Here is a 57,671-nt window from a genome sequence, read left to right on the forward strand (position 1 = left end):
CGGTTACATCCACTCCATTGTTTGCGTCTACATTGCCTGCAAATGACACTTGTCCACCTGTCGTTTGGGTGATCGCCTGGTTGTCGATCGTTAATGCGCCGCCGGTTATGTCTACTCCAGAGTTTGCATTGAGATTTCCTCCCAAAGTAACCTGGCCAGTTCCTGTTTGAGTGATCGCTTGATTTGTTGTCAAAGCTGCTCCGGTTACATCCAAACCGTTCTGGGCATCTATATTCCCACCAAAGGTCACCTGATTCGAGCCTGTCTGAGTAATGGCTTGATTAGTAGTAACTGCTGCGCCCGTAACATCTAAACCATTCTGCGCATCAAGGTTGCCAACAATAGTAATTTGATCATTGGCTTCATCACCCAGGTTTATATTCTGTGACTCTACGTTAAAGTCCTGACCCTCTACCGCATTAACAATTTGTCCACTCCCATCAGTACTTAAAGCAATGTTATTTTGCAATGTCCCAGCACCCGAAAGAACAACTGTACCTGAGGCATTTGGTAGATTTATTGTTCGATCTGCCGTTGGGTCAACTACCGCAATTCTTGTTTCGAAGCTATTATCAGTTAAGCCCTCCAGTATAAATGGGGTAGCACCTTGTATTTCGGCATTGATTGTAACATCATCAGTATTATTTGAACCAACAATCACATTGTCATTGGCTTGTAGAGTCCCTGTAATGTCTACACCACTATTCGCATCTACATTACCAGCAAACGTAACCTGCCCACCAGTCGACTGGGTAATTGCTTGATTGTTGATCGTTAATGCTCCACCACCGACATCCAAACCATTCTGTGCATCTACATTCCCACCAAAGGTCACCTGATTCGAGCCTGTCTGGGTTATGGCTTGATTAGTAGTAATTGCTGCGCCTGTTACGTCCAATCCATTTTGTGCATCAACATTACCACTAAAAGAGACTTGATTAGTACCTGTCTGGGTAATTGCCTGATTGGTAGTCAAGGCAGCCCCTGTTACATCTAATCCATTATTCACATCCAGATTGCCAGCAACTTCTACCTGATCCGTACCCGCATTGCCTAAGTTGATTGTGTTGCTATTTGCGTTGATCGTTGTACCATTACCCACAATCAATGTTGAACTTGTAATTGTTGTCTGCGGAGAGGCAATCGTTAAGTTACCTCCATTGATATTTGTGACTCCTGTTAAATCTATTACATCAGTATTCTCATTTCCTATCTCTGTGTTGCCCTGTAAGTCTGTTGTGTTTGTTACCGTCAAATTCTCCAAACCAATGGTTCCGGAAATATTTACAGAACCCGTTGCGTCCAGATTAATATCTCCTGCAGATGTTAAGTTAATGTCACCTGAAGTCGTAGTATTAAGTGCCACATTGCTCGCATCCTGAGTCACACTTACTCCACTGTTACCGGTTACTGCTAATGCCCCGTCTGTCGTGTTAATGGATACCTGATCTAAAGTAGTCGCACCATTTACATCTAAGGCTCCAGTCACATTGGTGTTGTTGGTCACATTCAAATTACCGGAAATATCTAACCCATTATTCGCATCTACATTTCCGCCAAAAGTTACCTGATTGGTTCCTGTTTGAGTGATCGCTTGATTTGTGGTTAAAGCAGCCCCCGTCACATCTAAACCATTATTTGCATCGAGGTTTCCAGTAAAAGTTGCTTGCTGTGAAACACTGAAGGTACCTCTAACATTTGTTGCCACGCCAGCAGCTGCCAAGTCCGTTTGCCCAGCTACATCTAATGTCCCGTTCAAATCCGTTGCATTGGCTACTCTCAAACCGCCAGTATTATTGAAAATAATTTGACCTGACCCAGGAACTACAAAATCAGTTGTTAAGTCTAAGTCTGTTCCATCGACAGCATTGTTTTGAATGGTGGAAATAATATTGGAAGCCCCAGATGAAAAACTAATATCACCAGCTACTGGAAATGATACAACAGTACTTCCATTGCCAATTAATAAATAATTCGCTTGACCTGCGAACAATTGCTGGGCTTGATTGGAGGCATCTCCAACAAAAATACTTCCAAGATTAAGATCTTTAGTCGCGAAATCTGTAACTGGCCTTGAAGTTATACCTCCTCCAGGTCCGGTTGTAATAATTTGATTTACACCAGGGGCAAACCAAGATGCTGCAGGTACATTATTTGAGATTAATAAAGCATTTTGATTTGACGGTAAAATTTTACCTTGGGTTACTGACTGATTAGCCAGCTTAGCAGTGGTAATTCCCAAATCCTTTACTTGAAGTATGTCAGATGATACCTCCAAAGTGGCATTGTCTACATTGATATCAAATTCTTCATTGATGGCATCTTCAACAATTCCATCACCAGCTAAATCACCAAGGTTAACTGACAAAATATCGCCGCTGATTTGAAGGCCATTTCCCTCATTAATTTCTAAGCTCCCATCAGTACTTTGAATCAAGCCAGGTCCAGCAACATCAGGGTTGATTTTTTCCTTTGTTACTGCATCATCTAAAATTTTATTTGTTGTAACTGAGTTATTTGCAAGTTCGTCTTGGGTGATGGCTGCTGTTGCTATATCAGCTGTTTGCACTTGACCATCGACAATATTTTCCGTCTGAATTGCATTATCTGCAATTTTGGAATTAGTGACAGCATCATTCGCTAATTCTGAATTGCCTACTGCCTCAGGGGCAATTTCATCGGAACCCACTGCATTTGTCGCAATGTCTTCAGCTAATATTGTTTCATTAAGAATTTCAACTGTGGTGACAGCTCCGGTGGCTATGTCATTTGCTGTGATCGCATCATCCGCTAACTCATCCGATCCAACAGCACCTGTTGAGATTTCATCAGTGCCCACCGCATCGGTTGCTATTTCATCTGAACCCACCGCGTCAGTCGCTATTTCGTCAGAGCCCACTGCATCGGTTGCAATCTCATCTGAACCAACAGCATCAGTCGCTATTTCGTCAGAGCCCACTGCACCCGTTGCAATATCTTCAGCTAGGATGGTCTCGTTAAGAATCTCATTTGTGGTTATTGCATCAGCATTAATTTGTACGTTAGCCACAGTTCCCGTATTGCTAATGGTTACATCTCCACTAGCCGGAAGTCCCTGGGCAACTCCCGAACTATTTCCAATGTAAATATTATTTTGGGCAAGGGCAGATGAGGTAAACTCAGACCTATTTGTCCAAACAGGATTCCCTGAAGCATCTACAGCAAGTACCGAATTTGCATTCCCTTCAGCATTGATTTTAGAAATCGTAATTGTACCATTGGCAATGTCGATGTTTTGAATACTCCCATCATTGATATTGTCTGATCCTATTTCAATAACAACCTCAGAAATTCCCGTTATTCGACCTTTCTGATCGACAGCTAGTTGAAGAACATTGAATGCTTCCGTTCCATAAGTTCCTGCTGATATCGAACCTATGTTTTCAAGTTTATCTCCTGTTACTGCCAGATTCGCAATCTTACCAGTGGTCACAGCCCCGTCATTGATTTTCTCCGTTGTTACGCTACTATTTTGGAGCTTAGCAGTAGAAACCGCCAAATCCCCAAGGCGATTTTCTACTACTGCTCCGAGCTTAATTGTTGGGTTTGGATACGTTCCTGTCAGATCCCCACCTGCAGTCAGTACATTCAAAACCCCCAACCCAGCTTTCCAACTAGGACTTTCCCAGTAATAAAACAGGTTTTCATCTGTGTCGTAAACCATAAGTCCGTTTTCCAGTTCGGAAAGTGACTGAATACTATTCCTTTGAAAGGAATTCATTCTAGGGACTAGAAAACCTTGATTTGATTCGGGTGAAACAAGCTCCAACACCGCTTTGGCATTAGGAGTGGTTGTGTTAATACCTACAGAGTTGTCCTGGGCAAAGGAAACTATGCAGGCTAGTAAAAATGCAGCAAAAGCCGCGCTCTTATAATAGCTCATAATGGGGATATTTAGAAACTAAAGCTAACCTAAGCGGTCGGTTTTATACGGTTTATCAATTGGTTAAAAAACTGGGCGGTGAGACTAATTCTATAACTGAATGTAAAAATTAGGCGAAGGTGTCATAATTTCCAAAAAATCAATGCGTTATGGGACCGAACTTTAGACGAACGAACACTTTTATGACTTGAACGGGAACTAAATTATCAGCTCAATAGATTTTTGAATGAATTAACGGTAATTCCATTTTAGTTTCATACCTTTGCACCATTAATAGTTAGAATACCGAAAGAGGGGACATCAGTCCCCTCTTTTCATTCATGGAAATGGAGGAAGAGAGGAAAATAAGGACATTGGCCGAAAAAGCAATCAGCGAAAGCGACGAATTGTTTATTGTCGACGTTAAAGTGAAGGGAAATTCCGGCAATCAAAAGGTGTTGGTATTCGTGGACGGAGATAACGGAATATCAATCGATGCGTGTAGTAAAATAAGTCGAATGGTCGGTGCTGAAATGGAAGAAGAGGATTTTATGCCCGGAAAGTATACATTGGAAGTATCCTCACCTGGCTTAGACTATCCATTAACCCTGCATAGGCAATACGTTAAAAATGTAGGTCGGTCGTTGGTAGTGGAGACACTGGAAGGAACGAATATTGAAGGGGAGCTATTAAAAGTGGGAAAAGATGAGATCTTTCTAAAAGGCCCTGCCGAAAAAAGATCGATAAAATTTGAAGAAATAAAACAATCAAAAGTTAAAGTATCATTCAAGTAAGATGGAAGCGTCAGTATTAATTGATTCGTTTGCGGATTTTGCCAGGGGCAAAAACATTGACCGCCCTACTATGATCAGAATTCTGGAGGATGTATTCAGAACGATGATTCGTAAGAAATATGAAACCGATGACAACTTCGACATTGTAATAAATGCAGATAATGGTGACCTGGAGATTTGGAGGTTCCGGGAAATCGTTGACGACAATTCAGAGGATATCTGGGATCATGATAAAATCAGCCTAACCGATGCTCGGCAAATTGAGCCTGATTTTGAGATCGGAGAAGAAGTTGCAGAAGAAATAAAATTAGAGGATTTCGGAAGAAGAGCGGTTATGACTGCACGACAGACTTTGATTCAAAAAATCAAGGACCTTGAAAAAGATATCCTATTTCAAAAGTACAAGGATCTGGTAGGTGAAATTATTCAAGGTGAAGTTTATCAGGTGCTGGGACGTGAAGTATTGCTAACCGATGGCGAGGGAAACGAACTTACCATCCCAAAAAGTGAGCAGATACCGAAAGATCGATATAGAAAGGGTGATACTGTAAGGGCTATCGTACACCGTGCTGAAATGGTCAATGGAAATCCGAAAATTATCCTTTCCAGAACTTCTCCAGTATTCCTTGAGAGACTTTTCGAGGCTGAAGTTCCAGAGGTTTACGATGGATTGATTACTATGAAGAACGTGGTAAGAGAGCCGGGTGAGCGGGCTAAAGTAGCGGTTGAGTCATATGATGACCGAATAGATCCGGTAGGGGCATGCGTTGGAATGAAAGGATCAAGAATTCACTCAATCGTAAGAGAGCTTCAAAATGAAAATATTGATGTGATCAATTTCACAGATAACTTAGAACTCTATTTAGCAAGAGCACTAAGTCCTGCGAAGATCACGAGCATGAAAATAAGTGAAGAGAAAGACAGAGTGTCTGTTTATCTCAAGCCAGATCAGGTATCTTTGGCCATTGGAAAAGGTGGTCAGAACATCAAGCTAGCGAGTAAATTGGTAGGCATGGAGATTGACGTGTTCCGTGAACTTGACGAAAGTTCGGAGGAAGATGTGGATTTGGATGAGTTTACTGATGAATTGGAAGACTGGGTGATTGATGAGCTTAAGCGTGTAGGACTGGATACAGCTAAAAGCGTCTTGAAGCTCGGAACTGACGACTTGGTGAGAAGGACCGATTTAGAAGAAGAAACAGTACACGAAGTGATTCGGGTTCTAAGCCAGGAATTCGAATAAACTAATTTTGAGAGGTTTATATGGCAGAATACAGATTAAGTCAAGTAGCTAGAAAGCTAAACGTAGGTAAGAATACTATCCTGGAATTTTTGAAGGATAAGGGGCATGAGGTAGACTCAAACCCCAATTCAAAAATTCCACAGGATCAGTACGATATGCTCGCTCGTGCGTTTGCAGATTCTGCTCACGACAAAGAAGAGGCATCTGAATTGACCATCGGTGGAAAGACCGATAATATGGTCATTAATGCAGATAAGATAGCAGAAGAGGAGAAGAATGAGGACGATCGAATCCTTATAAAGGACAATGTAGGTTCTGATCCGGAACCGGAAAAAATTTCTGCCCGAACTAAGCTCGATGGGCCTAAAGTGGTTGGTAAAATAGACCTTGAAAAGAAAAAGAAAGAAGAGGAACCAAAGAAAAAAGAGCCTAAAAAAGAAGAACCTCAGAAGGAGATAACAAAAGCTAAAGAAGAGGAGGCTAAAAAAGAGGAGCCAAAAAAGGAAGAAACCAAGAAAGAAGAGCCAAAGAAAGAGGAGCCAAAAGCCAAAGAAGAAGAGCCTAAGGAAGAAGAAAAAGCTCCTGAAAAGCATGTTATAAAAGCAAAAGCTGACGCGCTCAGAGGACTTAAGGTTTTGGATAAAATCGAACTTCCAAAGGATAAACCTAAACCAGTCGCCTCATCCGATTCTAATCAGGACAGAAAGAAACGACCAAGAAAACGTATACAATCCGCTGGAGGCCCACCAAATCGTGGTGGAGGTGGCGGTGGAGGTCGAGGTGACCGAAGCAGAACACCGGCAGGAAGAAAAACTGAAGAACTTTCTGATAAGGAAATTCAGGATAAGATCAAGGCAACCCTTGCCAAACTCAGTGGAGGTGGGGGCAAAGGAGGTACCCAAAGATCTAAATACCGAAAAGACAAACGCTCCGCAAAAGCTGAAGCTGAAGAGGAAAGACAGTTACAAGCTGAAGAAGCATCAAAAACGCTCCATGTAACCGAGTACATTTCTGCCAATGATCTGGCGTCTTTGATGGACGTTACAGCCAATGATGTAATATCTGCGTGTATGTCTCTTGGTATGTTCGTTTCGATCAACCAGAGACTAGACGCTGAAACAATCACTGTCATAGCAGATGAGTTTGGATATGAAGTAGACTTTACCGAGGCGAAAGAAGAAACAGACATTATAGAGGAGGTAGATGATGAAAGTAAGCTTGTAGACAGAGCGCCGATTGTGACCATCATGGGTCACGTAGATCATGGTAAAACATCATTACTAGACTTTATCAGGGAATCAAAAGTAACAGAAGGAGAAGCCGGTGGAATAACGCAGCACATTGGTGCCTATGATGTGATGACCAACAGCGGAAAACGTGTTGCATTTCTAGATACTCCTGGGCACGAGGCATTTACTGCCATGAGAGCCAGGGGTGCAAAAATTACTGATGTTGCGATCATAGTCGTTGCTGCAGATGATTCTGTGATGCCACAAACGAAAGAAGCAATCAATCACGCTCAGGTAGCTGGTGTTCCTATCGTTATAGCAATCAACAAAGTTGATAAGCCAAACGCTAATCCTGAAAAGATTAAAGAGGACCTTTCTAAGATCAACATCCTGGTTGAGGACTGGGGTGGTAAGTATCAGTGTCAGCATGTTTCAGCTAAAACAGGCGAAGGAATTGATGACTTACTTGACAAAGTATTGTTAGAAGCTGAGCTTCTGGAGCTGAAAGCAAACCCTGATAAGCCGGCAGTAGGATCGGTGGTAGAAGCTTCCTTAGATAAAGGGCGTGGATATGTATCTACCATTATGGTACAGGCAGGTACATTAAAAGTTGGAGATGTTCTGTTGGCTGGTCCGTACTTTGGTAAGGTAAAAGCCATGTTTGATCATCGAGGACAGAAGCTTCAAACTGCAGGCCCATCTACACCGGTACTGATGCTTGGCCTTGACGGTGCACCACAGGCTGGAGATAAGTTTAATGTGATGGAGAGTGATAGGGAAGCTCGTGAAGTGGCGAACAAACGTGAGCAAATACTGAGAGAGCAATCAATCAGAACAAAGAAACACATTACACTTGATGAGATTGGACGAAGACTTGCGATAGGAAGCTTCAAGGAACTTAACGTTATCGTTAAAGGTGATGTGGATGGTTCTATTGAAGCACTGGCTGATTCACTACTTAAACTTTCTACCGAAGAGGTTCAGGTCAATATTCTTCACAAAGCAGTTGGTCAGATTTCTGAATCTGATGTCTTATTAGCTTCCGCTTCTGATGCGGTAATCGTTGGATTCCAGGTACGACCTTCAGGAAGTGCAAGGAAACTTGCTGAAATTGAGGAAATCGAAATTAGATTGTACTCCATTATCTATGACGCTATCAATGACGTAAAGGATGCCATGGAAGGTATGCTAGAACCTACCAGTGAAGAGGTTATTACCGGAAATATCGAAGTAAGGGAAGTTTACAAAATCACGAAAGTTGGTACGGTTGCAGGATGCTATGTGACGGATGGAAATGTGAAAAGGTCTAACAAAGTTCGACTGGTAAGAGATGGCATTGTGGTTTACACAGGGGAAATAAATCAATTGAAGCGATTCAAAGACGATGTAGCAGAGGTAAAGAGTGGCTATGAATGCGGACTGAGCATCAAAAACTTTAATGATATCAAAGAAGGAGACATCATCGAAGGTTTTGAAGTGAAAGAAGTGAAGCGTACCCTTTAATTCTAGAAGAAGATTTAACAATCCAAAGCCCGTCATTTATGATGGGCTTTTGATTTTTATAGTATTTGCCATATTCTTTCTTAGAATACTTCAAAAAGAAAGTTAAGTTTTGTAAAAAAGTTAAACCTTCCATCTGTAATTTCGTTACTTTGTTGGTTAAGTTGAGAACCTTGAAAAACATCCCCAAAATATTGTTTGCTTTTGCATTGATTTTCATTTGCAGCGTTGGTTTTGCTAATACCAACGGAAATGAGAAAAAATCGGATACGCAGGAACAAGATCAAGAGGGCAGAAGAAAATCAAATCAGGGATTGATCAGACCAGATGGAGACGCTTCTCAACAGCGAGATGTCAGGTTTCAGGAAGAATCAAAATCATCGCAACCCGAAGTAAAGGAGGTGAACAACAAGATCGAAAAAGCCGATTCTGTTCAGGATGACTCTGTAAGCAAATACAACTTTATTTTTTACTTCTTGTACAAGTTCAAGTACGAAGAAGAGGCTCCTTAAGCGCTTATTGACTGATAGTCATCAATATCATCCAACGTGATATTTCCTTCATAAAAAGCTTTCCCAAAGATCACTCCGTATAATCCGATATCACGGAGTTTTTTGATGTCGTCCATTCCTCTCACACCTCCACTTGCAAAAATAGATAGGTCAGGAAATTCTTTAAGAAGCGTCTGATATAAATCGAATGAAGGTCCGCCCATTGCCCCATCCTTGGAAATATCTGTGGTTTTCAAATACTTCAAACCTCTATCATAAAAGAAAGAAATATGATCCATTAAATCTCTGGATGTAGCTTTTTGCCAACCCCTAATCCATATTTTTCCCTTTAAACTATCCGCAGCTAAGGCAACCTTTTCCCTCCCGTATGACATTAGCCAGTTCGCAAATTGCTCTTTGTTGGATACTGCCACAGAAGCTGCGGTAATGCTTTCTGCCCCATATTCGAAAGCTTTTAAGACGTCACCATCAGTATGCAAGCCTCCGGTAAAATTGATTTTTAAATCCGTATAAGCAGACACCATGTGAAGGATGTCGTAATTAACTGAGGTGCCCTTTCTAGCTCCATCTAAATCTATGAGGTGAATACGAGAAATGCCGTGATCTTCAAACTGTTTGGCAACATCAATAGGAGTGTCCGCATAGACTTTTTCGCTGGAGTAGTCTCCTTGTGTGAGGCGAATGGTTCTGCCTTCAATAACTGATATTGACGGTACTAATAGCATGATAAATTAAGGTTGGTTCTTATTTGAGAATCGCTCCTCTTTAAAGATACATAATTTCAGCTAAAATCAGTTCAATTCACCTCCACTAATTTGAAACCTTCACCGTGAATTGTTAATATCTTAAGACTGGGTTCATCCTGAAGGTACTTGCGAATTTTTGCAATGTACACATCCATACTTCTCGCATTGAAGTAGCTATCGTCTTTCCATATTTTTTTCAACGCTGTGCTTCGATCTACTGTTTTATTTACGTTCTCAAAGAAAATTTTCAAGAGCTCATTCTCTTTTGTGGTGAGGTTTATCTCTCTCTTGGGAGTGATTAAGCGATTTTCCTGATAATAGTAGGTCAAACCGGCGATATTGAATTGATTAGGAAATGCCTCTTCCTCCTTTTTAACAGAGCGCTTCAATATGGCCTGAATCCTGAGCAAAAGCTCTTCCATGCTAAAAGGCTTGGTCATATAGTCATCAGCCCCAATTGTAAAGCCTTTGATAATATCCTGCTTCATAGACTTGGCGGTAAGAAAAATGATTGGTGTATCAGAGTCGGTAGATCGAATCTCTTTGGCTAAAGTAAAGCCGTCCTTTTTTGGCATCATCAAATCCAAAATGCATAGATCATAAGCCTCTTTCTGAAATGCATATCCACCTTCCTCTCCGTCTCTCTTCAGAGTGGTTTCATAGCCTTTCAGGCCTAAATACTCACTTAGTATTTCACCCAGATTCGGGTCATCCTCTACTATCAATAATTTAGGCTTCATTGGCTAATGGTAATGTGATTGAAAATTTGCTTCCCTTCCCTGGTTCACTATCTACATGGATGCTTCCGCCATGTGCTTCAACAATGCGCTGAACATAGGCCAAGCCTAAGCCAAAGCCTTTTACATTATGAAGATCACCTGTAGGAACACGATAAAATTTTTCAAAAATATGCTTCTGCTGATCACGGGTCATTCCTATTCCTTTATCATGAATGGAGATGATATAATCTTCATTATCCGACGCGGTGCGCAGGGTAATATTGGGGGCTTCAGGCGAGTATTTATTGGCGTTATCCAGAAGGTTCAGGATAATATTAGTCAAATGCATCTCGTCACCTTGCACCAAATCTTTCTCAGCTTTCTCAATCATGTTAAGCCGCCCTCCTCGTTTCTCTACCTGCATGGCAATGTGCTCCGCTGCACACTTAACCATATCACTCATTCTAAGCAACTCCTGTTTTAAGTTGTAGTCCTTTCGGTCGATAGCCGCGATCTGTAATACTTTTTCTACCTGATCTCCCAGCCTTTTGTTCTCCTCCCCAATAACTTTAATATACTTGGCTCGCAAAGTGCTTTGCTCAATATCCTTATCATTTAGCGCTTCTACTGCCAGGCTAACTGTTGAAATAGGTGTCTTGAGTTCATGGGTCATATTGTTGATGAAATCATTCTTCATCTCCGACAGCTTCTTTTGCCTAATAATGGTGCGTATGCTATAACCAAAGCAAAAAAGAATGACCAAAACCAAAAAGCCGGAACTCACCATAGCCGACCATACCTTGCCCAGAAGGTAGCCTTGTTTATCAGGAAAGTTTATTGTTAATATGCTGTCATTGTCATAGATGTCATTAGGAAATAATGACGCTCTAAGTTCGCTTTGAGCAAGTTCTTCCTTCTTCCCTCCACCGGTTAAAAGTAAAAATCGTTGCTGCTGCGGCTGAATTACACCATATTCATACGTAATATCTATGCCCTTGCTGTTTAACTCGCTTTTGAGTAGTGAATCCAGCTGCTGTGGGTGAAAGCGGGAGGCTATGGAACGATTCGGGCCCATTAAGTCGCGCACTACATCAAAGGTGAGCTCATATTTTCTGGAAACTTTTGCCAGTTTGCTTTCAAGTTGCTGAATTTTCACATCCCTCTCTTCAAGCATTTGATCCATCGTAGAACCTGGGGGGGGTGGAGTATTCTCAAAAAAGAATCGATCAGCGACACTTGAGAAATTCACAACAAACTCAAACCCACCTTCATTGACAGTATCAGCAAAGTAGAAGATTTGTCGATTGCCTTGTTCGATAACCTCAACGTTTCCACCTCTCTTCTCATGTTTTATATTCTCAGCACTCTCCATCTTTTGAAGATGCAGATTTTCCCTTTGCTCGTAAAGGGGGGAGTTTACATAATTTAGCTTCTGAAGAGCGGCGAAGGTTTCTTGCTTCTCTAGTTTGCTGGCCACCGTATTGAGGGCATCCAATACATCTTTTCTGAATCGCTCCTCATTGGCGGCTACCAAAGAATCAATCCAGTAAAGCTGAAAAGCAATAAGCCCAATCATGGCCATGCCCATCAATCCGATAATCCATCTCAATGTCTTGCGCTGCATACCCCAAAAATACGACGAAGTGTCTACCGTAGTTCGTGTTTAACCATTTTTAACAAGGATTAACGACTGATTAACAGTGAGATAGAAAACCTCTACGTACTTTCGATTAGGGATTATTAAAACACTAACAACTCAAAATAAAATGAAACATTCAATGAAAATTTTAGCTCTGGCACTCACCATGCTAATGACCGGAGGTCTACTGGCCCAGTCAGGAGGTGAAGGAAAAATAAAAGTTGAAATCAGTAAAGAGATTGACGGTGAAAAGAAGACATTCAAGGGAGAGTACAACAGCACCGAAGAAATGTATGCCGATCCGGCCTACAAAGAATTTGCAGGGGAAGATGATGACTTCAATTTTTGGTTTGACGGAGATAGTGACCAGGATATCATGATTCACCTGGATCAATTGAGGAATCAGAATCGCTCATTTTTTAAATTCTTCCATGGAGATGGGGATGGGGATGATAATAACTTTTTCTTCAAACATTTTGACGGGGACTCTTCAGAAGGATTTTTCGATCTTCATTTGGATGGAATGGATATGGAAGAGTATCGAGAAAAAATGAAGGAGTTGGGTATTGAAATGGATCGTCTATTTGACCGGTTTCATGACGATGATCACGATAGACGAGTTAAGGTTTTTGAAATAAAGCGAGTTAAAATAGAAGATGTTTCTGACGAGTTTGGCAAGAAAGGGAAAGTAGATGAAAGCAGTAAGCTTGTGCTTGATGATTTGAGCTTCTACCCAAACCCCTCTTCAAACGGTCGATTTAAAGTTCGTTTCAAAGTACCAAGTGAAGATGAACTTAATATCAGAGTTTCGAATTTGGAAGGCAAAGAAGTATTTAACAGATATTTTGAAAGCTTCAGTGGGACTTACTCCGAAACAATTGATTTATCTGGACAAAAAGAAGGCATTTACTTGTTAGAAATCAGTCAGGGTAAAAAACGACTAACGAAGAAAATAGTAATTAACTAGGTAATTAGGTTTGAATGAAGCCGGTCAAGCACTTGATCGGCTTTTTCATTTCAGATTAATTATTCCTAACAATCATTTCCTTCAAGCACTCCACCCATTTGTCTTCAACATTTAAGCTTGGAACGAGATCCCACTGGTCTCCACCAGCCTTAATAAAATCTTCCTGGTACGTCTCTCCTACCTCTACGGTAGTTTCCAGGCAGTCTGCAATAAATGAAGGTGAAAATGCCAAAACCTTCTTATTCCCTTGCTCCGCAAGTTTTTCCAGTAGCACATCAGTATACGGCTTGATCCAGGGTGTCTTGCCAAGTCTAGATTGAAAGCTTACTGAAAATTGATCTTCTTTTAATCCGAGCTTTTCTGCAAGCAAGCGAGTAGTGGCATAGCACTGTGCGCGATAGCAATATCGGTTTTTAGGGGTCATGGAGTCACAGCAATTACCAAAAGAACATGTGTTAGAGATATCTCCTTTTGTGATCTGTCTTTCCGGAATACCGTGGTAACTAAAGAGGAAATGATCATAATTCGTCTTTTCCATTAGCTTCCTGGCATTATCGGCAATGGTTTCTAAAAACAGCTCCTCCTCAAAAAATTGGGAAGTGAATGTAATATCAGGAATGATTTGCCAATCCTTCACAATCTCCATCACCTTATCCTGAACCGACCCAGTACTCGCGGAAGCATATTGTGGGAATAAAGGAATCACATGAATGGATGTACAATCCTTTAATGCATCTAACCCCTCAGCAATAGAAGGATTTTGATAGCGCATAGCAAGTTCAATTTGCCAATCATCATCTATCGCTTTGCGAAGTTTATCACGGAGTTCGAAACCATAATATTTTAATGGTGAGCCTTTCTCATCAAATAATCGGTCATACTCCTTCGCCGATTTCGGAGCTCGAAATGGAGCAATGATTAAATTGATTAACAACCACCTTTTAAAAGGTGGTATATCAATCACACGCTTGTCCATTAAAAACTCTCTGAGGTATTTCCTTACATCCGGAACAGAAGTTGAATCCGGAGTACCCAGATTAACTAAAAGAACGCCTTTCTTTTTTGTCATCAATCTATAAGATATTGGCCTCCCAAATCACAATTCCATACACCAGAAACCGGAGGAATCTGAAAAGTGAAAACCATAGATATTTTTTAAATGAATAATGTACCGAGCCCACCAGCATGGCAATCCCGGAAAACGGCAAAGGTGTCAAAGCTGCCACCACCACCAAAAATCCGCCGTAATTGTTTAAGTGCTTCTCAAATTTTCCAAAAACACGGTATTTCATAATGCGATAAAATCTGGTGTTTTTGAGATACGCGCCGATACCAAAACCAATAATTCCCGCTGCATAAGATATTGCAGAAAGCGCGATGATGTTATTGATGTAGTTGGCGAGTAACTCGCTTCGTAACGACCAAATCATGAAAAACTCCGGAGGGATAATACCGAAGATTACTTCAGAGGCCAGAAAAATAAAATAAACGACAGTTGGCCTATCGTAAACCGGACCAAGCACTGCCTCAAGTGTAAAGTCATAATTCTTCCTGGCATAAATAAATGCAATCACGATAACAGCCAGCCATGCAAAACCTCTCAGGAGATTTCTGATCAGAAATCTCCTTCGGTCAGGTAGTTCTTTTTGAGTTTTCTTGGCCATGTTTGGATGTAAACTGGATTTGCAAAACTATTGTTCATCCGCCTTAGGTTCAGCATCTTTTTTCGATTTCGTTTTAGAGAAAGAAACCATCCAGTAAGGATCTTCCAGCTCAGTATATCGACCATAAAATTGAGTGAGCATAATTTTTACAGCATAGTTCAATCTGTTTTGTGCATCCTGAAAATAATCATGCCTGTTTTTGGGGTGATAGATGAAGAATTTAATGATGGGGAATACGCACGTTCGAAACTCTCCAAGTACTTTTTTTACATCTGATTTCTTCTTCTCCAATTCTTTCATTGCCTTCTCACAACACTTTCCCACTCCTTGTATCAGCGGAATGTAAATTTGATTTACCCCCTCTTCCTGCTCACCCATTTCAGCGCATGCCTCCTCACAAAATGCTCGCAATATGCTCAGTGATGGGATGCTCATGCTTGCTTCTGTAAACACGTCCGGCTGCCAGAGTATCTCCCGGAAAGTAAATATGGATGGAAGGAGCTCAGTATCATAACCCTCATCATCTTTGAGAGACAACATTACTTCGGTAGTAATATTATCCACCCTGCAAGCTCCGGCACATAGCGAAAATGACCAACCCTGTTCATTGGTTTTAACCATTTTCAAAAAATTCCATATTTCGTTGAGTGCAATCTTCATTATCGTGCTTACTGCTCACAAAATAAACATTCGACATCATATACGACAATTTCAGGCAAATTGGCGTTCATTTTTATATCTTCATCCCGTGGAAAAGCGATGGGTATATAAACAAGAACCAGAGAAAGAAGTCGTAGAAAAATTGAGCAGGGAAATCAATATAAATGAATTCCTGGCCAAAATTTTGGTTCAAAGAGGAATCCAAACGTTTGATGAGGCAAAAGAATTTTTCCGTCCTTCTCTTTCACGACTGAATGATCCATTTCTGATGCTCAACATGGATAAAGCGGTCAACCGGTTGACGGACGCAGTATTTAATAAAGAGAAAATTCTTATCTATGGTGATTATGACGTAGATGGCACTACCTCTGTCAGTCTCATCTATTTGTTCTTAAAGGAATTTTCAGATCAACTTGAATTCTATATTCCTGATCGATACACGGAGGGTTATGGCATTTCAGAAAAAGGTATTGATTATGCCATCGCAAACAAGTTCGATTTGATAATTGCATTAGACTGTGGCGTCCGCGCCATTGAACGTGCTAAACAAGCTAAAAACGCTGGTATTGACCTGATCATCTGCGATCACCATTTGCCCGGTGCAGAGCTTCCGGAAGCCTATGCACTATTGGATCCGAAACAAACTGATTGTAAATATCCATTCAAAGAGTTGTCCGGATGTGGCGTTGGATTTAAACTCCTGGAAGGTTTTTGTCAGCAAAACACGATAGAAAAGGAAAAGTTGTATGAGTTGCTTGATTTGGTAGCTGTGAGTATTGCAAGTGACATAGTACCTATTGTTGATGAAAATCGGATACTAGCTTTTTACGGTCTGAAAAAACTAAATCAATCTCCGTCTGCAGGATTAAAATCACTTATCGAAATCAGCGGAAAGAAAAATGCTTTTTCGATATCCGATGTGGTGTTTTCCATCGGTCCCAGAATCAATGCCGCAGGAAGGCTTACCCATGCCAAGGAATCCGTCAACCTTTTAATTGGTGACTCAACCCAAACAGATGCATTTGCTGATAATCTGAATGATCGAAACAAAGAGCGTCGAGAGTTTGACCAGACAATAACGGCTGAAGCCTTAGAGATGATTGCAGCTCAAAATGATGAGCGAAAATCAACTGTCCTTTTCAAAGAAGATTGGCACAAAGGCGTAATTGGCATAGTCGCATCAAGGTGCATTGAATATTATCATCGTCCTACAATTATCTTAACTGAATCAAAAGGCATGGCTACAGGCTCAGCCAGATCAGTAGATGGTTTTGATGTTCATGAAGCTATATCCCAATGTTCCGACTTACTGGAACAGTTTGGTGGTCACACACATGCGGCAGGGCTTACGCTTCCACTTGACAATGTGGAGCAATTCATTTCTCGTTTTGAAGAGGTAGTGAGTGAACGCATACTTCCTGAACAACTCATTCCCAAAGTGGAGATTGATACGGAAATACCACTTTCAGCCATCACTTTTAAAACTTACAATGTGATGAACCAGATGGCTCCATTCGGCCCGAAGAACATGGCGCCTTTGTTTGGCACAAATAATGTAATAGTAGACACCAACCCAAAGGTGATCAAGGATAAACATATCAAAGGGTTTCTCCATGCTGCGAACAGTACCAAGCTTTTTGAGTTTATAGGATTTGGAATGGCTGACAAAATGGAACAAATACGCATTGGGGAGCCTTTTCATATTGCCTATCACTTAGAGGAAAATAATTACATGGGCAACAAGTCCCTGATCCTTAATCTGAGGGATGTAAGATTTGATGCATAAATTGCAGCTCTTTTATGGAATTACGCGCAGAACACTTAGTTAAGAAATACAAAAAAAAGAAGGTCGTTAACGACATTTCGGTCTCAGTGAATACCGGTGAAATCGTAGGGCTTTTAGGGCCAAATGGTGCCGGAAAAACTACCTCCTTTTATATGATAGTAGGGCTGATCAAGCCAAATGAAGGACATATCTATCTTGACAAAGAGAATATCACTGAATTGCCGATGTATCAGCGTGCAAAAAGAGGGATCGGATACCTGGCACAAGAGGCATCTGTCTTTCGTAAACTTAGTGTTGAGGACAATATTCTTGCAGTACTGGAGATGACTAAGCTGAGCAAACAAGAACAAAAAGAAAAATGCGAAAGCCTCCTTGAAGAATTTAGCCTGACGCATGTGCGCAAGAACCTTGGGCAGGTTTTGTCCGGCGGAGAAAGAAGAAGAACTGAGATTGCTCGTGCGCTCGCCGTTGACCCAAACTTTGTGCTATTGGATGAGCCCTTTGCCGGTGTGGACCCTATTGCGGTTGAAGAAATTCAAACCATCGTTGCACAGCTCAAAAACAAAAATATTGGCATCCTAATCACAGACCACAATGTGAATGAGACACTTTCAATTACTGATCGGGCTTATCTCATGTTTGAGGGAAGGTTGCTTAAAGCGGGTACAGCAGAAGAACTTGCCAATGACGAACAGGTAAGAAAAGTTTATCTTGGTAAACACTTTGAACTAAAAAGGAAGATCTAAAATAGAAAGAGGGTGGAATTACTAAACTCCATATTGTCGTGGGTTATGAAAAAGCGCATTCACCAGATTGAGCTTTTCATGAAATATCCACACGAGGTTCAAAACGAGCTTTTAGAAGATTTGGTGAAAAAATCTGCTAAGACCGAATATGGAAAGAAGTACGGATTTGGCACGATCGAAAACTATGAACATTTCAAAAACAAAGTTCCTATTGTAAACTATGAAGGACTATTCCCTTACATCGAGCGATTGATGAAAGGTGAGCAAAATGTGCTTTGGCCTTCAGAAATTCGCTGGTTCGCTAAATCCTCCGGCACCACAAATGCGCGAAGTAAATTCATCCCCGTATCGACTGAAGCACTAGACGACTGCCATTACAAGGGAGGAAAAGACTTATTGAGTATTTACTTCAACAATTATCCTGAAGCTAAGATGTTTTCAGGAAAAGGATTAGTAATCGGAGGTAGCCACCAAATCAACCAGTTTGATCAAAACTCGAATTCCTACTACGGTGATGTTTCTGCGGTTTTGCTCAAAAATCTGCCCTGGTGGGCACAAATGGTGCGTACGCCAAGTCTGGACATAGCGCTGATGGACGAATGGGAGGAGAAGATTGATAAGATGGTAGAAATTACCTCCACCGAAAATGTGACCAACATCTCAGGTGTGCCTACCTGGATGATCATCCTGATAGAAAAGATACTGGAGCGAAATAAAGCTAACAACATTTTGGAAGTGTGGCCCAATCTAGAGGTCTTTTTCCACGGGGCTGTTTCGTTTACTCCGTATGAAGATTTATTCCAAAAACTTATCCCGTCTCATAAAATGCGGTACATGGAGACCTACAATGCCTCTGAGGGATTCTTTGGGATTCAGGATCAAACGGACAGCAAGGATATGCTCCTGATGCTGGATTATGGCATTTTTTATGAGTTTGTTCCTTTTTCTGAATTGGATAACGAAAATCCTAAAACGTTGACACTGGATGAAGTAGAAGTGGGTAAGAACTACGCAATTATCATTACTACCAATGCCGGTCTCTGGCGCTATCGAATTGGTGATACGGTGACTTTTACCAGCATCAACCCATTTAGAATTAAGATTTCCGGACGAACCAAGCATTTTATCAACGCCTTCGGTGAGGAGCTTATCATCGATAATGCAGAGGTCGCCATTGCTGAAGCATGTAGAAAGACCAATGCGACCATTGATAATTTCACTGCCGGTCCTGTGTATCATGATCAGGAGAATAAAGGTGGACACGAATGGATTGTTGAATTTTCGAACCCGCCTAATGATCTTGAGCGATTCACCAAACTGCTGGACGAAAAGCTAAGAGAAGTCAATTCAGACTATGACGCAAAACGATACAAGGACATTGCTTTGCAGCAACCTATCATTCATGTTGTGCCTCAAAATACGTTTTACAACTGGATGAAATCGAGAGGTAAGCTAGGTGGCCAGCACAAGGTCCCAAGATTGGCCAACAATCGTGAATATCTTGATCAACTTATTGAGTTTAGAACTCATTCATCATAAAAGATGACAATAACGTTCGGAAGAAAAACTCATAATTGTACCTTTGCGTAAGTATTTTCCACGACTGAAACAATCCGTGTGTATCGGTTGTTAAAGCGCCAATGAAAAAGATTTTATTAATACGATTCATAACCCTCTTGCTCTGTTCAGCTATGATAGCGGAGGTGGGTCTCCCTCTGGAGTATACCAACATAGTTTCTGTAGAGGTGGACTCAGAAATGGAGCATGAAGAGGGCAAGGAAGAAAACAAGGAAAAGACTTCAGAAACAGGAAGTTTCTCAATTCCTAAAAATGAATCGTCATTATCCAGTCTGAGATCAACAATACATTCTGATTCTAATTGGAATCCCCCCTCTATTGACTTTCAGACACCCCCTCCGGAATTGTCCTGATTAATTTTCCCATTTTTTCTCAATTAATCATCGACAATTTTTAACCTATGGAATCGGATAGAAACAATATTTTTAGAAATTTTAAAACAGACCTATCGGCTAGTGTGGTCGTTTTCTTAGTAGCAGTCCCCCTTTGTTTGGGTATCGCCCTTGCATCAGGCGCCCCTCTATTTTCGGGTGTCATTGCTGGCATTGTTGGAGGTATAGTCGTAGGGCTAATTAGTGGTTCTTCGCTTGGTGTTAGTGGTCCTGCAGCCGGGTTGGCAGTAATTGTGCTTGTTGGTATTCAAGACCTTGAAGCATTTCCAGTTTTCCTTGCTGCTGTGGTGGTCAGTGGAATTATACAAGTTCTGCTGGGAATTGCCAAGGCAGGGATCATCGGCTACTACTTTCCTTCATCAGTAATAAAAGGAATGCTTTCAGCAATTGGTATTATCATTTTCCTAAAACAAATACCTCATGCTGTAGGGTATGATGCCGACCCGGAAGGTGATTTGGAGTTCTTCCAGCCAGATGGAGAAAATACCTTTTCGGAGTTAATTACAATGATGGATTATGTGCAGCAAGGTGCCTTGATCATTTTCATCATTTCAATGGCCATATTGATTTTGTGGGAGCGTCCTTTTATGAAAAGGATCAAAATATTTCAGGTAATACAAGGGCCACTTGTGGTAGTAACTGCAGGTATTATAATTAATCAGCTTTTTTCCGGTTCAAGTCTATACATAGATGAAACTCATATGGTAAGCTTACCTGTCGCAGGATCCATTACTGAGTTCATTAACCAGTTCACCTTTTTTGAACCTTCAGCAATGCTTCGGAAAGATGTTCTCATTTTAGGAGCAACCATTGCAGTAGTTGGATCCCTGGAAACATTGCTTTGTGTGGAGGCTACAGACAAGTTGGATCCTGCCAAGCGAATCACTCCAACCAATCGTGAGTTGATAGCTCAGGGGTCGGGTAATATTCTATCGGGTATGATCGGTGGACTTCCAATCACGCAGGTGATTGTTCGAAGTTCCGCGAACATTCAATCCGGTGGTAAAACAAAACTTTCAGCAATCATGCACGGAATACTCTTATTAGTTTCCGTAATATTTATTCCAAGAGTATTGAATTTAATTCCACTTTCAAGTTTGGCTGCTATTTTGATCGTTGTAGGATATAAGCTTGCAAAGCCTTCGCTATTCAAGAAAATGTACAACTCTGGAAGGTCAGAGTTTATTCCATTCATGGTCACTATCGTTGGAATTATATTCACTGATTTGCTGATTGGAATTTTGCTCGGATTAACGGTCGGCATCTTCCACATTCTATACAATAACTTCAGGAAACCGTACGTAGTGAACACCATTCACGAAAATGGATCAACCAAGTTAAGATTAGAACTTTCAGAGAATCTGACCTTTTTGAACAAAGCCAGTATTATCGAAACCGTGTCTCATTTACCGGACGATTCTGATATTACTATCGATGCTTCAAGATCTCATTCTATTCATCCGGATATTCTGGAGATACTCGAAGATTTCAAACAGAATGCTGAATACAGAAATATCAAACTTAATATCATCGGGTTGGATAAAGAACATGACAACCCAATGAAGGAGCTGAAAAAAGCAGCTAAAAAGATATAAACTAAAGCCCCTAAATGGGGCTTTTTTTAATCTGTATGGTCAATGTAGTGTTTCCATTTATCTACAACTGCAGCAAAGTCCTCAGGGAGCTCTGAGTCTACAAATATTTTCTCTTTGGTAATAGGGTGAATGAACCCCAGCGTTTTTGCGTGTAACGCCTGCCTGGGTATCATTTTAAAACAATTCTGAACAAACTGCTTGTATTTGGTGAAAACTGTCCCTTTTACAATTTCACCGCCACCATAGGTGGTGTCATTAAACAATGGGTGCCCTATCCATCGCATATGGGCTCTAATCTGATGAGTTCTCCCCGTCTCGAGATTGCATTTTACCAGTGATACATACCTCAGGTCTTCTAATACCTCATAGTGTGTTATGGCTTTTTTTCCAAAATCCCCATCCGGAAAAACAGTTGTAATTCTTCGGTCTTTTAAACTTCTGCCAACCATTGCGTCAATGGTGCCTTTCGGTTCTTCCGGTATACCCCATACTAGGGCGTGATAGGTGCGCTCGATGGAGTGATCAAAAAATTGCTTGGCAAGGCCCGTCATGGCCGTTTCAGTTTTGGCTATTACCAGCAAGCCTGAAGTATCCTTGTCTATTCGATGTACCAATCCCGGACGACCGTCATTACCTTTCATTTCAGGTAGATTGCTAAAGTGATAAGCAAGTGCATTGACAAGTGTGCCGGACCAGTTTTGATATGCAGGATGAACCACCATTCCGGCGGGTTTATTCACCACCAAAAGGTGTTCGTCCTCAAGAACAATATCGAGAGGGATGTTTTCAGGCACCAGTTCTTCATCTCTTGGGGGCTCTGGAAGCATCACCGAAATATCATCTCCGGGATGTACTTTATAATTTGGTTTGACATCAGAACCATTCACTTTCACGAACCCATCCTTGATACCTGCCTGAACCTTATTTCGGGTAACATTTGGCAATCGATCCATCAAGAATTTATCAATCCTTAATAACTCTTGCCCGGCATCTACAGTAATCTGATGATGCTCGTATAAGTCCTCCTCAATTTCGTTGGGTTCATCCGTCATGGCTGTAAATTTAAGCCATGGAGAACCTTCCAACACCAACGCAGGAAATATCACACCCTCTTTTGATTGAAAAAGGTATCAAGCTATTTGTGAAGCGTGATGACCTTATTCATCCGGAAATAATGGGGAATAAGTGGCGAAAACTGAAATTCAATTTAATTGAGCTGAAAAAAAGAGGTTTCAATAAACTGATAACGATGGGAGGGGCTTTCAGCAATCATATCGCAGCAACAGCTGCATTGGCACGTGAAAATGGTATTGAAGCCATTGGAATTATACGTGGTGATGAATTAGAAGCAAACAGCAATCCCACACTCCATTTTGCCCACAAAAAAGGGATGGAGCTTCATTTTGTGGGTCGTGATATTTTTAGAAATTACCGAGGTAACCCTGACCTGATCGAAAAAAAATACCCCAATCACTACTTTTTACCGGAAGGTGGAACCAATGCTTTGGCCTTAAAAGGATGTGAAGAGATTATTTCAGAAATATCAGATTCCTTCGATCTGATCGCAACGCCAATAGGAACCGGTGGAACCTTTGCAGGTTTAGTAAATTCTGTGAAAGAAGATCAACAAGTGCTGGGAATCAGCAGCTTAAAAGGGGATTTCATTTTTAATGAAATGGATGAATTGCTGAGAAAACACAATATTTCTTCCTCCAATTTTAAAATAATTAATGCGTATCATTTTGGTGGATATGGCAAAACAACGGTCGAATTGATCGATTTTATCAATTGGTTCAAAGAAAACTTTGGCATCCCCCTGGAACCCATTTATACGGGAAAGTCCTTTTTTGCCGTTTGGGATATGATTAAAACCGATAAATTTGAAAAAAATCTTAAAATAGTGCTATTACACACAGGTGGACTTCAGGGCGTTGAAGGCTTTAATCGAAAAAATGAAAATATTATACAATAAGACTTAATTTTAGATCAATTTGTCAGCGGTGAAAAAATTTGTGTATGTAATCCTCTGCGCATTCTTAGTTGCGGCCTGCAATATAGGGGAGTTGGAGTTTGATAATTTGGAGGTTACACCTATCAAGGGGCCTGATGTATTTCCTTTGGGTACCTCCAAATATGTCATGCGTGATTTATTAGGTAAGCAAACAGGAGACTCACTCAACTTTCAGGAGGACAGCACCTCGTTATTGACCCTTCTCTATCACGATACTATTACCTATAATGCGCAGGATGATTTTGTACAGATTGGGGATATTACTCAAAGTGGAACAGCTACTGCCCCAGCTAGTCCTGCTGGGACGGCAAGAACAGTACCTTTCAATCAGACATTTACGCTGGAATATAATCCTCAGGGTGATGAGGAATTAGATTCTGTTTTCTATGCCACTGGTGACTTAACCTTGGTGACGACTTCAACCTTGCCCGGAACACTTAATTATACTTACACCATTGACAACACAACAAATATTAATTCTGGTAATCCTGTTATCTTAAGTGGAACAATTGCAAATGGTGGAAATGATACCCAAACTCAATCGCTGGTTAATCATAAAACAAATCTGACCAGCAACGACAATACATTCACAGTGGATTTAAATGCCACTGTGAACCTGGCTGCAACGGATGCTCTTTTAGGAACAGAAGAGATTTCGTTTGCTTTAACTTATGGCAATCAAACATTCAATCTGATATATGGTAAGTTTGGACAGGATACGGTTCAAGTTGGAAATCAATCAATAGATTTGGACTTCTTCAGCCAATCAAACAGGTCGGGTATTACGTTTGGGAACCCAAGTATTTCATTTGATTTTAGGAACTCTTTCGGTTTGCCGGTAGGTGTTGACTTTTCTGGAGTTTCGGGGCTTGACGGAAATGGAGCTACTATAATCCGACTTGCCGGGGATATCGTAAATAATCGTCCCATTATTGCTGGCTCTGATGTTAACTCACCCGGACCAAATACTCCCGGTGAAACAGCTCAATCAATTATTGAGATAAATAGGGCCAACTCCAATATTGTTGCACTTCTGGGTTCAGCTCCAAGCACCTTGCAATTTGGCGTTACTGGTTTTTCCAATCCTTCAAGCCAGGGGGCATTGAACTATGTTCAACCAACAAGCCAGATACAAGCATTTGTGACTATGGAAGTCCCATTCGAAATTCAACTGGAAAACCTCCAGGAAACCGGAAGCTTTGGATTGGGTGATGGCTTGGATTTAAGCGATGTAGACTCTGTTTTTATCCGTATAGTAACAGAAAATCAACTGCCTTTTAATGGAACAGTAAGCTTAGAAGTTCAGAATGAAGATAGCGTATCACTTATTCCAGTACTCGATACTACAGACCCTCTATATGATGAGGCTCAAGTTGCAAGATTTACCGACATACCAATAATCAAAGCGCCTTTGATTAATATAAATGGGATTGTAACGGATCCAAGTGGATTCACTCACGATATTTACCTGACAAAAGAAGAAGTGAGGCTTCTGGGTGACGCTTCCCATGTAATTATCACAATGACACTAAATACACCTGTAAGTCAAACGTCAAGAGAAATTTATGTGAAAATTTTGGCAAACTATTCACTTGAACTAACTGTTGGTGTTGGTGCCCAGTTCAATATAGATCTATAAATGAGAAAATTTGGACTAACCATACTGCTCCTGATTTCAATTATATCTGCAAAGAGTCAAACGAGTCTATCTTTTCAGCATTTGGGCAATGCTACTTTTCAGAATAACCTCATAAACCCTTCACTAATACCAGAGGGGAAGCTTTTTATTGGATTACCTGTGCTTTCTGGTATTCATGTAAATGTCAATAATAAGGTGAGTTATAATGAAACCTTCACTAAAGAAAGTGATAGGACACTTATTGATATTGATAAGATATTGGGCGAGCTACAAAATCAGAATATGCTTTCTTCAAAAGTAAGCATCAACCTTCTCCATGTTGGTTATCGGCTGGATGCAGGCCCATTACTTAGCTTTGTTGCAAATGAGCGGGTAGAAGTAGATTTTTTATACCCAAAGCAGATGGTCAATTACGTCTGGAATGGTAATGAACAGTTTTTGAATGAAGATGTAAAAGTCTCTAAAATTGGGTTAAGAGCATCACACTTTAGGGAGTTTGGTTTAGGATTAGCAGCTCCTATTAACGATCAACTGACAGCTGGCATTCGAGCTAAGTTTTTAGTGGGATTTGCTAATGTAAGTGTTCCGGGAAATGCAAAAGCAATCCTTCATTCGGATGGAGAAGCATTCCAATTGAACGCTGAATGGAAAAATGCCCAACTCAGGACCTCTGGTCTGGACATTTATTCCGGCGAAAATGGGTTTGATAACCAAGATTTAGTTTCTCATCTTATCATGAATGGGAATACCGGATTTGCAATTGACTTGGGTGGTACTTATCACCTAAATAGATATTATACCATCACGGGATCAATAGTTGATATTGGATTTATCAACTGGAAAGAAAACATCGAAAATCAGGTTTTAACAGACACCTCTTTTAGGTACAATGGAGTTGATCTGGCTGAACTTGATGATATAGAACAGACACTTGAGGATTCTTTGTTTAGTAAGTTCGAGACCACAGAAAATAATGATCCATATAAAAGTTGGCTACCGGTCACCGCTCACGGCAGCTGGATTTACCATTACAGCCCAAAGATGGATTTTTATGTTACAGCAGGGACAAGGCTTGTTCAGCGACAACTTAAAATGCTTTACGGTGGCGGAGTTACTTACAAATTTGGAAGGGCATTTACAGCATCTGCCAGTGCTACCAAGCTTCCTCAACAATTTTTCAATTTAGGTGCAGCGTTTACAGCCAAGGCTGGGCCGGTTCAGCTGTACATGGCAGCAGATCAAATTGTGAACTTTTCAGTTCCTGATGCTAAAGCCATTGACTATCGTTTTGGAATGAGTTTCGCTTTTGGTCAGCGTAGATCTAAAGAACCGGAAAGTGGACTATCCCGTGGACCAATTGCCGGAGCAAAGGGTGTTGATACCAATGTCTTCCTGGGTAAGAAAGTAAAAACCAAGAAACGTGACGGAATTTACTCCATCATCAAACGTCAGAAACGTAGAGACCTCAAAAACAAGCGTACGCAAAGAGACAATGACGTGAAGAAGAAAAGCTTAAACGGAAGAAGAGGAAAGAAAAATACGGATGATAACGAGTAGCGGCGTTATTTCTCACATGTGAGAAAGCCTAGCTCCCAGGCAATTAAATATCTTTTACTCTCCCTAACACCTAATTCTTGAAACGCCTCAATCACATCCTGATCACTTGGTTTTAAATCCAGGCAAAATAAAAGGCGGAAGAACTCAATGGCATCTTCCTGAGAGCTGAAATCCCAGAAATACTGATCTTTCTCAAATTTGACTTTAAACCCGCATCGGTTGATATTATTGATGTCATTATTCGTGATAAATCTACCATTGTGTCCCATGCTATTCCAGGTATCGAGAAAACCATTGAGAAACCGGTCAAGTTTTCCTCCTGCCACCACATCACCAATGATCAATCGTCCTCCGGGTTTCAGGATTCGTTTCATCTCACAATAAAACTCTTGCCTAGCTGCTATATGGTGAAATGCAGCCAGGCTCACAATCTCATCCACAGACTCATCACCTAGTTCGATCCTGCCTTCACGGCATTTCTTAATGCCCTGATGATTGTCATTAAACTCACCTGAAAAATCATAGGCGAGGTAATTAACACCTTTTTTCAGGTGTCTTTGAAGGTAGCCTCCTCCGGCAGGCAAATCCAGAATTACACAATTCTCTTTCTGTAGGAGACGTTTGGTTGCAGCTAAAAATTCTTCGTCTCTTGCATGTGGGTATTTCTCCATCGCAAGATGGTAGGATTTTCCACGTTGGTTAAATATTTCTTCATATCCCTGCATCAACAAAGTCTTTTACGGCCTTGCAAGTTGGACACTTGCCACATGCTTTTGGAGCTTTTCCCTCTTCATATATTGGCCTTCGACACCACCAGGTATTTGTCCTTACTTCTTCAGGCAAAAACTCCCAGATTTCCTTTTTTGTAAAATCAACAACCGGGAATATATACTCCGGTATATCCTTTCTTTCGAGAGACAAAACACTTTTGAAAATCGCTTGCGCCCTTTTCATTCGAAGCATGAAGTTGTCACCTCCGGAATCCACATCTGTTTTTGTTCTGCCCATTGCTACCATCCCAATATCTTTTCTTGCCGCGCATATATTACCGGAAAAGAAGGCACAAACATCCATATCAAACGGAAATCGAACCGATTTCAATGGAGCAAATCCCATCGTGTTGAAGGTGCTTTCGGTAACTAAAAATTTACGATCTACATTTTTCTGATAATAAGTTAGTACAGCTTTCACCGCACTTGATTCTGCTTTGGCTCTGTTTTCGCGATTAAAAATATGTATGTGATGAACGATCAGTGGGTGCTCGATATATTTTTCATTGGTCATTAGCTGATGCAGCACCCCTGTGGAATCAATGCCTCCGGAATACATGCACAGAATGGTGGGTTTATTGCTTTTGGTTTCTTCCATTGAAGGCGGTGGTTTTTCTACTAAAATAAATTTCTAAACGTATCGCTAAGCTTAGAAAAGGAATGAACTTTTATTTTAAACTGGGTTAGATCTTTTGCCTTTAAATTATGCTTTGAAATATAAATTTCTTTAAACCCAAGTTTCTCGGCTTCATTAATCCGGTTTTCAATTCTGCTTACCGGTCTGATCTCACCTCCCAACCCAACCTCTGCCGCAAAACAAACGCTCTCACCAATTGGTGAATCCTCAAAAGAGGAAAAAATAGCTGAGCAAATGGCCAAATCCAATGCAGTATCCTGCACTTTCAAGCCACCGGCAATATTTAAAAACACATCCTGCGTACTTAACCTTATCCCTAATCGCTTTTCCATAACCGCCAGCAACATCGTCAATCTTTTATAGTCATATCCTGTGGTGCTACGCTGGGGATTACCATAACTTGTGGGACTCACAAGAGCCTGCGTCTCCAGAATCAAAGGCCTGTTACCTTCCAAAGTTGCTCCAAGTGCGATACCACTCAGGCCCTCTTCACGAGGTGAAATGAGGATTTCTGAAGGATTTGTCACTTCCCTTAACCCATTGGCATTCATTTCGAACATACCCAATTCCGAAGTAGACCCAAATCGATTTTTTATTGTTCGCAAAATCCGATAAGATAAATGGCGATCACCTTCAAACTGTAAGACCGTATCCACCATGTGCTCTAAAACTTTGGGCCCGGCAATCGCACCATCCTTATTTACATGGCCAATTAAGAAAACCGGAATGCCCTTCTGCTTTGCAAATTTCATTAGCTGTCCGGTACACTCTTTTACCTGGGAAATGGATCCAATGGCCGCTTCAATCCTTTCCGAGTGAAGTGTCTGAATAGAGTCAATAATAATAATATCCGGAGCTAAACTCTCCGCCTGCCTGATCACTTCTGACAAGCTCGTTTCAGCGTACAGAAAGCAGTTTTCAGATGTAGTTCCAATCCGCTCTGCTCGCATTCTTATCTGCTCTGCACTTTCCTCTCCTGAAACATACAAGGTTTTTTGCGGGAGTTGAATGGCCATTTGCAGCATAATGGTACTCTTCCCGATTCCCGGCTCCCCACCGACCAATACAAGTGATCCATCCACAATCCCTCCACCCAGCACTCTATCGAGCTCGCTGATACCAGTCCGCAATCTCTCCTTTCTTGCCGATTCACCAACCTCCTTTATGTTAACAGGTTTACTTTTCTCTGAAGTAAAACTGACCTGAGAAGAAACGCCTTTTGATACCACCTCTTCGACGTACGTATTCCACTCACCACATGACGGACATTTTCCCACCCATTTGGCTGACTCGGCACCACATGATTGACAAAAAAATACACTTTTCGCTTTGGCCATATTATAGTTAGGATTACGGCTAAGATATAAACTGTCTCAGTTAATTTTACGCCATGCAAAAAGATCAGAAAGTTTTCGACCTAATCAAGGCTGAAGAGAAACGACAGCTAGAAGGGATTGAGCTGATAGCCTCAGAAAATATTGTTTCACCACAAGTGCTGGAAGCTGCTGGTAGCGTACTTACTAATAAGTACGCTGAAGGGCTCCCTGGAAAACGATACTATGGAGGCTGTGAGGTGGTAGATGAAATTGAAGACCTGGCAAGGGAACGAGCGAAAGAACTTTTTGGAGCAACATGGGCCAATGTACAGCCCCACTCAGGTGCTCAGGCCAATGCAGCTGTGATGCTGGCCTGCTTAAAAGCAGGAGATGAAATATTGGGATTTGATCTCTCTCACGGTGGTCATCTTACCCACGGCTCAGCTGTAAATTTTTCCGGTAAACTTTACAAACCCAACTTCTACGGAGTTGAAAAAGAAACAGGGCTGATAGACTATGATCAACTTGAAAAAGTTGCTAAGGATAAAAAGCCAAAAATGATCATCGCCGGTGCTTCAGCATATAGTCGGGATTGGGATTATGCACGATTTAGGGAGGTCGCCGATGAAGTTGGAGCGATTCTGCTCGCTGATGTATCACACCCTTCTGGTATGATTGCACGGGGGCTTTTGAATGACCCACTGGAATATTGTCACATTGTAACTACCACCACACACAAAACTTTGAGAGGCCCAAGGGGTGGGATGATCCTTGTAAGAGATGATATTGACAATCCATGGGGCTTGACAACTCCCAAAGGAGTGGTTAGAAAATTGAGTTCATTGCTTGACTCGGGTGTTTTCCCGGGAACACAGGGTGGACCACTTGAACACATTATCGCGGCAAAAGCTGTCGCGTTTGGAGAGGCTCTTTCTGATGAATACATGAATTACCTCCTACAGGTAAAGAAAAATGCTTCAGCGATGGCGGATGCCTTTGTGAGTAAAAGGTATGATGTGATATCAGGCGGTACTGATAATCATTTGATGCTGATAGATCTTAGATCAAAAGATATCACAGGAAAGGATGCGGAAAATGCGCTGATCAAGGCAGATATTACCGTCAACAAAAACATGGTTCCTTTCGATGACAAGAGTCCATTCGTCACTTCAGGTATGCGGATAGGAACCCCGGCAGTTACCACAAGAGGAATGACTGAAGCAGATATGGTGAAAATTGTTGACCATATTGACACAGTGATTGCCAATAAAGATGATGAATCTAAAATTGCCGAAGTGAAAACTGAGGTCAATGGCTGGATGTCTAAATTCCCATTGTTTAAGGGTTAATATGCCACTGGATCAGATGTCAGATGAAAAAGAGATGTCCTTTCTGGATCATCTCGAGGAGCTAAGATGGCACATCATTCGCTCTTTAATCGCCATTTCTGTTTTTGCGATAGCTGCTTTCATTGCTAAAGATTTTGTGATTGGACAGGTGCTACTAGGACCGTCTCGAACAGACTTTTGGACGTATCAAAAACTATGTCAACTGGCAGATCTTATAGGAACACCGGCTCTTTGCATAGATAAGCTTCCTTTCGAACTAGTAAGTAGAAAGTTAAGCAGTCAGTTTATGACGCACGTTTCCATCTCATTTTTTGCTGGTCTGGTGGTTGGGTTCCCCTACCTGTTTTGGGAAATCTGGCGGTTTATTCGCCCGGGCTTGCGTCCACAGGAAAGAAAAGCCTCAAGAGGCGCCACTTTTTCGGTAAGTATACTTTTTATGCTGGGGGTTTTATTTGGATATTTTTTAATCGCGCCAATCTCGGTACGGTTCTTTTCTTCTTATCAAGCCGATCCTTCACTTCAAAACCTATTTGACCTTTCTTCATACATCAGCACGGTTACGTTGATTGTATTTGGTTGTGGATTGTTGTTCCAGCTTCCCGTCGTTGTTTATTTCCTGACCAAGGCGGGAATCGTGAGCTCATCATTGATGAAAACTTACAGAAAACATGCAATCATTGTAATTTTGATATTAGGAGCAGTGGTAACACCACCGGATCCATTTAGTCAAATATTGATTGCTTTACCTTTGATGATGCTCTATCAAATGAGTATTCTTATAGCGAAGCGGATCGAAAGAAGAGAAGCAAGAGAAAGCAAAGAACAGTTATCATGAAATGTCCATAAATCGAGCTACGCTAGCCAAATATTTGAGGAAAATCAAGGTTGTTGTAGATTTCAAATTATTGGGACATTCAATGTGATCATTGAAAACAAATTATACACACATGAAAATAGCAATAGGTGGCGATCATGCCGGATTTCAGTATAAAGAAAGACTCATTAAGCACCTGGAAAGCAATGGCCATGAGGTTCGTGATTTTGGTCCAAAAACAGATGACTCTGTAGACTATCCGGATCATGTTCATCCGCTCGCTACCTCGATAGCCTCAGAAGATTTTGAGCTGGGCATTCTGATTTGTGGTAGTGGAAACGGAGTAGCAATGACTGCAAATAAGCATGAAAATGTTCGTGCTGCTCTTTGCTGGAATACAGAGCTGGCTGCTTTGGCAAGACAGCACAACAATGCCAATATCATTTGCTTGCCGGCCCGATTTGTAGCCTATGAATATGCTGAAAGCTTAACTGATACTTTTATTCAAACCGAATTTGAAGGAGGTCGTCATGAGCGTAGAGTCAACAAGATCAATTGTTAGCTTTTTGATATCTCCTTTCTCCCTCTCGAGTATAGTCCTTTTCAATTTTTGGAAAACGATCCATCATTGAAGGGAATACTTCCATTTCGTCTATGATAATATCCGGATCTATTTTTTGAAAGAGTAGATATAAATCTCCAGCTGAGCTGTAGTACGATAGCCCCTCAAACGCCTTTTGTGATAAGTGCAGATTAAAGCATGGAGTTAAAATCTTCTGCTCAGAATAGTAATCAAGGCTACTCCCAATAACCATTGTTCCTTCTTCCAATTTACCTGCCCAGTTTATTTTAAGGGGTTCAGCATGATTCTGATAAATAAATGTCGAATAGATAAGGATGCCAAAAACCATAATGCCCGGCATAACGAATCGAAAGAACTTCTTCTTCAGCAGGATAAAATAGTGCGTCCAGAAATAAGCAATTACGGGAACGATAAACACCAATTCATGCAAGGACTTTTCATTCGATAGAAAGAACGTGGCTATGCCACCAAAAAACACCAACCAAATCACCTGCTGTATTTTTTGCTGAAAATTCGTAAGTCGAGATGAACTCCATGTTTTAAAGACAGAAAGGATGAATAGAAAAATAAATCCGGCTGAAATAATCAAAACATCCAATCCGCCAACTGGTGATTCTACATTCATTACAAGGTTTTGCGTCAGGTAGCTATCAATAAACACCCCTAGGTCACCCCGCCAATAAAAATAAATAGCACACAATGAGAAGGCCAATAAGAAGCTAAATAGGTACAATAGCAGTCTTCTTGTAACTGCAGTTGAGAATAAGATTAGCGCGAAAAGAAAAGAAAGAAAAAACACCATCGAAGGCAAATAGATCATTGTAGCTATGCCAATGTAAATACCGGAATTCAGGAAAAGCTCATCCGTTACCTGATTATCTATCCGCCTGAGTACATTTCTCAAAGCAAGCAAAACAAACGTTAAACTGAGCAATTGGGGGGATAGTGCCATGAAATCTGGCACTGACACCATCAAAATCATGTAAAGAAATGCAGGTAAGTAGCTGTTTTCATCATAGGCTTTGTTCTTCAAAAGGAGCTGGTTAAAAATGCCAGCCTGAAAGATGATGACCAGAGAACTGAATCCATAATGAATAAAAGAAGTCTTTCCGAATATCAGGTATAAGTATTTGTACACGAAAGCTGCAATAGGGCCCGTGTAGTCAAATGTCTCACTATACATCCGGAATCCTTGACCCAACCATTCACCCAATAGCAGCCATTTTAATTCATATGACGATGAATCATTGATAAAATAGCTTTGCACAAGCCTTATGATTATCATTAGAATAAAAATGAAGGCAAGTCGGTAAGGATCGTTTATTCTAAAAAATCGTAACAATCAGTATTGATTTAAAGGATGTGAATCAGAATAAATTCGAAATTAGAATATTTGGCTAAACCCCTTACGGATTATCTTAGGATATTTGCAGATATATGGAAAGTAAGAGGCAAATAAAATACAGTAAACAACTACAAAAGGACCTGGCTGGAATATTTCAGCAAGATCCTTCTCATTACTTTGGATCATCATTAGGCACAATCACAGGTGTCAGTGTATCACCTGACCTTGGGCTGGCCCGTATTCACATTAGCATTTTCCCAATCAGCAAGGCAGAGGAAGTTTTCAAGCACTTGGAAAAAATCAAAAGTGAGGTTCGCCTTAAGCTTGGAAAAAAAATTGGTAGTCAGGTAAGAATTATTCCGGAGCTGGCGTTTTTTCATGATGACACGGAGGAAAAAGCCTCCAAAATCGACAACCTTATAAACAAACTAGACATACCGCCTGAAGACCAATGAATTTTCCTTATTTCATAGCAAGGAAATATTTTCTATCTGGGAAAAAGAAAAACTTCATCAATGTGATATCCATCATTTCGATGGTGGTGGTCGCCATTGGCACGATGTGTCTCATTCTGGCACTTTCTGTCTTCAATGGGTTGGAAGGTTTATTGCGATCCATGTATGGAAACTTCGATCCGGATATTGTAATTCAACCAACTTCAGGCAAATCCTTCATTTATGACTCTGCTTACTTCGATCAGATTCAATCTGTTGATGGAGTGATGGGTGTATCTAAAGTGATCGAAGACAATGTGCTGGTGCAATACAAGGACGCTCAGCGATTGGTCCGTATGAAAGGTGTGGGAAGAGATTTTGATCAATTTAGCGGAATCAAAAATGTAATGGTTAGTGGGCAGTTTCCACTTGTCCGTGACAGTATTGCCTATGCCCTAATTGGAAGGGGCGTACAGTATGATTTATCCCTGAGCCTCAAAAATGATTTTTACACCTTGCAAATGTATTATCCAAAAGATATCGGACCGGGTGTAGTAAATCCATCCAGGATGTATAACCTATTGAACATCATTCCGGGTGGGATTTTCGCAATTGAAAAGTACTATGACGACAATTATGTATTTGTCCCGGTAGAATTTGCACGTGAACTCCTCGATTATGACAACAAGCTTTCATCATTCGATATTTACCTGGAGAAAGGAGCAAATTCATCTCAAATCAAGGAAGTGCTTCAAAGCAAAATGGGAAACCGATTTCAAGTAAAGCTGGGGGAAGAACTTCACAGTGACCTCTACAAGGTGCTGAAAATTGAAAAACTTTTCGTGTTTATTATTCTTGTTTCGATCATAGGGATTGCGTCCATCAATATCTTTTTCTCACTCACTATGCTGGTCATTGAAAAGAAAAAGGACATTTCAGTGTTGTTTGCGCAGGGGGCATCTACAAAACTTATCCGGAACATATTCCTCTACGAGGGGTGCATTGTCGCTTTCACTGGCGCTGGTGTAGGACTATTAATGGGTGTGTCACTAAGCTTATTACAGCAGCATTACGGTTTAGTAGGTATGGGTATGGAGTCTGCCGTCATGAACAGCTACCCCGTGAAAATTGAACTGCTTGATGTCTTTCTAACCGTGATTGCCATTGTCATTATCACGATTCTGGCATCCATTCAACCAGCAATTAAGGCCGGTAAATCATTTTCTACCCATACATTACAATAACTAACAAACTCTTCTTGGTTAATTGCTGTTTCACTATGGTTTTTTACTTATTTTCGAAGTTTACCCGATTTTAAAAGTCCGTGAAAGTATCACCCGAACAGCCGTTTGAATTAATCTATTCCCTCTACGATCATGAGTATTTGGGGTACCTCATCGAATCTTTTGTAGTACAACTGAACGACAAAGGGGAACTCAGCTATTCCCACCAAAATATATCGGCTAAAAACGCAAAGGAATTTAGTGCAGGTTTGGATGATAATGACTTTAAGATCATCAAACTGATGGATCAAATCCAGCAAGATCAGGTGGCCAATCACTTTCAAAAGAAACGAATGAAGCCTGAGGAGTTTTTCCTCAAGACTTATGATCAAAATACAGGGGACAAACTTCTTCAAGGGGAAATAGAAGCCTATATCGAGAGAAGAAGATCACAAATTTTAGCCTTGATCGGAGGCAAGCGTCTCTTCGAAATGGGCAAGGATGGAGAGCCCGCATGGAAAGAGATAGAGGTGGTAGATGAAAAGGCCACAGTGCTTTTTCATTTTCGCAAAAACGAGGACAATACTCACTATTTTCCAACCATTAAGCTCAAGGGGGAAAAAGTTGAGTTTCTAAATAACGGCAGCTACCTCCTTTGTAAAGAACCCGCTTGGTTAGTTGCCAATGACCAACTCTTCACTTTTCAAAAGCCGGTTAGTGGTGGAAAACTGAAGCCATTTTTAAAAAAGAAGTTCATACTCATTCCAAAAGACATAGAGGAAACGTACTATAAAAAATTTGTTGGGCCGCTAATCTCTGAATTTGATGTATATGCCAAAGGTTTTGATATCGTCACCCACAAACCAAAACCTACTCCGAAGATCACGGTTAGTGAGCTGCAAACCACCCGAAATGCATCCCTTTTTGATACGAACGGAAATGCCCCTGAAATAGAGAATGACAAGCTTTTATTCGAGCTCTCATTCGATTATGGAAAACATAATTTCAATGCAGACAAGCTAAGCAAAGTGAGTGTTTCGCTTGAAAAGCAAAACGATAACTACACGTTTCATCGAATCAGCAGAGATCATGAAGGAGAGAAAGGCATCATCGAACAGCTAGCTATAAATGGGCTGCAATTGAGAAATTCAAGAGCCACGCTTCCTAAAACAACAGCGTTTGATTGGATTGGCCGCAATAGTGACCTTCTACAGGATTTTATTATAAACCAGAATCAGCAAGGCAAGAAGTTTTTCGTTGGGGAGTCAACCATTGATCTGGAGGTGAGTGAGGGAGTGGATTGGTTCGACCTTAAAGCCAAGATTCGTTTTGGCGATTTTGAAATCCCATTCGAAGAAATCAGAAAATACATTCTGAAAGGAAAAACGGAGATCACACTTCCGAATGGCGAAATCGGGGTTATTCCGGAATCATGGATAACCCGATACAAAGATCTTTTTGCTTTTTCTTCGGAGACGGAAAATGGGATCACCTTAAATAAAATTCACGTCTCCCTTGTACAGGAATTGAAAGAAGGAGATCATGCAAAAGTGACAATGGATCGGAAACTTGAAAAGTTGCTTTCGTACGAAAAAATGGAAGACTATCAAGTTCCGGCTTCATTCAAAGGTGATCTTCGACCTTACCAGCTGGCAGGGTACAACTGGCTAAGGTTTCTTGAGGACTACAATTTCGGGGGATGTCTGGCTGATGATATGGGTCTGGGTAAAACCATTCAGGCGCTCACATTGCTACAGCACCAAAAAAATGAAAATCCGGAAAGCACCAGTTTACTGATTATGCCAACCTCCCTCCTCTACAACTGGGAAATGGAGGCCAAAAAGTTTACGCCGGAGCTAAAAATCCTCAACTATACTGGAATCAATCGGGTGAAAGATACCAATCGATTTAGTAAATATGACATTGTCATTACCAGCTACGGTACCACACGTGTAGACACTGATATTCTGGCTGAATTCTACTTCAACTATATAATTCTTGATGAATCCCAGGCAATTAAAAATCCGGATTCATTAATATCTAAAAAAGTAAGAGAACTTAAGTCGCGTAGAAAACTTATTCTCACCGGTACTCCTATAGAGAACAGTACATTGGATTTATGGTCTCAAATGAGTTTTTTGAATCCCGGACTGTTGGGCAATGAATCATATTTTAAAAAAGAATACCTGAAACCCATTGAAAAAGGGAAGGATGAGCATAAAACCAAAAAGCTAAACTCTCTCATTAAACCCTTCCTTTTAAGAAGGGAGAAAAGTCAGGTAGCGGATGATTTGCCGGAAAAGGTCATCAACATCAGGTACTGCACCATGTCCGATGCGCAACGGGAGTATTACGAAAAAGAGAAGAATGCCTTTCGAAGTAAAATCCTGGATGTCATTGAAACGGACGGAGTATCCAAATCCCACATGATCTTGCTGCAAGGGCTTACCCAGCTACGCCAGATTGCAAACCACCCTAAAATGGTTGATCAGGATTATGATGACGGTTCCGGCAAGCTGGAAGAGGTTACATATATGATTGAAAACTCCATTTCCAAAGGTCACAAGGTGCTCATATTCAGTCAGTTTGTTAAGCATCTTAAAATTGTATCTGACTACCTGACGGATCAGCAACTTCCATTTGCCTATCTAGACGGTTCCACCAAAGACCGGCAAAAACAAGTGGAAAGGTTTCAAAATGATCCTGATGTGTCTGTATTCCTAATATCACTTAAGGCCGGTGGTACAGGATTAAACCTGACCAAAGCGGATTATGTCTTTCTGCTAGACCCCTGGTGGAATCCAGCGGTGGAGGCTCAGGCAATAGACCGTGCTCATCGTATTGGCCAAACCAAAAAAGTATTTGCTTACAAATTCGTGAGTAAGGACACAATCGAAGAAAAGATCATAAAACTGCAAGAACACAAGCAGCAATTGGCGTCTGATCTTATCACTGTAGAAGAAAGTTTTGTAAAAAGTCTTTCACAAAGCGATATTAAAGACCTGTTTGACTAAATTTTATAGTTTAAATAAGGGTTGGTTTTTATCCGTGTTGTTAGATGAGTGTAATTCATTACGTAAGAGACTTTCCTATGCGAAATCCTATAATCAGTTTGATTGCATTCATTTTAGTTATTAATACATGTCTGTGTTCATCTGCATCCGGTCAAAAAGAGTTTGGCTTTAAAATGCCTGAGAATACAAGAAAAATTGAGATCCCATTTGAGCAGCACAATAATCTTATCATAATCCCTTTAACGATTAATCGCTTTCTTACCCTGAAGTTTATACTTGATACTGGGGTAGAAAATGCGATTCTTACTGAAAAACTTTACGGAGATGTTCTGGGTGTCAATTACCTAAGGGAAATTACTATTGATGGGCCCGGCCTTATTGATTCAGTGGAAGCTTTAATAGCAAATCAAATCACATTTGGTTTGCCTGGTGGAGTGATTGGACACAACATGAACATGTTGGTACTCAAAGAAGATTACCTGAAACTGTCAGAAAACATTGGTGATGACGTTCACGGGATTATTGGTTATGATATTTTTTCCCGATTTGTTGTTGAAGTAGACTATGATGACAATGTTATCACACTCTACGATCCCAAAAAGTATCGTAAAAATAGAAGGGATATTGAGATTCCAATTGAAGTGAGAGGATCTAAGCCATTCATTAACGCTACCATTAGGCAAGGAGATAAGAAAACCACCTTGGATATAATGATTGATACTGGGGCAAGTCATGCAGCATTGATTGATTACAACTATCTAGATGGAGTAGACTTGCCTGAAAAAACCATACAAACCAGGCTCGGACGAGGGATTGCAGGAGATATTCCAGGCTACATTGGCAGAATGGATTCTGTGCAAATCGGATGCTTTGATTTCAATAAAATGCTTGTATCGGCACCTTTTGAGGGGGCCTATAACAAAGTCATAAAACGTGGGGCAAGAGTAGGAACTTTTGGTGGTGAACTTTTGAACAGGTTCAATGTGACCTTTGACTATTCGCATAGCAAGCTTTACTTAAGTAAAAGCGACAAGTATGGCGAATCATTTGAATACAATATGAGTGGGATGTCGCTAAATGCAATTGGTTCGAAGCTGGATACGATGGTGGTTGTTAATGTTGATAAAGGAACTCCCGCTTACAATGCTGACATTAGAAAAGGCGATATTATTCACTCTATCAATGGTAAAACATTAAGATATAATAGCCTTTCAGATATTATCAACATCCTTCAATCCCGAGACGGAAGAAAGATTAAGGTCAAATTCTTTCGTGATGGAGAAAAAAATAAAGTTAAGTTTCGCTTAAAAAGGATTATATGAAAAAGGATGGCAGTTCTGCCATCCTTTAACAAGTTATTAAGTGTTCTGTTAATCCCTTACAATTATCCTAAAGCTTACCACATTATCCTTGGGACTCTCCCGATCGTAGAACCTCAGGATATAGATGCCTTCTTCATAATCACTTACATCCACTTTTAATTCTCCTTCAAACCCGTTTCGTAGGTCATGAGACCATTTGGTATTTCCGGCCAAGTCCACTAACTGTGCTGTTACATCTCCTGACTTCAAATGACGATAACGAATATTCAAATACTCCCTTGATGGATTTGGATATATCTGCAAGTCTTTAAAATATTCAAGAATAATACCCAGCACTGCCTCAATGGAGATTTCTACTCCATCCTCTGTTGCAAAAGCTGCGAGCTTAAAGTCCGTATCACTTACCCCTTCCTCTCCTACTACAAACTCAACAAAAGAAGAATCATCAAGTGGAATACCCGGATATTCCACGAAGAATCTATAGGTGCCTTCTGGTAAGAACCCAAACTGGAATTCTCCGTTTTCATCCGTCTCTCCATAGGCAATAAGTTCATACTGATCATCATCCTGACCTGTACGTCCTCCACCAGTCTTTCTACGCAATCCACATTTTCTCTTGGCGGCACGCCTTCTTGCATCAATCCTTCCTTCTTCATCACCAAAATCTTCCTCTATCAAAACATCTAATGTACCATCGCCATCTCCCTCTTTTAGCTCTGGCGGAACCTCAGTCATTGTCATTTCAATAATATCATCGCTTCTAAAGAATAATGTATCAGCTTCAGTCCATTCAAACACATCTCCATAATAAGTCGGAATATATAATTCAAGATCTGATTCAACGAAGATGATATAATTGCCCAATACTACATCTGGAAATGTGAATGTAGGTGAGCTTACCCCTTCAAGTTTTTCAAGCTCCCTAAACCCTGTCTTTGTTCTTGTGGTCTCCAGCATACTCGCATCAAATGGGGCACTTAGAGGATTACCTTCTGAATCGGAGACTGATACTTGCATGTCCGCTACAGCCCAAACGATTTGTGGATCTACATCTATTGTAAGACCTGGTACAGCCGAGCTGGTGATCTCAACGTTAAATTCACCCATATTGTCATAATCAATAGACTGAATGACAACTTCAGCATCGCTAATTATAAATTCAGTTCCGGTCGATATGGCTGAACCATTCCTGAACCAACTATAACTGTTGTTCGAACCTCCAATTGTAATTGACAGTGAATAGTCATTCGTATACCTCACCTCAATTGCACTTTCATCTGTAGTCTCATTAAATTGAACGTTCGCCTGATCTGAATAATCCAGTGTGGCAATATCCAGAGCAACCAAAGGTTCTAAGTCGTCAAACTCCAAAATATTTGAATTTACAAACAATGTGGAAACGGATGTAGAAGAAAAATCCATCAAACCAGTAATTCCATTATTCGAAACATCCATGCCTGTAAGGTTACTTAACCCACCATTGGCCAATGCATCACCAGTAAATGGGTTTGGCATATTCCCTGCGGCCTGAGTACCGCTGAGATTCACAATATCAACCCGAGTTCTATTGAAATCAAGCGTTACTCCATCCCAATTCCTTAACCTCTCCGTCCCCCAGTTTAAGCCTTGCGGTGCAATAGCTTCATGAATCTGAACAAGTGCAAGTGAATCTGCAAGCGTTTCAGGGTCAATAGTAGTCTTAACTCTTCGCGTATTTGAATTTTCAGAGATGACATCATTTGTATTAACTAACCTAACTCTGTAATAGTAGTTTGTGGAAAAATCCAGGTTGGTTACAAAAACACCATTAGCAGTAGTTTCGAAATTCTCAAAACCATCAATAAATGTTGAAAAATCACTAGATGAGGAAATATCAACCTGATAGGCCAGTACATCCAATCCAATACTCCATCGAGCAGTAAATCCTGTTGAACTAATATCACTTGCAGAAAGCGCAAAAACTGACTGGGTAATTATCAATTCATCTGTAGTATTGTCGGAACCAATATTTCCGGCCAAATCAATGGCCGTTGCTATTACATCGTAGGTACCATCAGCCAATCCAGACGACAAACTCCCCGCCACCAATGCCCAGGTTCCGTCTCCATTGTTTGTTGCTGATACGGATTCACCATCAACTTCAATCTCAATCGTTGCTAATGGGTCATCTATTTCACCTGTAATAAGTGGATTCCTTATCGATGTACCAGTCTCATCGACTGCAATTACCGGAGGAGTCTGATCTATCGAAACACTCCCATTAGTAAAGAGCACCTGATTTCCCAATGGATCAATAGCATCCAGATAAATATTGTAGGCTCCATCCCCAATAAAGTTTGGATCAGAACTTATGTCATAAGCCCAGGTGCCATCGCCATTATTCGTTGCAGGAGATAGGGTAATACCGCCATCGACTGATACCTCAATAACATCAGAAACATTGCTAATGGTCCCTGTTAGATTGGTATCATTGGTTATTGATCCATCCTGATCAAATGTGATCGATGGGCCTGTCTGATCTATCGTTACCGTTCCTGTGGAAATGATGGTTTGATTGCCTAATGAATCAGTGGCATCCAGATAAACTGTATAAAATCCATCTCCTACATAATTTGGGTCTGCACTCATATCATAAGTCCAGGTTGCATCCCCATTTACTATAACTGATGTCAAGGTTGAACCGCCATCCAATGACATTAGAATCATATCAGATGCGTCACCTGTTGTGCCTGAAAGATTGGTATCATTCACTGCCAAACCATCCTGATCAAATGTGACTAAAGGACCAGTACCATCGTAATCTATTGAGAATTGTGTTGCAATTAAACTTTCGTTCCCCGCCAAATCCTGTGCCGCAGCGTCAGCAATATCTATTGTAACAGTCCCGTCTGCAGTTGGTACAACCTCCACTGTAAAATTCTGACCATCTACATCTACAAAACTCTGCGCAATACCATTGCCAACAGCTATGTCGGTTACATCAAATCCTACTACAACCTCACCAAAGTCTATATTAATTGGAATAGGATTTGAGTTGGTAGGGTTTGATTCTGAACTGGAAATTACAGGAGTTGGTGAAGTATTGTCTCCACTCTGAATCGTAAAGGTATTTCCATCAATGAATCCACCGTCAATCTTATTTTTTGGACTTACCAGACCAAAACCCTCTAAAGGATCGGGACTCCAGAGCACTACATTGAAAGAATTACCAACCGTTGCTGACACATCAATGTCAACTGCCAGATAGAAGTAATGTGTATCTCCATCCAGGATGTCGCCCGATATAACAAATCCAACACTATCAGCTGCCGCATCTCCAATATTTGTAGAACCAATTAATGATGCTCCACCAATTCCTGTATCAGTATTGACACTTTCATAAAGTTTCCAGCCATTTGTGCTAAAATCTGCAGCAGTTGCATTTCCTCCTAATGCTACACTCATTCCTTGTTTCGTAACATCTCCACCTGAAGCGGAGACACTGAATTTATAAACAAGATTATTTGTAGAGCCTGCAGTTAAATTAGATCCAGGGACATCTATGGTCGTAAATGTGGCATCAGGGACTATTTGTGTCATCGCTCCTGAAGGAACCCAGTCTGACGGATCCATTCCTTGTAAAAACCCACTGATATTACTATCTGAATAATCAGCTAATTCAAACTCTCCAGAGTGATCAAAACGATAATAAGCCATCAGATTTGGTTCACTCCCATCTAGTGTATTGTACAAATTGGATTGGATTTCTACCTGTGAAAGATCCCGGCTCCATACTCTAACCTCGTCAATCTGACCCTGGAAAAACTCTGAATCAAACGCTTGACCAATTCTAAAATCTCCTATTCCCGCAAATGGTGCTATAGAAGGATCGGCAATAGTTAAGGCTTCACCATCTAGATATAATGCAACTTCGGAACCATCATAAGTAGCCGCAATGTGATGCCAATCTGCATCTGTGATGGTCTCTATTGATGAAACACCATCGGCATAGAAATCTAATCGAAGCTGATTTCCGGCACCAAAACCAAAGTGCAAATATTCACTCGTATTAACAGGAGAAGTACCATTTGATACTACCCAATCCGGATTTCCGGTTGTTGCCCGTGACACCCATGCTTCAATCGTAAAAGGACTTGAAAAGTCGTGAATATCACCAACGTTCACATGATCATCAATTCCATCAAAATCGAGTGCATTGCCAGGGGCAGTTATATTTCCAGCATATCTGGCTGATGAGGTCGCACTGCCGCCTGAGCCAACCGCAACCACTCTCCACCAATTTGCTGTTTCAGCTGTGACAACACCTGTATTGGTCGTGACTGCATCAATTCCTAAAGAGCCTCCAAACTGACTCCAAACAGCATTATCACTAGATTGCTCTATTATGTAATCCGTCTCATCTGTTGCATTATCTGTCCAATTCAGGGTAACCGATCCATCTGACTCCTCAATGGTTACAAAATCTGTCGGGGCTGCAGGTGGAGTAGCTTGAAGCATATCACCGGTTATTATCCAGTTATTAGGTGAATTTACAAGTATATCCCGAGCCGCCTGTGCAGCACTTGTATAAGTAAGACCGGTGGCCCCAAGTGTGATACCCGAATTGACCGTTTGTCCAGACCATCCTGTCAAAATTGCATCATAATTAGCTGTCGAAATACCGGAATTACTCAACATTTCATCCATGGAGGTTATGCTTTGCAGGTTCCAACCGGAAAGGTCCGAATCGAAATTCACAGCATTGAAGAACATATATGAAAAGTCACCTGCATCATCTGTGGTCCAGGTACTTAAATCCTGAGCAAAAGAAGTAGCTCCACTAAACATGAAGGAGAAATCACTTACAAAAGTGACATCCCATCCTGAGATATCCTGATTGAAAGAGGTAGCACTCTCAAACATTGAGTACATATCCGGTCCATTTGAGACATCCCAAGACGAAAGAGGTTGATCAAAGGCTGTTGCATTCATAAACATGGCCCCTAAGTCATAGACATTGCTGACATTCCATGAATCCAACGGCTGATTGAAGCTTGTGGCATCTCTAAACATAGCATCCATCAATTCAGCCGTAATGGTATTCCATGTAGACAAGTCCTGATTGAAGCTAGATGCTCCGAAAAACATAAACGAAAAACTTTGGACAGTGGAAACATTCCATGAGCCAATTGGCTGATTAAAAGCGGTAGCTCCCTGAAACATACTTTCCATGTTCCAAACGGAAGACACATCCCAGCTACCTATCGGTTGATTGAATAAAATTGCACCTTCAAACATGCCCTCCATGTTTTGAACCATGCCTACATCCCAGCCAGAAATGTCCTGATTAAAGGCCGTAGCAGCACGGAACATGTCTGACATATTCAAGGCCATAATTGTATTCCAGCCAGAAATATCTCCATTGAAAACCGGGTTTTGAGCGAACATGGCATTAAAGCTGGTTACGTTGCTCACATCCCAGCTTGCTAAATCCTGATTGAAAAATCCGTTATTAGCAAACATTCCTGACATATTTGTAACTCCGCTCACATTCCAGCTATCAATCGGCTGATTGAAAGGTGTTCCCTGGAACATTTGGTTCATAAGAGTAACACTACTAACATCCCAGCCTGTGATATCCTGATTGAAGCTACTGGCATCACTAAACATCCCGCCCATATTTGTGACAGAACTTACATCCCAGCCGCCAATGTCTCCATTGAAATCACCGCAATTTGCGAACATTAAGGAGGTACTAGGAACTGCTGATAAATCAGGAGCATCGGTTGCATTGTATGTAAGATTTTGACAGCCATAGAAGGCAGCATGCATGTTGACCCAAGGATTATTTCCCCACTGCTCAATGGTTTGAATTTTTAGCACTTCAGGCCCATTGTTAAAATAAATCGCCGGGAAAGTGCCCGATATCTCTAACTGGTAAATACTTCCATTTTCAAGTCCCGATAACACTGCTCCACCTGCTTGTGAGGTCAAAGACCCATCACCAACTCCTGTATTTGTCAGATTGGTCCATGTGACATCATAGTTATAGGTATAGGCTCCATTGATAGGAATGGTTATGGTTCCATCTGTGGTTGACCAAGTGGTGATGAAGGAAGAAGATCCAGTTGCTCCAAAAGCTCCTGATGAAACCCAATCAGTATTCTCATCCATACCAGTAAGGGTTCCGTCATTATTGGCGAATACATCTTCCAATATAGTTGATCCTGAGCCATCATCGAATTTGTAGTATGCCAACATATCGGCATAATTTGGATGCCCAGAAATGTTTGTTGTATTCGCGAAATTTGAAAGTTCGGTACTAGATAACGCCTCATTCCAAATTCTAACTTCATCAATATCTCCTGTCAATGTTGATGCCCCAGTCTTGCTCGATCCTATTCTAAATGCTCCATTTGCGGCTTCCGGTGTGACAGCCGCTTGAGCTTCTAGCACTCCGTCAATATATATGGTCACATTCACACCATCATAGGTTACCGCGAAATGATACCAGGTATTGTTATTTACCACTGTAGGTGAGCCAGACTGAATGGTGCTGCCACCTAGAAGCGAGGCTAGCGTATTTCCAGTAAGGTAGAGGAATGCCCTGCCTGTTCCGGTACCATCTTCTTGAACGAATAGATTGTCTGTTCCTCCTAATGCTGAAGGCTTAGCCCAAAGCTCAACTGTGAAGTTTTGTCCAGAGGGATCAAGAGAGAAATTCGGTAACTGAACAAATTGCGTGGAACCATCGAAATTCAACGCACCACCCGGATCTGTATCTCCGAGGGTTGGATATGAACTTGGTGGATTTAATGTCGCTGTAGATACTTCTCCTGTAGGCACATTGTAAGCAAAAATAGAATCATTGCTAACGTCGGAAGTAATTAAACCTGAAAGTCGTTCCCATCCGCCCACAGCCAAATTATCCGCCGCATCTTTTCGGTAAACGATTCTTCTGTCAGGGTCATATGAACCTCCGTTGTTGTAATCCATTCGGATGTCAACCTTCTGACCTCCTGGAGCAAAGACGCCATAATATTTTCCCTGATCCAGATCATCAAACCCATCGGCTTGAAGCTGATTTGGATTGCCCTGAACTACATAGCCATGAATACCGCCCGTTGCATCATCGTAGAATACATTGATATCTTCTCCAAACTGAGCAGTATTTAATACGCCGGGTGTAGCTGCATAAGAATAAATACTTCCCTGACCCTGCGGAACGCCTGAAATGACAGGCGTTGCTCCTGTAACCGTTCCATCTGCATCACCTGCAAGGTTAGCAGCTGTGGTGCCACTGTTCTCATCAAATCGATAATAGGCGACCAGATGATTGAGGCTATCAAAATCCGCATCAATTTTTCCAATCATGTGATCACGGATATTGGTCTCTGAAAGAGGGACATCCCAGATTCGCACCTCATCTACGTCTCCGTTAAACCTCGAGCTATTCGCGCCAGCCGATGCATTTTCAACGTTCCCTATTCGGACTGTTGCAGTTGAGTTGGCAATTAAACTTAGAGAAGTTGCTGACGTAAGGGTGACAGTTTGTTCCAGTCCATTCACATAGAGCTTAATATCTTGTGTTGTTAAATCATACGTAGCTGCTACATGATTCCAACTACCTGCTTCCAAAACAGGATTATCTGTGACTATCTGACGGTAAGTAGTCCCTGCTACATCTTCATATAAGGTAAACGCCAGTGTCCCGGTATTTCGCATATCTAATAACCAACTGGATTGTCCGGCAATTGAATTGTACTTTGAAACTAGCGCGTCAGCTTCCGCTGGAGCAACTAGGTCATCCGGATTAACCCAAAGTTCGATACTCAAACCACCATTTGTTGGTGTAAATGAAAAATCATCAGGAATAGATACCCAACTTGAGCCATCGAGACTCAAGGCATACCCGGCATCTACCGGTGTAGGATATGGACTTTGATCAATCGCCGTTGCAAATTGGCCACTACCCGATTGTCCGTAGGCATATATCTGATCATCCTCTACATCTGTCCCTATTGGGCCACTGATACTGGTCCATACGGGATCAGCTCCATCATTTCTAAAAACAATTCTTCGATCTGAAGTAAGACCATTGATGCTATCGCTTACATCATAGGTTTGGCCCGGAGCAAAAACACCATAATATTGGGTATCATCAATGTTGTCAAATCCTGAAATGGTGTTATTAACCGGTGTTTGATCGACTCGATAAATATGCAGTGGCAGATTAGCAGTTCCGAAATTTGTTAGCCGAAATCCATCCAAACTTCTGCCAGAACCAGTTGAATAAGTGTATTCATAATAACTAACATCACCCAGGTGAGCACCAGATAATCCATAAGATGCTCCCCCATTAATTGAACCGTTATTGATTCCCTTAAAATCAAGAAGGTTTAATGCATCACCGCTATCATCCATCCGATAGTATCCAACTAAACTTGCAAATTCAGGATGTGCATCTGTTACTTTACGAGAAATGTATTGTCGAATACCATCTTCCTGCAATGCCTGATCCCAGATTCTAACCTCATCCAGTTGGGCATTTAGAAAATCGCTCGCCGATATTCCTCCATTCGAGTGATAACCCCCTATTCTAATATCTGTCGCATCTCCTATGTAATCAGGTATATCTGCATTAGCCCTTCCAATTTCCACCCCGTTTACATAAAGAATCTGATCCGTCCCATCGTATACTCCGGCAATGTGATACCACTCTCCCAGATTTAAGGTGTAGTTCACTAAAAGAGGCTGTATTGCATTGGAGCCATTGACTTGGCCCAGGAATACCTGATAGTTTGCACCATCATATGTATAGCCCATTGAATATCCATTTGGGTCAAGTGCTCCGTCAAGGGTGCCCTTGTTGATAAATGCATCGGTATCTCCATTTCCAGGGTTTGAGGTGATTGATACCCATGTTTCCAGGGTATATGTTGGGTTTTCAAAAGATGGATCATTTGTAATAACAACCACATCATCACTACCATCAAAGTTTAATGCCTCTCCTGCTCCTTCTGCTGCTGGATAATTAAATGTGAATGTTGCAGCAGGACTAAATTCCGAAGTTCCATCTCCTACATTCGTAGCGGTTGCTACTACCTGATCACCACCAGTTAGAGAGAGAGAACCAATGCTCCATGTTCCTAATGAAACAGTGGCTGTACCAAGGTGTACATTGCCTTGCCCATTCGAATCATCATAGTATAGATCAATAATATCTCCATCAGTTCCGGTACCGGTTACAGAGCTGCCTACCGTGATAGGATCGATTGCCGGTGGAAGAATGCCATTATGCGCCCCGCCACCTAAAGTGATCCCTGCCGCATTGTTGTAAATTGAATTACGCTGAATTTGATTGCCATTATTTCCGGAACCCTCAATTAATATCGCATTCGCAGTATTCTCGGCAATAATATTTCCATCTCCTGTTATGGTATTGGACCCAATAATGTTGTTATCAGAATTCAAATTATTGATCATGTGAATTCCATTGGAGTTTGGAAAAGGGGTAGATCCATCCGACGAAACTCCTATGCTATTCCTAATTATGGTATGCCCACTTGAGTTGTTAAATCTTATACCGGTTGTATGCCCCGAAATGACATTTTGTTCAATGGTCGCACCGTTTGATCCGTTGATATTTATACCATTTCCGGCACCAGCAGCTGCAGATTCATCCGGGGTAAGTCCAAGGATATTACCTTGTACAATTGCCATATCCCCACCGCTAATACTAATCTCAGAGGTTGTATTGTTGGAAATCACATTTTCCTCGCCGGGTGTTAGACCTCCAATTTGTGCATTATCTGCATTTGTCCCCAGACTAATACCATTGGTATTGCTCATCCAGCCGGCTGTGCTATCAGGCATGATACCTATGTAGTTGCCTTGAATGGTTCCTCCACCTAAATAAGAAAGAACGCTAATCCCTGCAGATCCAGATCGAGTGATGATATTTCCCTTGTTTGGAGCGCCAAAAGTATATCCATTGGGTGCTCCTCCTGAGACATTGAAACGGATACCCGCAACTGTAAAATTGTCAATATGAAGTCCGTAGACTTCTACCTCATTGTTGGATGTAAAGTTTAGTCCGATACTTCCAGTACCACCTCCATTGATTCTTGGTATTTCTCCATTGGAAATGTTCCATCCAGGCTGAGTGGTTGCATCTATTATAGTTCCCTGTGCGGAGAGGTTTGGTAGGTCTGAAGCTAGGTTAATTTCCCATGGAGCAGCACTTGGTATATTAAAAAAGATAGATGCCCCTGGATACATATTTGCAGAATCAATGGCGGCCCGGAATGAACCGGTTCCTGTGTCATTGGTGTTGGTCACCATTACAAAATTTGCATAGTATGGCGATGAAAAAGTTGAATATCCATTTACATCCTCTACCAATACTACATAATGTGAATTAGGCGCAAAACCGCCACTTACAACAGCTTGACCACTTACTACAACTCCTGACCCAGCAAAGGCTATCCCCTGGTCATTGCTACATCCATCATCAGCGAAATAAACATATACACTACTTCCATCTAACGCCCCTGTTGATACAACAGCAGTAGTAGGATTCACTGCATCAATCGTTGCGCCAGGGGTAAGAGGTCCTGAGTTGTATCCGATTCCTCCACTGGCATTACAACTAAATATGTTTGTTCCAAGTGAAGTATTTGCAGAATTATTGGTGTTAAAGAAAATACCGTGCTCTGTATTCTCCGATATAATGTTCTGATTTGTATCTCCTATGTTAATGTTGGTGGGGCTGGTTTCAATTTGGATACCATTGCCTGCGTTACCTAAAGCAGAGGATCCATCAGACTGTATACCGATATAGTTCCCATTGATGTTGATGTCATTGCCAGCCTGAATCCTGATACCGTGATCTCCATTGCCTGAAATAAGGTTTAAATCACTTGGTGAAGCGCCTCCGATTGTTACATCCGATACATTACCAATTAAATTAATACCACCAGCCGTGTTTGAAAGCGCTGCAGTTCCTGCATCATTGGTTCCAATTTTATTTCCTCTAATCGAAACGGCAGTAAGACCTGATCCTCCACCGGATCCATTGAGATTTAACCCATATCTAAATGCACCGGTTCCTGCAATAAGGTTTCCTTCACCTGTGAAGAAATCTCCTCCTACGGTGATGCCGGTTACTTCCCCGGTGGTAGCAATTCCATGATCTCCCATACCAATCCCGGAAATGTTTACTCCATCTAAGGTACCAAATCTATTTCCCTGAATGACCGCACCATCACCATTCACTACATAGACACCATTTCCATCAGTATTATGGAAAATATTTCCTTTTCCAGAAGCACCTATAATGGCATTATCAGCATTGTCAGTTGCGAGGTAAATATTACCCCTGGTGACATCTCCATTAAATTCTGTTAGTATCAATCCATAGACTTCAGCACCAGCTGCGTCAATGTCAATTCCATTAACTACACCTAGGGTTGACCCATTAATGGTAACCATGCCGTTGGGATCACCAAAAGTCCAACCCGGCTGGGTTGAGCCGTCTATAATAGTATTAGCTGCGGTGATTTGAGGAAGTGCAGAAGCAAGACCAATGACCCATGGTCCTGATCCTGCTATATCAAATGCAATTGTGGTTCCCGGGTTGGCATTTGCGTAGATGATAGCATCCCGGAGAGAGCCTATACCTGCATCATTTGTGTTTGTGACTAATGACGGAGGAATTGAGGCAGGAGCTGAAAATTCAGACGTGCTTAGGGTAGCATTACCTGTTGTCTCGTCATCCACAACCAATGCAACATATTGCTTAGCAGGATCAAATGATCCACCACCTACAGTCCACGATCCACCACTCACTGCATCAATAGCAGAAACAACTAGCAGTTTACCTTGATCGAAAGCGCATGAGTCCGTTTCATAAATAAATATGTTTGAATTGTCTTCCACAGTAGACGTTCCCGAAATAGTCGTGCTTGAAACGGAGGTAATAACCGGTGCATCAATATCAGGGGTCGAGTTGAAACTTATGCCACCCTTTTCATTACAGATGAATTCATTCGCATATATCTGATTATTGTTTGATTCAGTCCCTACTAACTGGATTCCATAATCACCACTATAGCCAATGATGTTTTCTTCACCGCCACCTTCACCCCCAATAATTAATCCATTATGCCCGGTTGGGCTGTTGATGTAAATGGCTGAATTAATGTTCTTTAGCTTAGTTACTCCATCTGCTTCAACACCTATTCTATTGCCTTGAATAGTTACGTTATTAACTCCTAAATTGATCGTTATCCCGCTACCGGTTCCGGCAAAATTAGACTCAGCTACTATTCCATTTCCTGCGATGGTATTATTGGTAATACTATTATTCGTACTCGAACCATCTATCACATTTAAATAAATTCCACTTGCTTGGTTTCCTATGGTATTATCCGATAGAACAGTTACCTCATCAGCATCCAGCACCATGTTTCCATTACCATTAATATCGACTCCAATGTGGTTTCCACTAATATCAAGGTTGGTTTGATCCATGGAGATATTGATACCATTTTCAAGGTTTGCACCAATGGTATTTCCTGTGATGGTAATATCCGTTCCGCTTGTTCCGGATACATTTATTCCGTGTGTTGTATTACCTCGTGGAGTGAGTCCATCCGGTGTTAGGCCAATGATATTGTTGGTAACCGTATGATTATTGACTGTCCCGCCTCCTATAGCAAGACCGGCAGCTCCATTGCTGGAAATCGTATTGCCACTTACTGTTACATTATTGGAGCCTGATAAAAGTGCGATTCCATTTCCCCCATTACCCAGTGCATTCCCATTTGCCGCTAGTCCAATGATGTTATTTTGAATAAAGCCTGTTGATGAATTGCCAATCGTTATGCCGTCAGCATTGATATCTGTGTTGTTACCAGAAATAATATTCTCTAATCCTGCAGATACACCACCTATTGTAAAAGTGTAAGTACCTCCAATATTGATACCTCCTCCTTCATTATAAATTAGGGCATTTCCGGTTGCATCTGTTCCTATGTAATTTCCCTGAATAAGGAGGTTGCTTCCTCCACCTACAGTCACAATACCATAACTTCCATTACCGGCACCTGAAATCACATTTCCGAGTCCGCTACCAAAATTCCCTCCTATGATCAGGTTGTCGCATGTTCCGGTAATTGAAATGGCATCTTGCGTATTTTCAGATCTTGAAGAGCCATCATCGGTTCCCAGCCAGTTTCCTTGGATGGTTGCAAAATCGGCTCCATCAATGTATATGCCATTTACTCCATTTCCATGAATGATATTTCCGGCAGCATTATTACCTATAACAACATTATCAGCTGCGTCTGATTCCAAATTGATTGCTCCATAGGTAGTCCCACCGGTAAATCCGGTTACGATCATTCCATATACTTCTACACCTGAAGCATTGATGTCTATTCCATGATTATTTACCGCTACTGAAGAACCATTTATGGTAACCATGGCACTAGCATCGCCAAAGGTCCATCCTGATTGGGAGGTTCCATCAATGATGGTATTGTTTGCTATTATCTGTGGTAAAGCTGATTGCAAATCAATGTTCCACGGGCCACTTCCTGCTATATCAAATGTTATTGTTGTACTTGGGTTAGCATTTGCATATGTAATTGCATTGCGGAGAGAGCCGATTCCAGAATCGTTTGTATTAACAACCACTCCTGGTGGGGGATTCCACGTGGAAGGCGTCCACTCCGTACCATCCATATTGGTAAGCTCTCCAGACAAACCATTTCCAGATAAGTCGGGAAGGGTTGTGGTTCCGGAGGTTTCGTCAAAGCTGTAATAAGCTATCAGGCCTTGTTCATCTCCCACTAATGTGCTGTAGCGATTCGCGTTAATTTCTGCAAGGAGTCTCTCATCATCCCAGATTCTAACCTCATCTATGCTCCCTTCAATATTAAAACTTCCTCCAAACTTACGGTCGCCTATACTCAACGTCCCGAATGAATATGCAGGCGTTCCCAGCGTGATGGAGCCGTCTGTGTCATCAACTCCATCTACATAGATAGTCCCATCACCGGGACCTCTATATACAATGGCCACATGGTGCCATGTTCCATCATTATAGGAACCTACGGTTTGCATGGTTCCCCCATTTACGTTAAACCCGATTACATCTCCTGAAAATTGCTGAACAGAATACTCTGCATTTGAATTACCCTTTTCAAGAATAATTCTATTCCCTGTCACCGTTGTATTCAGCCAGAATTCAATGGTGAAATCGCCTGTTGGTTCCAGTATGTCATTATCAAAAATATGGATGTAATCCGTCCCGGTGAATGGTAATGTATTTCCTGGCTGTACCATAAATCCATTAGACACAAAATAGGTACTTTCACTTCCCCCAAAATCTGTTTTTGCCCGATAGAAGTATTGAGTGCCTGCCGTCAATGTTGTATTGATATCAACACCACCGGATGTGCCCACGCTCACATCTTGCGAAACGAACGATCCAAATTGAGGGTCAGTAGAAACGTCTACAATTAGATCAATAGCTCCTGGAGGGGCTACTAAATTCGGCGTGAACCCTGCTGTGGTAACATTAGTGGCATTAAGGATTTTTGGCGGAGCTAAGGCATTTGAATACAATGAAATTCTTCCTCCATTGAAATCATCTGTTCCGGTCATTAACAAGTCTAAGTCACCATCATTGTCATAATCACCCCAATCTACCGTGGAATAGAGGTAATTCTCTACCTGTAAGCCTGAGTTTACAAAACTTCCTGCATTATTATTATAAATGGTCGTTGTTGGGTCATTTGTCTCGCCAGAGCCATTGATCACCAAATCAAGATCACCGTCCCCATCGTAATCCCCCCATGCAATCTCACCTTCAGCATTTTCTAATAGTCCTGCATTGATGTCAATAAATGAGCCGGCATCATTTCTGTAAATTGTTGGCACGTTATCTGAAGCGGAACCTCCGGATACCACTAAGTCAAGATCCATGTCATTGTCATAATCTCCCCATTCGACAACACCTGAGATTCTTCCCACCAGTCCAGCCGCAATATCTGTAAATACACCACCATCATTTTCATAAATGTTAGCCATGTAGCTGGTACTATTATCATAGCCACTATTTACAAAATCGAGATCACCATCATTGTCATAATCACCCCATGCTATTCCACCTAAACGACGACCAGGAAGTCCGGCGCTTATATTGGTGAAAGTACCGCCATCATTACGGTAAATATTGGTTGATCCTAATGCCGGAGTAACCTGATATTGACCCTGAACGATTAAATCTAAATCTCCATCATTGTCATAATCTCCCCAATCTGCCTCTGAGTAATAAACTCCCTGAAAAGACCCGCCTGCATCAGTAAATGTTCCAGCATTGTTTTGATACAAGATGGCAGTCGTATTGCTCAGCTCATCAATTCCTGTTGCAAACAAATCAAGATCACCATCATTGTCATAATCCCCCCAATCAAGACTACCTTCGTAAACACCAGTAAGAGAGGCACCTATATCTGTAAATGTTCCACCTGCATTATTAAAGATTTTAGTGATCGCAAAGCTGTAATCGCTATCCCAACCGCTGACCGCAACATCTAAGTCACCATCACCATCATAGTCTGCCCAGGCCGCTGCACCGTCAACAACACCTTCCAGAGCTGTATTTTGTTTTACGAAGGCTCCTTGAAATGGGCTAGTTTCAATGAAAAAGTTTAGGCTGTATGGAACAGCCACTTCACCTGCAAGACCTCTTACCCCATTTGTTATAATTACAGAAACTTTCTCCCCAGCTAAAAAATCAGCGTCGGGATTAATGGTTAATGTTGAGCTACCACCTCCTGAATAAATGGCGGTCGCCAGACCCGATTGACTTCCCCACACTTTGATGTTGGTTGCATTAAGACTTGTTCCATCCAGTGTGGCATCAAAATCAATCAGGATGTTATCACTGGCAAGTATGTTGCTTTCAAGTTGAATTGGAGTAGTTGTGGTGACTGACAAAGGTGGACCTAATGGAACGGTAGACGTATTGAACGTAGCTCCATTGACAGTCCCATCATTCGTATTTACTGAAGCATCTAAAATATTTGTTGCACCAACTCCCTCATCAAATGAGTAATATGCCACTAGATTCGGTTGCGGTATTGATAGGTCTACCAGACTATATCGGTCTGAGAAGTCAGATTTTACTGCACTCCAAATTTTAAGTTCATCTAAATCACCATTTAAATAATTACAATCACAGACTGAGCCCTGGCGTGCCATATACATGGATTGGGAATCTCCATTATCTGATGGACTAAAACCATAATTGTGCGTGCCATCCGCTACTCCGTTTAAATAGAAAGAAGCTGTAGTACCTGTAAAAGATACTGCCACATGTACCCATTCGTTCAGTGGTACGTTGGTGGTGCTTAATCCCCATTCTGATGTTGATACACCATCCACAAGTTGTAAGGCAATTTTATCTCCTTGTATCTGAAAAATCCAGGCATCATTGGTTGCTATTCCATTGCCGTCTCCTTTGCTCGCGATGGTTTGAGAACCGGAGGCATTTAAATACACCCAGGACTCAATGGCAAAGTCACCACTCACTAAGTTCAATTGAGGATCATGCGGCACTACTACTGAATCATCTGTGCCATCAAAGCTAAGTGCATGCCCGGCAAACGCTTCTGTCGTTGCAAAGGCCACAGAAGAAGGGCTAGTCCCATTTGAGTTTGTAGAGCTCACTCTAAAGTATAAGCTTTCATCAACTCCCGCTGTGTATACGACAGATGTTACCCCCGGTCCTGGATTAGGTGGCGTTACAGCAGAAGTGATATCTGTAGGTGACCCAAAGGCCAAATCAGTTGATGACTCAATTATAAAGCCCGTTTCATCCGAAGAATTATCAGACCATTCGAGCGTGATATCTGTGCCAGAAGAATTGTAAGCAATCAAGCCATCAGGGGCAATTGGCGGATCGGTTAATACGTTTATAGATGTCGTTTGTACACAGCCAGTTGGATCGTCAGTTACTTCTAGATAATAAGTGCCTGCTGACAAACTCCCTACTGAAGGGCCTGATCCAACAGAGGTCGTTAATCCCGCATCACTATACCATTGGTATGTATACGGACCTGGTGTTCCACTTGCTGTCCCTGTCGCATCTAATGCTCCATCGGTTGCACCCACACTACTTTCGTTTGTAACTATAATAGAGCCTCCATTGATGGTGGGGTTGGTTGAATTGTCAGCCACAGCCACATTAGAAATATCTGAACAGCCATTGTCGTTATTAATTACTTCTATGGTATAAGTATTGGGAATTAAGTTTGAGACCGTAAGACCAGCGGCTCCCACAACATTGCTATTAGTGCCTGCTCCTCCATCGGCAATGGGTCCCCCAGTTCCAACACCCTCATAAATTGTCATAGTATAATTAGAGGCAGGCTCTCCGAACCCGGTGGATGCAGTGACAGTGATCTCTCCATTACCTCCTACACAAAATGTATTGTCCGTGATGAATGGTGTTACAACAGGATCATCACAAAGTGTCGTAACATCAACGAAGAGGTTTGCATTCTGCACATTGGGTGATCCTTCATCATCCTGAGCAACAATGTAGAGGTCATAGTCGGTACCGTGCGCTAAGCCGGAGGGGCTCAAAACAAAATCAGAAGCCGGTGTTGTAACATTAATATTTCCAGATGTGACCTGACCTGTTGCTGATGCAGTTGTTACTTGCCCTACTGTTGGTGCAGGACTTCCATCGGTCACCACTACATAAAAGTATGTTCCCTCCTCGTTCAGCTGAACGGTGATGTCAAAACCAGTTGTGCCAATGTTATCGATCAGTGGATATCCTGAAATGAAATAAGGTGCAAAAACATCATTATCAAAAGCAGTAGAAGTTATCCAATTTGAGGTTGCAAAGTTCAAGGTAAACGGCCCTTGAAGAAGTCCATCATTTCCATTTCCAGTCAAGTCAGGTAGTATTGTATAGCTACTATTA

At 41.4% G+C, this 57,671-nt stretch carries 33 protein-coding genes and 1 pseudogene (1 of these 34 running past the window's edge); 20 read left to right on the forward strand and 14 right to left on the reverse strand.

What is annotated here, in order from left to right; translation table 11 throughout:
- The coding region (locus RIC88_RS16470) for a beta strand repeat-containing protein (protein ID WP_502880008.1) at nucleotides 1-3,922 on the reverse strand (3,922 nt) is incomplete at its 3' end.
- Nucleotides 3,923-4,248: 326 nt separating this feature from the next.
- Between RIC88_RS16470 and rimP the strand changes: the two genes are divergently transcribed.
- The 4 genes from rimP (at nucleotide 4,249) to RIC88_RS16490 (ending at nucleotide 9,179) form a co-directional block, all read left to right on the forward strand.
- Nucleotides 4,249-4,695, forward strand: coding sequence for a ribosome maturation factor RimP (rimP, locus tag RIC88_RS16475; RefSeq protein WP_350218666.1), 447 nt, complete (start codon nucleotides 4,249-4,251; stop codon nucleotides 4,693-4,695).
- A gap of 1 nt (nucleotide 4,696) precedes the next feature.
- Nucleotides 4,697-5,938, forward strand: a complete 1,242-nt coding sequence (gene nusA / locus RIC88_RS16480) for a transcription termination factor NusA (RefSeq protein WP_350218667.1) — start codon at nucleotides 4,697-4,699, stop codon at nucleotides 5,936-5,938.
- Between the two features lie 20 nt (nucleotides 5,939-5,958).
- Nucleotides 5,959-8,670 (forward strand): translation initiation factor IF-2, encoded by a 2,712-nt coding sequence (infB, locus tag RIC88_RS16485; RefSeq protein WP_350218668.1) that lies wholly within the window; start codon nucleotides 5,959-5,961, stop codon nucleotides 8,668-8,670.
- Nucleotides 8,671-8,840: 170 nt separating this feature from the next.
- A complete protein-coding gene (locus RIC88_RS16490) occupies nucleotides 8,841-9,179 on the forward strand; it encodes a hypothetical protein (protein WP_350218669.1) in 339 nt (112 codons plus the stop codon).
- Here the strand turns inward: RIC88_RS16490 and RIC88_RS16495 are convergent.
- The 3 genes from RIC88_RS16495 to RIC88_RS16505 all read right to left on the reverse strand — a co-directional run bounded on the left by RIC88_RS16495 (nucleotide 9,176) and on the right by RIC88_RS16505 (nucleotide 12,268).
- A complete protein-coding gene (locus tag RIC88_RS16495; RefSeq protein ID WP_350218670.1) occupies nucleotides 9,176-9,904 on the reverse strand; it encodes a 1-(5-phosphoribosyl)-5-[(5-phosphoribosylamino)methylideneamino]imidazole-4-carboxamide isomerase in 729 nt (242 codons plus the stop codon). The genes RIC88_RS16490 and RIC88_RS16495 overlap by 4 nt on opposite strands.
- A gap of 71 nt (nucleotides 9,905-9,975) precedes the next feature.
- Nucleotides 9,976-10,665 carry a response regulator transcription factor gene (locus tag RIC88_RS16500; RefSeq protein WP_350218671.1) on the reverse strand — a complete coding sequence of 230 codons (690 nt, stop codon included), beginning with the start codon at nucleotides 10,663-10,665 and terminating at the stop codon, nucleotides 9,976-9,978.
- On the reverse strand, nucleotides 10,655-12,268 hold the full coding sequence (locus tag RIC88_RS16505; protein WP_350218672.1) for a sensor histidine kinase: 1,614 nt from the start codon (nucleotides 12,266-12,268) through the stop codon (nucleotides 10,655-10,657). The genes RIC88_RS16500 and RIC88_RS16505 overlap by 11 nt, the downstream gene beginning before the upstream one ends.
- A gap of 154 nt (nucleotides 12,269-12,422) precedes the next feature.
- Here RIC88_RS16505 and RIC88_RS16510 point away from each other — a divergent pair, with 154 nt between their 5' ends.
- Nucleotides 12,423-13,250: a T9SS type A sorting domain-containing protein gene (locus RIC88_RS16510; RefSeq protein ID WP_350218673.1), complete on the forward strand. Its 828-nt coding sequence runs from the start codon at nucleotides 12,423-12,425 to the stop codon at nucleotides 13,248-13,250.
- A gap of 55 nt (nucleotides 13,251-13,305) precedes the next feature.
- Here RIC88_RS16510 and hemH read toward each other — a convergent pair whose 3' ends face one another.
- Genes hemH through RIC88_RS16525 form a run of 3 tightly spaced genes read right to left on the reverse strand, consistent with a single transcriptional unit; the run spans nucleotide 13,306 to nucleotide 15,574 of the window.
- The gene (gene hemH, locus RIC88_RS16515) at nucleotides 13,306-14,319 is read right to left on the reverse strand and encodes a ferrochelatase (RefSeq protein WP_350218674.1); all 1,014 of its coding nucleotides are present in this window, start codon (nucleotides 14,317-14,319) and stop codon (nucleotides 13,306-13,308) included.
- A gap of 4 nt (nucleotides 14,320-14,323) precedes the next feature.
- Nucleotides 14,324-14,914, reverse strand: a complete 591-nt coding sequence (locus tag RIC88_RS16520; protein WP_350218675.1) for a VTT domain-containing protein — start codon at nucleotides 14,912-14,914, stop codon at nucleotides 14,324-14,326.
- A gap of 27 nt (nucleotides 14,915-14,941) precedes the next feature.
- Nucleotides 14,942-15,574 carry a hypothetical protein gene (locus RIC88_RS16525; RefSeq protein ID WP_350218676.1) on the reverse strand — a complete coding sequence of 211 codons (633 nt, stop codon included), beginning with the start codon at nucleotides 15,572-15,574 and terminating at the stop codon, nucleotides 14,942-14,944.
- 88 nt (nucleotides 15,575-15,662) lie between these two features.
- On the opposite strand from RIC88_RS16525, the gene recJ reads away from it, so the two are divergent.
- The 5 genes from recJ (at nucleotide 15,663) to RIC88_RS16550 (ending at nucleotide 21,671) form a co-directional block, all read left to right on the forward strand.
- Nucleotides 15,663-17,360 carry a single-stranded-DNA-specific exonuclease RecJ gene (recJ, locus tag RIC88_RS16530; protein ID WP_350218677.1) on the forward strand — a complete coding sequence of 566 codons (1,698 nt, stop codon included), beginning with the start codon at nucleotides 15,663-15,665 and terminating at the stop codon, nucleotides 17,358-17,360.
- Between the two features lie 14 nt (nucleotides 17,361-17,374).
- On the forward strand, nucleotides 17,375-18,106 hold the full coding sequence (gene lptB / locus RIC88_RS16535; RefSeq protein WP_350218678.1) for an LPS export ABC transporter ATP-binding protein: 732 nt from the start codon (nucleotides 17,375-17,377) through the stop codon (nucleotides 18,104-18,106).
- Nucleotides 18,107-18,118: 12 nt separating this feature from the next.
- Nucleotides 18,119-19,645 carry a GH3 auxin-responsive promoter family protein gene (locus RIC88_RS16540; RefSeq protein WP_502880009.1) on the forward strand — a complete coding sequence of 509 codons (1,527 nt, stop codon included), beginning with the start codon at nucleotides 18,119-18,121 and terminating at the stop codon, nucleotides 19,643-19,645.
- A gap of 101 nt (nucleotides 19,646-19,746) precedes the next feature.
- Entirely contained in the window at nucleotides 19,747-20,037 is a 291-nt protein-coding gene (locus tag RIC88_RS16545) for a hypothetical protein (protein ID WP_350218680.1), read from the forward strand.
- 47 nt (nucleotides 20,038-20,084) lie between these two features.
- Nucleotides 20,085-21,671, forward strand: coding sequence for a SulP family inorganic anion transporter (locus RIC88_RS16550; protein WP_350218681.1), 1,587 nt, complete (start codon nucleotides 20,085-20,087; stop codon nucleotides 21,669-21,671).
- 26 nt (nucleotides 21,672-21,697) lie between these two features.
- Here RIC88_RS16550 and RIC88_RS16555 read toward each other — a convergent pair whose 3' ends face one another.
- Complete coding sequence (locus tag RIC88_RS16555) at nucleotides 21,698-22,723, reverse strand: RluA family pseudouridine synthase (RefSeq protein ID WP_350218682.1); 1,026 nt, start codon at nucleotides 22,721-22,723, stop codon at nucleotides 21,698-21,700.
- Nucleotides 22,724-22,740: 17 nt separating this feature from the next.
- Between RIC88_RS16555 and RIC88_RS16560 the strand changes: the two genes are divergently transcribed.
- Genes RIC88_RS16560 through RIC88_RS16570 form a run of 3 tightly spaced genes read left to right on the forward strand, consistent with a single transcriptional unit; the run spans nucleotide 22,741 to nucleotide 26,878 of the window.
- Entirely contained in the window at nucleotides 22,741-23,643 is a 903-nt protein-coding gene (locus tag RIC88_RS16560; protein WP_350218683.1) for a 1-aminocyclopropane-1-carboxylate deaminase/D-cysteine desulfhydrase, read from the forward strand.
- 28 nt (nucleotides 23,644-23,671) lie between these two features.
- Complete coding sequence (locus RIC88_RS16565) at nucleotides 23,672-25,321, forward strand: hypothetical protein (protein WP_350218684.1); 1,650 nt, start codon at nucleotides 23,672-23,674, stop codon at nucleotides 25,319-25,321.
- Nucleotides 25,322-26,878 (forward strand): DUF5723 family protein, encoded by a 1,557-nt coding sequence (locus RIC88_RS16570; RefSeq protein ID WP_350218685.1) that lies wholly within the window; start codon nucleotides 25,322-25,324, stop codon nucleotides 26,876-26,878. It begins immediately after the preceding gene.
- Nucleotides 26,879-26,883: 5 nt separating this feature from the next.
- On the opposite strand, the gene RIC88_RS16575 is transcribed toward RIC88_RS16570, so the two are convergent.
- The 3 genes from RIC88_RS16575 to radA are packed head-to-tail and all read right to left on the reverse strand — an operon-like array spanning nucleotide 26,884 to nucleotide 29,622.
- A complete protein-coding gene (locus RIC88_RS16575; RefSeq protein WP_350218686.1) occupies nucleotides 26,884-27,603 on the reverse strand; it encodes a class I SAM-dependent methyltransferase in 720 nt (239 codons plus the stop codon).
- Nucleotides 27,590-28,246, reverse strand: coding sequence for a 7-cyano-7-deazaguanine synthase (locus RIC88_RS16580; protein WP_350218687.1), 657 nt, complete (start codon nucleotides 28,244-28,246; stop codon nucleotides 27,590-27,592). The genes RIC88_RS16575 and RIC88_RS16580 overlap by 14 nt, the downstream gene beginning before the upstream one ends.
- A 20-nt stretch (nucleotides 28,247-28,266) precedes the next feature.
- A complete protein-coding gene (gene radA, locus RIC88_RS16585; protein WP_350218688.1) occupies nucleotides 28,267-29,622 on the reverse strand; it encodes a DNA repair protein RadA in 1,356 nt (451 codons plus the stop codon).
- A 53-nt stretch (nucleotides 29,623-29,675) separates the two neighbouring features.
- On the opposite strand from radA, the gene glyA reads away from it, so the two are divergent.
- The 3 genes from glyA to rpiB all read left to right on the forward strand — a co-directional run bounded on the left by glyA (nucleotide 29,676) and on the right by rpiB (nucleotide 32,326).
- Nucleotides 29,676-30,950 carry a serine hydroxymethyltransferase gene (glyA, locus tag RIC88_RS16590; protein ID WP_350218689.1) on the forward strand — a complete coding sequence of 425 codons (1,275 nt, stop codon included), beginning with the start codon at nucleotides 29,676-29,678 and terminating at the stop codon, nucleotides 30,948-30,950.
- Nucleotides 30,913-31,785, forward strand: a complete 873-nt coding sequence (tatC, locus tag RIC88_RS16595; RefSeq protein ID WP_350218690.1) for a twin-arginine translocase subunit TatC — start codon at nucleotides 30,913-30,915, stop codon at nucleotides 31,783-31,785. Before glyA ends, tatC begins: the two co-directional genes overlap by 38 nt.
- A gap of 112 nt (nucleotides 31,786-31,897) precedes the next feature.
- Nucleotides 31,898-32,326 carry a ribose 5-phosphate isomerase B gene (rpiB, locus tag RIC88_RS16600; RefSeq protein WP_350218691.1) on the forward strand — a complete coding sequence of 143 codons (429 nt, stop codon included), beginning with the start codon at nucleotides 31,898-31,900 and terminating at the stop codon, nucleotides 32,324-32,326.
- Here rpiB and RIC88_RS16605 read toward each other — a convergent pair.
- Nucleotides 32,316-33,614, reverse strand: a complete 1,299-nt coding sequence (locus tag RIC88_RS16605) for a hypothetical protein (RefSeq protein WP_350218692.1) — start codon at nucleotides 33,612-33,614, stop codon at nucleotides 32,316-32,318. The genes rpiB and RIC88_RS16605 overlap by 11 nt on opposite strands.
- 170 nt (nucleotides 33,615-33,784) lie before the next feature.
- On the opposite strand from RIC88_RS16605, the gene rbfA reads away from it, so the two are divergent.
- The 4 genes from rbfA (at nucleotide 33,785) to RIC88_RS16625 (ending at nucleotide 39,685) form a co-directional block, all read left to right on the forward strand.
- Nucleotides 33,785-34,147 (forward strand): 30S ribosome-binding factor RbfA, encoded by a 363-nt coding sequence (rbfA, locus tag RIC88_RS16610; protein ID WP_350218693.1) that lies wholly within the window; start codon nucleotides 33,785-33,787, stop codon nucleotides 34,145-34,147.
- Nucleotides 34,144-35,370 (forward strand): FtsX-like permease family protein, encoded by a 1,227-nt coding sequence (locus RIC88_RS16615; protein ID WP_350218694.1) that lies wholly within the window; start codon nucleotides 34,144-34,146, stop codon nucleotides 35,368-35,370. Before rbfA ends, RIC88_RS16615 begins: the two co-directional genes overlap by 4 nt.
- A gap of 80 nt (nucleotides 35,371-35,450) precedes the next feature.
- Nucleotides 35,451-38,363 (forward strand): DEAD/DEAH box helicase, encoded by a 2,913-nt coding sequence (locus RIC88_RS16620; protein WP_350218695.1) that lies wholly within the window; start codon nucleotides 35,451-35,453, stop codon nucleotides 38,361-38,363.
- Nucleotides 38,364-38,440: 77 nt separating this feature from the next.
- A complete protein-coding gene (locus tag RIC88_RS16625; protein WP_350218696.1) occupies nucleotides 38,441-39,685 on the forward strand; it encodes a PDZ domain-containing protein in 1,245 nt (414 codons plus the stop codon).
- Between the two features lie 48 nt (nucleotides 39,686-39,733).
- Here RIC88_RS16625 and RIC88_RS19780 read toward each other — a convergent pair whose 3' ends face one another.
- Both RIC88_RS19780 and RIC88_RS19785 read right to left on the reverse strand, forming a co-directional pair.
- The gene (locus RIC88_RS19780) at nucleotides 39,734-46,510 is read right to left on the reverse strand and encodes a BspA family leucine-rich repeat surface protein (RefSeq protein WP_502880011.1); all 6,777 of its coding nucleotides are present in this window, start codon (nucleotides 46,508-46,510) and stop codon (nucleotides 39,734-39,736) included.
- A gap of 549 nt (nucleotides 46,511-47,059) precedes the next feature.
- Nucleotides 47,060-57,671: pseudogene (locus RIC88_RS19785) on the reverse strand (LamG-like jellyroll fold domain-containing protein) (its annotated part continues 1,325 nt past the right edge of the window); the annotation flags it as partial.

The sequence above is a fragment of the Ekhidna sp. genome (genome assembly GCF_040220215.1).
In the GTDB taxonomy this organism is placed as follows: Bacteria; Bacteroidota; Bacteroidia; order Cytophagales; family Cyclobacteriaceae; genus Ekhidna.

Excerpts from the sequence above, each read along its gene's own strand:
- RIC88_RS16505 (WP_350218672.1), bottom strand. The coding sequence starts at position 12,268 with ATGCAGCGCAAGACATTGAGATGGATTATCGGATTGATGGGCATGGCC.
- glyA (WP_350218689.1), top strand. The coding sequence starts at position 29,676 with ATGCAAAAAGATCAGAAAGTTTTCGACCTAATCAAGGCTGAAGAGAAA.
- rpiB (WP_350218691.1), top strand. The coding sequence starts at position 31,898 with ATGAAAATAGCAATAGGTGGCGATCATGCCGGATTTCAGTATAAAGAA.
- nusA (WP_350218667.1), top strand. The coding sequence starts at position 4,697 with ATGGAAGCGTCAGTATTAATTGATTCGTTTGCGGATTTTGCCAGGGGC.
- RIC88_RS16555 (WP_350218682.1), bottom strand. The coding sequence starts at position 22,723 with ATGACGGATGAACCCAACGAAATTGAGGAGGACTTATACGAGCATCAT.
- RIC88_RS16560 (WP_350218683.1), top strand. The coding sequence starts at position 22,741 with ATGGAGAACCTTCCAACACCAACGCAGGAAATATCACACCCTCTTTTG.
- RIC88_RS16575 (WP_350218686.1), bottom strand. The coding sequence starts at position 27,603 with ATGCAGGGATATGAAGAAATATTTAACCAACGTGGAAAATCCTACCAT.
- RIC88_RS16580 (WP_350218687.1), bottom strand. The coding sequence starts at position 28,246 with ATGGAAGAAACCAAAAGCAATAAACCCACCATTCTGTGCATGTATTCC.
- RIC88_RS16495 (WP_350218670.1), bottom strand. The coding sequence starts at position 9,904 with ATGCTATTAGTACCGTCAATATCAGTTATTGAAGGCAGAACCATTCGC.
- RIC88_RS16500 (WP_350218671.1), bottom strand. The coding sequence starts at position 10,665 with ATGAAGCCTAAATTATTGATAGTAGAGGATGACCCGAATCTGGGTGAA.
- radA (WP_350218688.1), bottom strand. The coding sequence starts at position 29,622 with ATGGCCAAAGCGAAAAGTGTATTTTTTTGTCAATCATGTGGTGCCGAG.
- RIC88_RS16525 (WP_350218676.1), bottom strand. The coding sequence starts at position 15,574 with ATGAAGATTGCACTCAACGAAATATGGAATTTTTTGAAAATGGTTAAA.
- RIC88_RS16615 (WP_350218694.1), top strand. The coding sequence starts at position 34,144 with ATGAATTTTCCTTATTTCATAGCAAGGAAATATTTTCTATCTGGGAAA.
- RIC88_RS16550 (WP_350218681.1), top strand. The coding sequence starts at position 20,085 with ATGGAATCGGATAGAAACAATATTTTTAGAAATTTTAAAACAGACCTA.
- infB (WP_350218668.1), top strand. The coding sequence starts at position 5,959 with ATGGCAGAATACAGATTAAGTCAAGTAGCTAGAAAGCTAAACGTAGGT.
- lptB (WP_350218678.1), top strand. The coding sequence starts at position 17,375 with ATGGAATTACGCGCAGAACACTTAGTTAAGAAATACAAAAAAAAGAAG.
- tatC (WP_350218690.1), top strand. The coding sequence starts at position 30,913 with ATGGCTGGATGTCTAAATTCCCATTGTTTAAGGGTTAATATGCCACTG.
- RIC88_RS16625 (WP_350218696.1), top strand. The coding sequence starts at position 38,441 with ATGCGAAATCCTATAATCAGTTTGATTGCATTCATTTTAGTTATTAAT.
- RIC88_RS16570 (WP_350218685.1), top strand. The coding sequence starts at position 25,322 with ATGAGAAAATTTGGACTAACCATACTGCTCCTGATTTCAATTATATCT.
- RIC88_RS16520 (WP_350218675.1), bottom strand. The coding sequence starts at position 14,914 with ATGGCCAAGAAAACTCAAAAAGAACTACCTGACCGAAGGAGATTTCTG.
- RIC88_RS16510 (WP_350218673.1), top strand. The coding sequence starts at position 12,423 with ATGAAAATTTTAGCTCTGGCACTCACCATGCTAATGACCGGAGGTCTA.
- RIC88_RS16545 (WP_350218680.1), top strand. The coding sequence starts at position 19,747 with ATGAAAAAGATTTTATTAATACGATTCATAACCCTCTTGCTCTGTTCA.
- hemH (WP_350218674.1), bottom strand. The coding sequence starts at position 14,319 with ATGACAAAAAAGAAAGGCGTTCTTTTAGTTAATCTGGGTACTCCGGAT.
- rbfA (WP_350218693.1), top strand. The coding sequence starts at position 33,785 with ATGGAAAGTAAGAGGCAAATAAAATACAGTAAACAACTACAAAAGGAC.
- rimP (WP_350218666.1), top strand. The coding sequence starts at position 4,249 with ATGGAGGAAGAGAGGAAAATAAGGACATTGGCCGAAAAAGCAATCAGC.